This window comes from Paracoccus sp. SSK6 (genome assembly GCF_039770665.1).
Lineage (GTDB): Bacteria > Pseudomonadota > Alphaproteobacteria > Rhodobacterales > Rhodobacteraceae > Paracoccus.
Genome location: NZ_JBDPNJ010000008.1, coordinates 55,325 through 110,791 on the forward strand (window position 1 = coordinate 55,325; position 55,467 = coordinate 110,791).

Consider the following 55,467-nt stretch of genomic DNA (forward strand, 5'->3'; position numbering starts at 1 on the left):
GCAAAGCGGGCGAAGGGGGAGGGGGAAAGACGTGAAAGCATCGTTCTGCACGACCGTGGCCCTGGCCGCGCTGCTGGCCGGGGGCGCGCAGGCGCAGCTGGTTATCGAGAAGAACAGCGACGACCGCATCAACTGGAAAAGCCTGGAGGATTTCGGCGCCGCCCATGCCGACCTGAAGGGAAAAAGCGTCACCATCCTGGCGCCCTGGATGGGGCCCGACCAGGATCTCTTCACCTCGATTGCCGCCTATTTCGAGGATGCGACGGGCGCGACCGTCAACTATTCCGGCTCGACCAGCTTCGAACAGCAGATCGTTATCGACAGCGAGGCCGGATCGCCCCCCGACATCGCGGTGCTGCCGCAGCCGGGACTGGCCGCCGATCTGGCCGCCAAGGGCTTTCTGCGCGATCTGGGCGACGATACCGCCAAATGGGTCACCGACAATTACGCGGCGGGCGAAAGCTGGGCAGCGCTTGGCACCTATGCGGGCCAGGACGGAGCGCAGCATTTCTATGCCTTCCCCTACAAGGCCGACGTGAAATCGCTGGTCTGGTATGTGCCCGAGAACTTCGAGGATGCGGGATACGAGATCCCCGAAACCTATGAGGATCTGAAGGCGCTGACCGAACAGATTGCCGCCGATGGGGAAACCCCCTGGTGCATCGGCCTGGCCTCGGGCGGCGCCACCGGCTGGCCCGCGACCGACTGGGTCGAGGATCTGATGCTGCGCCTGAACACGCCCGAGGATTACGACGCCTGGACCACCAACGCGCTGCCCTTCAACGATCCCAAGGTCGTCAAGGCCATCGAGGAATTCGGCTGGTTCGCCAAGAACGACGATTTCGTGGCGGGCGGCACGGCCTCGGTCGCGTCCAACGATTTCCGCGAAAGCCCCGCCGGTCTCTTTGAAAGCCCGCCGGGCTGCTACATGCACCGTCAGGCCAGCTTCATCCCGTCCTTCTTCCCCGAAGGCACCGTGGTCGGCGAGGATGCGGATTTCTTCTATTTCCCCGCCCCCGCCGATGGCAGCCTGGGCCAGCCGGTCCTGGGCGGCGGCACGCTGTTCGGGGTCTTTTCCGACAACCCCGTGGCGATGGCCTTCATCGAGTTCCTGAAGACCCCCGCCGCGCATGAGCTGTGGATGGCGCAATCGGGCTTCACCACGCCCTATACCGGCGTCAACATGGACGCCTATGCTGACGAGACGCAGCGCAAGATGGGCCAGATCCTTCTGGACGCGACCACCTTCCGCTTCGACGGGTCGGACCTGATGCCGGGCGCGGTGGGCGCGGGCGCCTTCTGGACGGGGATGGTCGATTTCGTGGGCGGCGCATCCGCGCAGGATGTGGCCGACCGCATCCAGCAGACCTGGGCCACGCTGAAATAAACGCCTTCGGCGCGGCGGCCCGCCCGCCGCGCCCCTGCTGACCGGAGGTTTTCGGAATGGAACTGTTCTGGCTGGCCTTCGGCACGATCCTGGTCGGCGTCTTCGGCTGCGTGGCCTGGTTCTGGGGATCGAACTGGATCCTCGACCGCATCTATCCCCCGCGCGGGCCGAATGCGGGCGACAACATCCGCAAGGCCAACCAGATCCGGCCCTGGCTGTTCCTGGGGCCTGCGATCCTGTTCCTGGGCGTGTACCTGGTCTATCCGATCTTCGACAGCCTGTGGCGGTCGGTCCATGACGCGCGCGGCACGGATTTCGTCGGCGGGTCGAACTATGCCTGGCTGATGGGCGACGGCAAGTTCCGCGAATCGATGCGCAACAACCTAGTCTGGCTGCTGGTGGTACCGGCGCTCTCCACGCTGTTCGGGCTGATCGCCGCGCAACTGACCGACCGGCTGAAATGGGGCAATATCGGCAAGTCGCTGATCTTCATGCCCATGGCGATCAGCTTTGTGGGCGCGGGGGTGATCTGGAAGTTCATCTATGAATACCGCGAGCCGGGCGAGAACCAGATCGGGCTTCTGAACGCCATCGTGCAGGCGCTTGGCGGCGATCCGCAGCTTTGGCTGACGCTGATCCCCTGGAACAACTTTTTCCTGATGATCGTGCTGGTCTGGATCCAGACGGGCTTCGCGATGGTGATCCTGTCCGCCGCCCTGCGCGGCATCCCGGAAGAAACCATCGAGGCCGCGATCCTGGACGGCGCATCGCCCTGGCAGGTGTTCTTCAGGATCAAGGTGCCGCAGATCATGGGCACCATCGCCGTGGTCTGGACCACCATCACCATCGTCGTCCTCAAGGTCTTCGACATCGTGTTTGTCATGACCAACGGCCAATGGGGCACGCAGGTCTTGGCGAACCTGATGTATGACTGGATGTTTCGCGGCACGCCCGATTACGGGCGCGGCTCGGCCATTGCCATCGTGCTGATGGTCCTGGTCACGCCCATCATGATCTGGAACATCGTCAACGCCCGGCGGGAGGTGCGGTGATGGAGGGGATGGCCGGGCAGAAATCGGGCCTCGTCTGGGCGGTCAACATCGCCGCCTTCCTGCTGGTCCTGCTGTGGACCATCCCGACGCTGGGGCTGCTGGTGTCGTCCTTCCGCGACCGCGAACAGATCCTGACCTCGGGCTGGTGGCAGTCCTTTTCCGCGCAGGAGGCCACGGGCTTCGTGCGCACCGGCACGGGCGACGACGCGGTCCGGCAGGACGGGCAATATGTGATCGAAGGCAATGTCCTGGCCGAAGGCCAGTCCCTGATCGGCTGGGGCACCCGCGCCCGCGAACCTGCGGCCTACAAGCCGGGCGAGACGGCCGAGATCGGCGACGGCTGGCAGGTGACGGTGGCGGATGACGGCACCTATCGCATGACCTCGCCCACGCCGTTCGAGATGCGGCGGGGCGAACGGATCTTCGTCACCACCGGCGCGCCCGCCCGGCTGACCACGGAAAACTACGGCCGCGTCCTGTCCGCCGAAGGCTTGGGTCGGGCCTTCATGAACACCCTGACCGTGACCATCCCCGCGACCGTGATCCCGATCCTGATCGCGGCCTTCGCGGCCTATGCCTTGGCCTGGATGGAGTTTCCGGGCCGCGCCATCCTGACCGCCGCCGTGGTAGGCCTGCTGGTCGTGCCCCTGCAGGTGGCGCTGATCCCGCTTCTGCGGCTGCACAACGAACTGGGCATCGGCAAGGGATACCTGGGGATCTGGCTCGCGCATACCGGCTTCGGCCTGCCCTTGGCGATCTACCTGCTTCGCAACTACATGGTCGGCCTGCCGCGCGAGGTCATTGAGTCCGCCCGCGTGGACGGCGCCACCGAATTCCAGATTTTCCGCAAGATCATTCTTCCGCTGTCTTTTCCGGCACTCGCCAGCTTTGCCATCTTTCAGTTCCTGTGGGTCTGGAACGACCTGCTTGTCGCGACCGTTTTCCTTGGCAACACAAGGGAGCAACTGGTCATGACCGGCGTCCTGCGCGAGTTGATGGGGTCGAAGGGCGGGGAATGGGAAATCCTCGCCACCTCGGCCTTCATTTCCATCGCGGTGCCGCTGGTCGTGTTCTTTGCGATGCAGAAATATCTGGTCCGCGGGCTGCTGGCCGGATCCGTGAAAGGTGGATGACTTGACGGAAGCGAAAATCGACTGGTGGAAGGGCGGGGTGATCTATCAGATCTATCCGCGCAGTTTTCAGGACACGACGGGCGACGGGATCGGCGATCTGCCGGGGATCACGCAGCGCCTGCCTTATGTCGCCTCATTGGGGGTGGATGCGGTCTGGATCTCGCCCTTCTTCACCTCGCCCATGAAGGATTTTGGCTATGATGTCTGCGATTATCGCGGCATCGACCCGCTGTTCGGAAACATGGAGGATTTCGATTACCTGATCGAAAGGGCGCACGAACTGGGCCTGAAGGTGATGATTGACCTTGTAATGTCGCATACCTCGGACCAGCACCCGTGGTTCATCGAAAGCCGGGCCAGTCGCGACAATCCCAAGGCCGACTGGTATGTCTGGGCCGATCCCAGGCCCGACGGAACGCCACCCACCAACTGGCTGGCGATGTTCGGCGGCAGCGCCTGGCAATGGGATGCGCGGCGCGAGCAATATTACCTGCACAACTTCCTGGCTTCGCAGCCGGATCTGAATTTCCACAACCCGCAGGTCCAGGACGAATTGCTGGACATGGCAAAGTTCTGGCTGGACAAGGGTGTGGACGGCTTCCGGCTGGATACCGTGAACTATTACTTCCACGACGCCCAGCTGCGCGACAACCCGCCTCTGGCCAGGGAATTGCGCAAATCCGACACGGCCCCGGCGGTGAACCCCTATAACCACCAGAGCCATAAATACGACAAGTCGCAGCCCGAGAATGTCGCCTTCCTGGAACGCTTCGCCACGCTGCTGCGCCGCTATGGCGCCGCCGTCATCGGGGAAATCGGCGACAGCGAGCGCGCCCTGGAACTGCTGGAGGAATATACCGGCGTCGCGGGCCGGATGCAGATGTCCTATGTCTTCGACTTCCTGTCGGGAACGGACCTGCCTGCCAGGCGGATCTGCGAAGTCTTTGACGAGATGCATTCGGTCGCGCCCAATTCCTGGCCCTGCTGGGCCATGTCGAACCACGATGTCGTGCGCCATATCAGCCGCTGGAATCTTTCCGACCCTGCGGCCAAGGCCTATGCGACAGTGCTGCTGTGCCTGAAAGGATCGGTCTGCCTATATCAGGGCGAGGAACTGGGCCTGCCCGAGGCCGATATCGCCTTCGAGGATTTGCAGGATCCCTATGGCAAGGAATTCTGGCCGGAATTCAAGGGCCGCGACGGATGCCGGACGCCGATGGTCTGGGACATGGGCGTCAATGGCGGCTTTTCGGTCGTCAAGCCCTGGCTGCCGGTGCCGCATACCCATCTGCAACGCACCGTGGTTTCGCAGGAAGCCGATGCGCAATCCATGCTGCACCATTACCGCTGGGCTATCGGCCTGCGGCGCAAGCATTCGGCCCTGCGCGGCGGCAGCATGACCGACATGCACACCGAAGGCCCGGTGCTGACCTTCCGGCGCGCGGACAGCCAGCAGACACTGGAGATTCGCGCCAACCTGTCGGACGAGGAGGCAGGCGGCCTTCGCCCCTGGCAGGTCAGGATCATCGAGGGTTAGGGTTTGCAAAGGGAACGACGATGGCCGATCTGACACTGAGGGATGTCGCCAAATCCTATGGCGAGGTGCAGGTGTTGCGAAACATCGACCTGGACATCGCCTCGGGCGAATTCATCGTCTTCGTCGGCCCCTCGGGCTGCGGGAAATCCACGCTGCTGCGGATGATCGCGGGGCTGGAACGGATCAGCGGCGGCACGCTGGAAATCGACGGCGTGCTGATGAACGACATCCCGCCCAGCCAGCGGGGCATCGCGATGGTGTTCCAGTCCTACGCGCTCTATCCCCACATGACGGTGCGCGACAACATGGCCTTTGCGCTGAAGATCGCGGGCAAGTCGCGGGCCGAGGTGCAAGAGGCCACCGACCGCGCGGGGCGGATGCTGCAACTGACCCCCTATCTGGACCGCCTGCCCAAGGCGCTGTCGGGTGGCCAGCGCCAGCGGGTCGCCATCGGCCGGGCCATCGTGCGCGACCCCAAGGTCTATCTGTTCGACGAACCCTTGTCGAACCTCGACGCCGCCCTGCGCGTGGCCACCCGCATCGAGATCGCACAACTGAAGGCCGCCATGCCCGACCGCACGATGATCTATGTCACCCATGACCAGACCGAGGCGATGACGCTGGCCGACCGCATCGTCGTTCTGGCGGGCGGCGGCATCGCGCAGGTGGGCGCGCCGCTGGAGCTGTACGAACGCCCGGTCAACGAATTCGTGGCGCAGTTCATCGGCAGCCCGGCCATGAACCTGCTGCCCGGACGCGTCGCCGCCGTTGGTTCCGTTACCACCGTGCAGCTTGACGGCGGCGGCACCGCGCTTGTGGCGGTTCCCACGCGCGCGGGCGATGAAGGAATGCGCGTCAACGTCGGCATCCGCCCCGAGGACATGCGCGAAACGACCGGCCCCGCGATCTTCGAGGGCACGGTCGATCTGACCGAGGCCTTGGGCGAGGTGACGCTGCTTTACTTCGGCACGCGCGGCCAGGGCGTTCCGGTCATCGCCAAGCTGCCGGGCATCCATCCAGGCCTGAACGGCAAGACCGTGCGCCTGACCGCCGATCCCGCCGCGCTGCACCTGTTCCATGACGGGCAGTCGCTGCTGTATCGCCAGGGCGTCGATCTGCCGCCTTACCAGCCGCGCGCATCGGCGGGCGCGGCGGCGCCTCTTCCCGCCTGAGGGCAAAGGCTGCCGCCGGTCGTCGGATGGCAGCCCGTCGTCTTTGTCTGGAACAATCGGCACCGCTTCCCGTTCAGCTTCGAAAGGGGACGGACATGCGCATCATCATCACCCTGGTTTTCGCCCTTGTCGGCGCCGTTCTGCTGGCGGGCGGCATCCATCTTGCGATCCTGGGCGGCAGTCCGTTCATCGCCTTTTCGGGCGCGGTGCTGCTGCTTGTGGCGGTGCTGGTGGTCGCGCGGAATGCCTGGGCGCGCTGGATCTATGCGGGTTTCCTGATCGCGCTGGCGGTCTGGTCCTGGCTTGATTCCGGCTATGACTGGTGGCCCCTGGCATCGCGGATGGGAATGTTCCTGATCCTGGGGCTTCTGCTTCTGCTGCCCGTCGGCGTGCCCCGCGACCGATCCGGCCGGACCGTCCTGTTCGCCGTGACCCTGATCGCAGGCCTTGGCCTTCTGGGCAGCCTTGCCACCGATCCGCACGAGATCAAGGGCGCGCTTCCCGACCAGATCGCCAATACCGACCCAGACATGGGACCGCCCGGCGGCCCCGAGGACTGGCTGGCCTATGGCCGGACCGATTTCGGGCAGCGCTTCTCTCCGCTGGACCAGATCACTGCGGAAAATGTCGGCAGCCTGGAAACCGCCTGGACCTATCGGACCGGCGACATGCGCCAGCCCGGCGACACGGACGAGACGACCTATCAGGCGACCCCGATCAAGGTCGGCAATACCCTGTATCTGTGCACGCCGCACAACTGGCTGGTGGCGCTGGATGCGGATACCGGGGCCGAGCGCTGGGTCTACAAGGCCGCCATCGAACCCTTGAGCCAGCGCCAGCACCAGACCTGCCGGGGCGTCAGCTATTGGCCCGGAGAGGGGGGCGCAACTGCCGCAGCCGCCGCAACTCCTGACCCGGCCACGGCCCCCGCGCCCGCCGTGCTGCCCGCCGCGACCGATCATCCGCAAAGCCCCGCCGTCAGCGCGGACACGCAATCCTCGGGCCCCTGCACGGACCGCATCTTCATGCCGACCTCGGACGCGCATATGCTGGCGGTGAACCCGCAGACCGGCCAGCTTTGCACCGATTTCGCCGACAATGGCGTGCTGAACCTGATCCACAACATGCCCTTCAAGCAGGCGGGGTTCTATTATTCGACCTCGCCCCCGGTCATCGTCGGCAATGCCCTGGTGGTAGGCGGCGCGGTCAACGACAACTACGACATCAACTCTCCCTCGGGGGTGATCCGGGCCTATGACGTGCGCGACGGGCGGCTGCTGTGGAACTGGGATTCGGGCAACCCAGACGCCACCGCGCCCTTCGACGTGAACGACCCGAACCAGACCTATACCCCGTCCTCGCCCAACAGCTGGGCGCCCCTGTCGGCGGATCCGGCGCTTGGGCTGGTCTATGTGCCGATGGGCAACCGCACGCCCGACCAACTGGGCATGTTCCGCAACGAGGCCGAGGAAACCTATTCCAGTTCCGTGGTGGCCCTGGACGCCGCGACCGGGCAGGCCCGCTGGGTGCAACAGTTCGTCCACCATGACCTGTGGGACATGGACACGCCCGCGCAGCCCACGCTGCTGGATCTGGACATGCCCGGCGGCCGGGTGCCCGCCCTGGTGGTGCCCACGAAGCAGGGCGATGTCTATGTCCTGAACCGGGAAACCGGCGAACCGATCCTGCCCGTCACCGAACGCCCCGCCCCCCAGGGCACCATCCCCGAGGATTTCGCCGCCCCGACCCAGCCGGTGTCCGCGCTGTCCTTCGAGCCCGAACCCCTGACCGAAGCGCAGATGTGGGGCGCCACGCTGATCGACCAGATGCTGTGCCGGATCCAGTTCCGCAAGCTGCGCTATGAAGGCCGCTATACACCGCCGTCGCTGCAGGGCACCCTGGTTCATCCCGGCAATTTCGGTGTCTTCAACTGGGGCGGCATCGCGGTCGATCCCCGCCGACAGGTGATGTTCGGGATGCCGCTGCAACTGGCTTTCACCTCGCGCCTGGTGCCTGCGGAACAGGCGCAGGGACGCGCCACCAATTCGGGCGAGCAGGGCCTGAACTCCAACACCGGCGCGCCCTACGCGGTGGAAATGGGGCCGTTCCTGTCGCCCCTGGGCGTGCCTTGCCAGCAGCCGCCCTGGGGTTTTGTCGCGGGCGCCGACCTGCGCACGGGGGAAATCCACTGGAAGCACCGCAACGGCACGACCATGGACATGACCCCCGTGCCGATCCCGCTGCCCCTGGGGATGCCGGGCATCGGCGGGCCGGTCATCACCGGGTCGGGCGTGGTCTTCATGGCCGCCGCCGTGGACGATTATCTTCGCGCCTATGACCTGACGACGGGCCGGGAACTGTGGCGCGGGCGCCTGCCTGCGGGCGGGCAGGCCACGCCCATGACCTATCTGGACAGCCAGGGCCGCCAGATGGTGGTTCTGGTGGCGGGCGGGCACGGCTCCATCGGGACCAGGCTGGGCGATCATGTGCTGGCCTGGCGGCTGCCTGCCGCTGCGGCCAATTAGTCCTTGGCCGAACGGCGTCCCCGCGTGCTATAGTCATCGCTACCGTTGACGGAGGGAGCCTGTCCGGTATGCGCCATGCCGATTACGTCGCCCAGAAGTCGCAGTCGAATTCCGCGACTTCGGCCCTTGCCGCGTCCTGGCGGCGGTCCATGCTGAAGCACGGGCTTGACCCGTCCGACGCGCGCCGCCCCGAGCGCCTGACCTTTGACGAACTGTCCCGCCGCCGCCAGGCGATGGAACATTTCCTGCGCGTGGCCTCGCCGCAACTGGACCAGTTGTTCAACCTTGTGGGGCTGTCGGGCTGCAACGTCCTGCTGACCGATGCGGATGGCGTGGTGCTGGACCAGCGGGTGAATGCCGCAGATGCCGAACAGTTCCGGGACTGGGGCTTGTGGCAGGGCGCCGACTGGTCCGAGGCGACCCAAGGCACCAACGGCATCGGCACCTGCCTGGCCGAGGGGCGGCAGGTCACGATCCACCGCGACGAACATTTCCACACCCGCAACACGGCGATGTCCTGCATGGACGCGCCGATCTGGGGACCGGACGGGCGGCTGCTGGCGGCGCTGGATGTCAGCAGCGCGCGGGCCGACCAGACCGAACGCTACAACCGCCTGATCGGCGCCCAGGTGGCGCAGACCGCCCGCGCGATCGAGGCGGTGTTCTTCCGTGCCAGCTTCCCCGGAACGCGGATCGTCGCGGCGGACGACAACGCGGATGCCGCCGTCCTGCTGGCCGTGGACAAGGACGACCTTGCCATCGGCGCGACCCGCGCCGCGCGCCGGGCCCTGGGGCTGGAACGCGAAGGCGTGATCAGGCCCCGGCCCGCCGCCGACCTGCTGGGGCGCGAGGACAACCTGACCGGCTTCGACAAGGGCGAACGGGCCGCCCTGGCGCGGGCCCTGGCGCGGGCCGACGGCAATGTGTCCGCCGCCGCGCGCGCTTTGGGGATCGGGCGCGCCACCATGTATCGCCGCATGGCCCGGCTGGGTCTGGGCGAAAAAACCAGCTGACTGTCTCATGGATGAGACACAAGCCGTGCCGGGGCAGGGCAGGCCGGTTGCAACGAATCAGCCCGGCCGCAAGCTTCGTCCCATACCCGGAGAAGGGAGACTTCGGGCCGGATCCCAGAGGAGGAAGATATGCCGAACGACCAGACGCACGAATTCCGCGGCGTGGGCGTGATGCCTTTTGCCAAGCGCTATGACAACTTCATCGGTGGGCAGTGGACCGCGCCGAAATCGGGCAAGTATTTCACCAACACCACCCCCATCACCGGCGCCGCCATCGGCGAGATCGCCCGGTCGAACGCCGACGACATCGAAGCGGCCCTTGATGCGGCCCATGCCGCCAAGGACAAGTGGGGCCGGACCTCGGCCGCCGAACGCTCGCTGGTGCTGCTGCGCATCGCCGACCGGATGGAACAGAACCTGGAACTGCTGGCCACGGCGGAAACCTGGGACAACGGCAAGCCGATCCGCGAGACGATGGCCGCCGACTTGCCGCTGGGCATCGACCACTTCCGGTACTTCGCGGGCGTGCTGCGCGCGCAGGAAGGCGGGATTTCGGAGATCGACCACGACACCATCGCCTATCACTTCCACGAACCCCTGGGCGTCGTGGGCCAGATCATTCCTTGGAACTTCCCGCTGCTGATGGCGGTGTGGAAACTGGCCCCCGCGCTTGCCGCCGGGAACTGCGTGGTGCTGAAACCGGCCGAACAGACGCCCGCCAGCATCATGGTCTTCGTGAACCTGATCGCCGACCTGCTGCCGCCGGGCGTTCTGAACGTCGTGAACGGCTTCGGACTGGAAGCCGGTAAGCCGCTCGCCTCGAACCCGCGCATCTCGAAGATCGCCTTCACCGGGGAAACCACCACCGGGCGGCTGATCATGCAATATGCGTCGGAAAACCTGATCCCGGTCACGCTGGAACTGGGCGGCAAGTCCCCCAACATCTTCTTCGAGGACGTGGTCCGCGAGGATGACGACTTCTTCGACAAGGCCCTGGAAGGCTTTGCCATGTTCGCGCTGAACCAGGGCGAGGTCTGCACCTGCCCGTCGCGCGTGCTGATCCAGGAATCGATCTATGACCGCTTCATGGAGCGCGCGCTCAAGCGCGTCGAGGCGATCAAGCTGGGCGATCCGCGCGACAGTGCCACGATGGTGGGCGCCCAGGCATCGTCGGAACAGAAGGAAAAGATCCTCTCCTATTTCGACATCGGCCGCAAGGAAGGGGCCGAGGTTCTGATCGGCGGCGAGGCGGCCGACCATGGCGGGGAACTGTCCAGCGGCTATTACATCAAGCCCACCGTGTTCCGCGGCAACAACAAGATGCGCATCTTCCAGGAGGAAATCTTCGGCCCGGTTGTGTCCGTGACCACCTTCAAGGACCAGGACGAGGCGCTGTCGATCGCCAACGACACGCTGTACGGCCTGGGCGCGGGCGTCTGGTCGCGCGAGGCCAATACCTGCTACCGCTTCGGCCGCGCGATCAAGGCGGGCCGGGTCTGGACCAACTGCTATCACGCCTATCCGGCCCATGCGGCCTTTGGCGGATACAAGCAGTCGGGCATCGGGCGCGAGAACCACAAGATGATGCTGGACCATTACCAGCAGACCAAGAACATGCTGGTCAGCTACTCGCCCAAGAAACTGGGCTTCTTCTGAAACGGACGGGCCGGGACGACCCGGCCCGCCCACCGCGCCTGCGCAGGCGCTTCACCTTCCCTCCAGGCGCAACCATCCGTCGGGCGCGGCGTTGAACCGGAAGCATCCTGCTTCCGGTTCTCGTACATGCCCAAGGACGCCGTCATCTCTGACCCTCGCGACGCCGCGAAAGAGGCAGGATTGGTCTATGTCAACGACGACATGCCGGGGATCACGCGGCAAAGGTCCGGCAAGGGCTTCAGCTATCGCGGACCCGATGGCAAGACGATCACCGACAAGGCGGAACGCCAGCGGCTGGCATCGCTCGCGATCCCGCCCGCCTATGCCGATGTCTGGATCTGCCCCGATCCGCGCGGCCATATCCAGGCCACCGGCCGCGACGACAAGGGGCGCAAGCAATACCGTTACCACCCCGATTTCCGCGCCGTCCGCGACAGCGCCAAATACGACCACATGCTGGACTTCGCCCATGCCCTGCCGCAGATCCGCGAACGGGTCGACCAGGACATGTCGCGGCGCGGGATGCCCGCCGAAAAGGTGCTGGCGACCGTGGTGCATCTGCTGGAAAACACCATGATCCGCGTGGGCAACGCCGATTACGCTCGTCAGAACAAGTCCCACGGGCTGACCACGCTGCGTGACCGCCATGTGAAGATCGACGGCAACCAGGTCCGCTTCCGCTTCAAGGGCAAGTCCGGCAAGGAATGGGATCTGGGGCTGAAGGATCGCCGCGTGGCTCGGATCGTGCGCGCGGCTCAGGACATTCCCGGCCAGCATCTGTTCCAGTATCTGGACGAGGATGGCGAGCGGCAGAAGATCACCTCGACCGAGGTGAACGCCTATCTGCGCGAGATTTCCGGTCAGGATGTGACCGCCAAGGATTTCCGCACCTGGACCGGCACCGTTCTGGCCGCGCTGGCGCTGATGGAATACGAGGCCTTCGACAGCCAGGCGGCGGCCAAGCGCAACATCCGCGATGCGATCGAGCGCGTCGCGGCCCGCCTTGGCAACACGCCCACGATCTGCCGCAAATGCTATATCCACCCTGAGGTGATCGACGCCTATCTGGCCGACGAGTTGAAGCTGGAATTGAGCGAGGAAATCGAGGACGATCTGCAACAACCCGGCCTGCGCCCCGAGGAAAGGCAGGTGCTGGAGTTCCTGAAGCAAAGGTTGAAGACATGAGCACGGTCACAGCCACCCCCGCTGCCCTGGACCTGATCGCCGAAATCGTGGCCGACCATGGCCCGGTCCTGTTCCACCAGTCCGGCGGCTGCTGCGACGGGTCGTCCCCCATGTGCTATCCGCAAGGCGATTTCCGGGTGGGCGAACGCGACGTGAAACTGGGCGAGATCGGCGGCGCGCCCTTCTATATCAGCGCCTCCCAGGCCGAGGCCTGGGCGCATACCGACCTGATCATCGACGTGGTGCCCGGTCGCGGCGGCATGTTCAGCCTGGACAACGGGCGGGAAAAGCGGTTCCTCACCCGGTCGGAAATCTGCCGCATCTGATTGGCAGGACCGGGACCATCCCCTATAACGCGCCGAGCGAAAGGGGATCGGACCATGGCATACAGCGTTTTCATCGATGGCGAGGCAGGCACCACGGGCCTGCAGATCCGCGAGCGGCTGGCACCGCGCGATGACATCCGCCTGGTCCAGATCGATCCCGACCGCCGCAAGGACGCGGGTGCCCGGCGCGAGGCCTTTGCCCAGGCCGATGTGGCGATCCTCTGCCTGCCCGACGATGCCGCGCGCGAGGCGGTGGACCTGGCGCGCGACCTGGACACGCGGATCATCGACGCCTCGACCGCGCATCGGGTGGACCCGGCCTGGGCTTTCGGCTTTCCCGAACTGAATGCCGGGGCGCGCGACCGGATCGCGGGGGCAAAGCGGGTCAGCAATCCCGGCTGCTATTCCACGGGCGCCATCGCCATCATCGCCCCCTTGGTTGCCGCAGGCTTGATCGCGCCGGACGAGGCGCTGTCGATCAACGCGGTCAGCGGCTATACCGGCGGCGGCAAGGCGCTGATCGCGGAATATGACAGCGGCGAGGCCCCGGCCCATTTCGTCTATGGCCTGAACCAGCAGCACAAGCATATCCCGGAAATCGTGGCCCATGCGGGCCTGTCCCGGCAGCCGATCTTCGCGCCTTCGGTTGGCAATTTCGCGCAGGGCATGGCGGTGCAGGTGCCGCTGTTCCTGAACGCGCAGCGGACGCTGGAGGGCCTGACGCAGGCGCTTGCCGACCATTATGCCGGGCAGCGTTTCATCGACGTGGCGGCGGGAAGCGGCACGCGGATCGTGCCGACGGATCTGAACGACACCAACCGCCTGCGCATCACCGTGCAGGGCGATGCGGAGAACGGCTGCGTGACGGTGGTGGCGGTGCTGGACAACCTGGGCAAGGGCGCGTCCGGCGCGGCGGTCCAGAACCTCAACATCATGCTGGGCGTGGACGAGGCGGCCAGCCTCTGACGCCAGGGGCGGCACCGGCCGGGGCCGGTGCCAGCCGCTTCATTCTGCCGCCTCGGCATAGCTTTCAAGCGGCGGGCAGGTGCAGACCAGGTTGCGGTCGCCATAAGCGTTGTCAACCCGGCCGACCGGCGGCCAGTACTTGTCCACCCGGAAGGCGCCCGCCGGGAAGCAGCCCTGTTCGCGCGAATAGGGGCGATCCCATTCGGCCACCAGATCCTCGACCGTGTGGGGCGCATGGCGCAGCGGGCTTTGGTGGGCCTCGATGCGGCCCTCGGCCACCTCCGTGATCTCGTCCCGGATCGCCAGCAGGGCGGTGATGAAGCGGTCGATCTCGGCCTTGGTCTCGGATTCGGTCGGCTCCACCATCAGCGTTCCCGCCACGGGCCAGCTCATGGTGGGCGCATGGAAACCGTTGTCTATCAACCGTTTGGCGATGTCGTCCACGGTGATGCCGTGTTCGGCAAAGGGCCGCGTGTCGATGATGCATTCATGCGCCACGCGCCCCCGGTTGCCCATGAACAGGATCGGATAGGCCCCGGCCAGACGCGACGCGATATAGTTCGCGTTCAGGATCGCCACCCGCGTGGCCTGGGTCAGCCCCGCCCCGCCCATCATCAGGCAATAGGCCCAGGAGATCAGCAGGATCGACGCGCTGCCATAGGGCGCCCCGCTGACCGCGCCGCTGTCCGCGTCACGCGGATCGCCGGGCAGGAAGGGCGCCAGATGCGCCTTGACCCCGATCGGCCCCATGCCCGGACCGCCGCCGCCATGCGGGATGGCGAAGGTCTTGTGCAGGTTCAGGTGGCTCACGTCGCCGCCGATCTCGCCCGGCTTCACCAGGCCCACAAGCGCGTTCATGTTGGCCCCGTCGATATAGACCTGGCCGCCATGCCTGTGGGTGATGTCGCAAACCTCGCGCACGGTATCCTCGAAGACGCCATGCGTGGACGGATAGGTAATCATCACCGCCGCCAGCCTGTCGCCAGCCTTCGCCGCTTTGTCCGCGAAGTCCTCAAGGTCGATGTCGCCATTGGGCGCGGATTTCACCACGACCACCTTCATGCCGCACATCTGCGCGGATGCCGGGTTGGTGCCATGGGCGCTGACGGGGATCAGGCAGACATCCCGATCCTCGCCGCGCGACTTGTGATAGGCGGCGATGGTCAGCAGCCCTGCGTATTCCCCCTGCGCGCCGCTGTTCGGCTGCATGGAAAAGGCGTCGTATCCGGTGATCTGGCACAGCTTTTCGGTCAGGTCGCCGATGGCCTCGGCATAGCCCGCCGCCTGATCGGCGGGGGCAAAGGGGTGCAGCGCGCCGAATTCGGGCCAGGTGATCGGCATCATCTCGGCCGCGGCGTTCAGCTTCATGGTGCAGCTGCCCAGCGGGATCATCGCCCGGTCCAGCGCCAGGTCGCGGTCCGACAAGCGACGCATATAGCGCATCATCTCGGATTCGGCGCGGTTCATGTGGAAGACCGGATGGGTCAGGTAATCGGTTTCGCGCAGAAGGGCGTCGGGAATGGCCGGACCTTCGGCCGGGGCGGCGGCGTCAGAGATGCCGAAGGCGTCCAGCAGCCTTGTGATCACGCCCGCATCCGTCGTCTCATCGACGCTGATGCCCACGCGGTCGCGGCCGACCTTGCGCAGGTTGATGCCGCGATGGCGGGCGGCGGCCATGATGCCTTGCTGGCCCACGCCCACCTTGACGGTGATCGTGTCGAAGAAGGCCTCGGGCGCGACCTCGGCCCCCGCCGCGCGCAGGGCATCGGCAATGGTGACCGCATGCAGATGCACCCGCTGCGCGATGGCGCGCAGGCCCACGGGGCCGTGGAAGACCGCATAGAAGGAGGCCATCACCGCCAGCAGCGCCTGCGCGGTGCAGACATTGGACGTAGCCTTCTCGCGCCGGATATGCTGTTCGCGGGTTTGCAGGGACAGGCGATAGGCCTTGTTGCCCTTGGCGTCGATGGAAACGCCGACGATGCGCCCCGGCATGGCCCGCTTCAACTCGTCCCGGCAGGACATGAAACCGGCATGCGGCCCGCCATAGCCCATCGGCACGCCGAACCGCTGCGCCGAGCCGACCGCGATGTCCGCGCCCATCTCGCCGGGCGCCTTCAGCAGGCACAGCGCCAGCAGGTCGGTCGCCACTACCGCCAGGGCACCGGCCTTGTGCAGCGCCGAAATCTCGGGCGTCAGGTCGCGGATATGGCCATAGGTGCCGGGATACTGGAAAATCGCCCCGAAGACCTCATCCGCCTTCAGATCGTCGATGGAGGCCTTGACGATGCGGATGCCCAGGGGGGCGGCGCGCGTCTCGATCACGGCAATGGTCTGAGGGTGCAGGTCATGGGCCACGAAGAAGGCGTCGGATTTCGACTTCGACTGCCGACGCGCCATGGCCATCGCCTCGGCCGCCGCCGTCGCCTCGTCCAGCAGGGAGGCGTTCGCCACCGGCAGTCCGGTCAGGTCGGCCACCATGGTCTGGAAATTCAGCAGCGCCTCCAGGCGGCCCTGGGCGATTTCGGGCTGATAGGGGGTATAGGCGGTGTACCAGGCCGGGTTTTCCAGGATGTTCCGCTGGATCGCGGGGGGCGTCACCGTGCCGTAATAGCCCTGGCCGATCAGGCTGATCATCACGGTGTTCTTCGCCGCGACCGCGCGCATCCGGTCCAGAAGCGCGGCTTCCGACAGCGCGGGCCAGTCAAGGGCCGTGTCCTGCCGGATCGCCTGCGGCACGGTCTGGTCGATCAGTGCCTCCAGGCTGTCGGCGCCCACGACCTTCAGCATCGCCTCCATCTCGGTGGGCGAGGGGCCGATATGGCGGCGGTTCGCGAAATCGTCGGGGTTGTAGTCGGTCGGGGTCCAGCGGGTCATGCGCGCCACATCTTCTGTGTGAAAATATCCTCGGGGGTCCGGGGGCAGACAGCCCCCGGCGACATCATCCGATCAGCGCCTGATAGGCGGCCTCGTCCATGAAACCCCCGATCGCGCCCGCCTCAGTCGGCTTGATGCGGAAGAACCAGGCCGCCAAGGGATCGTCGTTCACGCTGCCCGGCGCGTCGGCCAGGGCGCTGTTCACCGCCGTGATCACGCCTGCAATCGGGGCCGAGATGTCAGAGGCGGCCTTGACCGATTCGATCACCACCACTTCCTCGCCCGCCTCGACGGCGCGGCCTTCCTCGGGCAGTTCGACAAAGACGACATCGCCCAGTTGCTCGCTGGCATGGGCGGTGATGCCGACGACGATCTCGTCACCCTCGGCGCGCAGCCATTCGTGGTCTTCGGTGTATTTCAGCATGGGATCCTCAGCGTTTGTAGGACGGGGTGATGAAGGGCAGGGGGGTGACGGCCACAGGGATCCGCTTGCCGCGCAATTCGGCGTAAACGGTCGCGCCGTCGGGCAGGACGGCGGGCAGGCGGGCCATGGCGACGGGGCCGGCGACCGATGGCCCGAAGCCGCCGGAGGAGACATGGCCGATGGCTCCGCCCCCCTCGGGCTCAGTGAAGATCGCGACGCCCTCGCGGATCGGGGCGCGGCCATCGGGACGCAGACCGCGCCGCGTTACCGCCGCGCCATCGGCCAGTTCCGCCAGGATCGCATCCGCCCCCGGAAAGCCGCCCGCCCGCGCGCCGCCCGTCCGGCGGACCTTGGGGATGGACCAGCCAATCGCCGCTTGGGCAGGTGTCACGCCGCCGTCGATGTCATGGCCGTAAAGCGGCATCCCGGCCTCCAGCCGCAGGCTGTCGCGGGCGCCAAGTCCGATGGGCGCAACCTCGGGCTGATCCAGTAGGCTTTCGGCAAAGCGGCGCAGGTCGGCAGAGGGCACCGAGATCTCGAACCCGTCCTCGCCCGTATAGCCCGACCGAGAGATCCACAGTTCGACCCCCTCCCAGTCGTGGATCTGGCTGTCCATGAAGCGCATGTCGGCAGCGGCGGACACCAGCCGGGCCAGAACCTCGGCCGCCTGCGGGCCTTGCAGGGCCAGCAGCCCCCGGTCGGCTACCGGAACGACATCCACCCCTTCCAGCGTCCGCAGATGGGCGATGTCCTGATCCGCGCAACCGGCATTGACCACCAGCAGGAAGTGATCGCCGCGATTGGCGAACATCAGGTCGTCCAGGATCCCGCCCGCATCGTTCGTGAATAGACCGTAACGCTGCCGCTCCTGCGCCAGGCCCAGCACATCGGCGGGGATCAGGCTTTCCAGGGCAAGGGCAGCGGTTTCCATCCTTCCGTCGCGCGGCGTGACCAGAACCTGGCCCATGTGGCTGACATCGAACAGCCCGGCATGGGCGCGCGTGTGCAGATGTTCGGCCATCACGCCCATGGGGTACTGGACCGGCATCTCCCATCCGGCGAAGGGCACCATGCGGGCGCCAAGGGCGGCGTGCAGGTCATAGAGCGGGGTCCGGCGCAGTTCTTCGGCCATGCGGCCTCCTTTGATCAGCCGGACAGCCGGCATCGGTTGGCGGGGTTGCCCCCGTGACGATGCCCCCTCTGTCCCTGCCCGAACCGGGCGCCTGAGATCGTTATCCCTTCGGCGGGCGCGTCGCGCCACTCTCCAGAGTTCTGGCGGAAAGCGGTCCTTCTGCCTGAGAGTTCGCCGGGGCGGCTGCTCCTTCGGCACCGGCGCGTGGCCGGCTTCTCCCGAATTCCGATGGATGAGAGCTAGCCGGGCGCCGCCAGCAAGGCAAGCCTTTTGTCGTAGCCCCCTGCGCCCATGTGATTGACAGCGCCCGCCCTGCGCCGCAGGATCCGCGCATCATCGGGGGCGGGACGTGTCGCGAAAATTCTTCCAGATCGGCTACAACAAATGCGGCACGACCTTCATCGCCAAGCTGTTCGACATGAACGGCTATCCGGCCGTCCACTGGGCGGAAGGCGCCTTGGCCGAGGATATCGCCTGGTCGAAGCTGGCGGGCGTCAGGCCCCTGCAGCCTTGGGCGGATAAAACCGTCGCCTTCACCGACATGGAATCGGTGCGCTACCTGAACATGCCCATCGTCGAGGCTTTCAAGGAATACCGCTTTCTTGACGAAAGCTATCCCGGTTCGGTCTTCCTGCTGAACACCCGCCGGGTCGAGGACTGGGTCATCAGCCGCTACATGCACCGGGGCGGCAGCTATGCCCGCGCCTATGCCCGGATCCGGGGCGTGGCGGTCGCCGATCTGGCTAACCTTTGGGCGGCCGAGTGGGAGGCGCATGTGGCGGGCTGCCGCGCCTATTTCGCGGGCCGCGCCGACTTCGTAGAGATCGACATCGACCAGGCCGCCCCCGGCGATTACCGCGACGCCCTGGCCCCCTGGTTCGACCTGCCCCTTTGCCCGCCCCGCCCCGGCGCGGGGGTCAAGTCGCGGCGGGAAGGGTATCTGGTCCCTCTGGCGCGGATGCTGACCGTCCCGCAGGCCACGACCGATGCCGCCCTGGCTCGCCAGGTCAGCGCCGAGATCATCCGCGCCGCCTGTCCGGCCAGGATCACGGATGCAGGCCCCGCCACCGGCTCCAGCCAATCCGTGGTCGATCTGGACCGGGGCGAGGTCCGCGACGCCCAAGGCGCCGTGCTGCCCCTGCGGCGCGGCCGGGACGGGTTCTTCCATGCCAAACCCGGAGCGCCGCGCCTGCTGCGCATCGCCACGACCGCCAACGACATCGCCCAGGCGGCGGACCATGGCAGCTACCTGATCGACATGCAGCCGGGCCTGATGGAAGCGCAGAGCCGACCGGTCCTGGCCTGCTGCTGTCGCGCCGGGGCGGCCAACGTGTTCCTGTGGCCGATGCCCTGGATCCACCGGCTGGGCAATGACGGCCATCTGGGCCGTCCCGACCGCATCGACCCGCCTTTCGCGGAAAAGCGGGACCGGGCGGTGTTTCGCGGCGACCTGTCGGGGCATGTGCCCGGCCCCGACGGGCAGCCCCGCCTTGCGGCGCATCAGGCCGTGGCGGATGTTCTGGCGGGCGGGCCGACGGCCGATCTGCGTGCCGCCACCCGCGTGGCCTTTGCCCTGCGCCATCAGGGATCGCCCGATATCGATGCGGGCCTGACGCCCGATGCACGGGGACAAAGGGCACTTGAAAAGGCCGGGCTGACGCATCTGACAGCAGAGCGGAAGGGCGACGATTTCCTGCTGTCGCACCGCTATCTGGTCTGCCTCGGCGCGACGGCAGGGGCCGAGGATCTGCTGCCGCTGGTCAACAGCAACTCGGTCGTGCTGCTCGAGGAGGACGGCTGGGAAACCTTCGCCCGCGCGATCTTCCAGCCTTGGCAGCACTATATTCCGCTGCAGGCAGGCGCGGACGATCTGCCCGAACGGCTGGCCTGGGCGCGCGCGCATCCCGATGCCTGCCAGCAGATGTCCGCCCGCGCCCGCGCGCTGTGCGCCGTATTGGCCGATCCGCAGACCCGCCGGGACCAGCTTGCCGCCATCCTGCGCGATTATCGCGCGGCGACCGGGCAGCCTGCCTAGCCAGATCTGCCTAGAGCGTCGCGTTCAGCGCGCCGCCATCCAGCAGGATGTTCTGGCCGATGATGAAGCGCGCCTGCTGGCTGCACAGGAAGGCGCAGGTCGCGCCGAAATCCTCGGGCGTGCCATAGGTGCCGGTGGGGATACCCGCCTGCCGCTGGCGCCGCGCCTCGTCCATGGTGATGCCCTGCTTGTCGGACACGCCCTTGTCCAGGCTGACGGCCCGGTCGGTCGCATGGATGCCGGGCAGGAGGTTGTTGACGACGACCCCATGACCCGCCACCTGCCGCGACATGCCCGCGACAAAGCCGGTCAGCCCGGTCCGCGCCGTGTTCGACAGGCCCAAGGCGGCAATGGGCGAGCGCACCGATTGCGAGGTGATGTTGACCACCCGCCCCCAGCCGCGTTCCATCATGCCGGGCACCAGGGCCTGCATCAGCGCGATGGCCGACAGCATGTTGGCGTCGATGGCGCGGATGAAATCGTCACGGTTCCAGTCCCGCCAGTCGCCCGGCGGCGGACCGCCCGCGTTCGTGACCAGGATATCGGCCTGGCCCAGGGCTTCCAGCACCTTGGCGCGGCCCGCATCGGTGGTGATGTCGGCGGCGACGGGAGTGACGCTGGTGCCGTATTTCGCGGCGATTTCCTTGGCGGTGCGGGTGATCTCGGACTCGGTCCGGCTGTTGATGACCAGATCGACGCCCGCCTCGGCCAGGGCTTCGGCGCAGCCGCGGCCCAATCCCTTCGACGCCGCGCAGACCAGCCCGCGCTTTCCCCTGATGCCCAGATCCATTGCCATCTCCTGTTGCTGGCCGCAGGATGCGCGTGCAGGGGCGAATGTCAAACCAAAGGGGCCATGTCATGACCAGACGCAGCGCCGATCCGCTGGAATGGGGCCGGGGACCGCAGGTCTTCGAGATGTTCCTGGAGCCGACCTGTCCGTTTTCGGTCAAGGCGTTCCGCAAGCTGGACGCCTTCCTGGACGTGGCGGGGCGCGACCGGGTGACGGTGAAGCTGCGGATGCAATCGCAGCCTTGGCACATGTTTTCGCCGGTGGTAACGCGCTGCGTTCTGGCGGCCTCGATGCTGGAGGGCGGGCGCGAAACCGCGCGGCGCGTGCTGGAGGCGGTGGCCGATCACCGCGAGGCCTTCGAATTCGAGGAACACCGCAAGGGGCCGAACATGGACGCCACGCCCAACCAGATCATCGCCCGGCTGGAGGATTGCAGCGGCGTGGCCTTGGCCGAAGCCTTCGCCTTTCCCGAGCTTGAGGCCGAGATCAAGCGGCACACGAAATACGCGCGGCAGAACGGCATCCATGTCTCGCCCACGTTCATGGTTAACGGGCTGGTGACGGCACTGGGCAGCGGCGATGCGGTCGAGGACTGGGCTGCGGCGCTGGAGTGACGGGCGATGGTGAAGCTGGTCCTGATGCACAGGGCGGATTCGATCTATGACGATCAGCCCGACCAAGTTTACGACTTCCCGCGTCAGTATCTCAAGGCGATGAGCGAAGCCGTCGGAGACTGGATCGTCTATTACGAGCCGGTGAAGGCAGGGCCGCGCGGCTATTTCGCCACCGCGCAGGTTGATCAGGTCATTCCGAAGCCGGGTCATGACGGCCGCTTTCTTGCGCTGATCCGCCCCGGCAGCTTCCTGTCCTTCGACAGCGCAGTGCCACGGCTGGTCGATGGCAGCCCGCTGGAAGCGGCGCTGACGGCTCTTGACGGGTCGCCGCTGTCGGGCGGGCTTGCCCAATCGGCTGTCCGCCGCATCACCGAAGCGGATTTTGCGCGGATCGTGAATCTTGGTTTGCCGCAGCAGCTCGAGGAGATCGAGGCCAGACGCTATGATCCCCAGCCCTTCGACATGGCCGAAGGCGCCCAGGCCTTCGAGCGTCCGGTCGTGGAGCGTCTGTTGCGCAGATCCTATCGGGACGTGGCCTTTCGCCGCAAGGTCCGTGACGCCTATGATTACCGCTGTGCCATTTCCGGGCTGCGGCTACGCAACGGCGGCGGCCGTCCCGAGGTTCAGGCGGCCCATATCCGCCCTGTCGAGCATCAGGGCAGCGATTCCGTGCGAAACGGACTCGCCCTGTCCGGGACGCTGCACTGGATGTTCGACCGTGGCCTGATCTCGGTCGCCGACGACAATTCAATCCTTGTCTCGCGCAACAAGGTTCCGGCCGATGTCGTGGATCGGCTGCTTCTGCCAGGGGGCAAGCTGATCCCGCCTCGTGATCCCAGGGATGAGCCCCATCCCGAAAACCTGCGCTGGCATCGGGAAAACGTCTTTGGCCAGATCGTGCCCGGCGATCTGGCCTGGTGATCAGACCGCTTGCGCCAGCCCCTGCGCCGCGTCGCGGATGGCGCGGATGTTGGTGCCGTAAACCTGCGGCTGACCGATCGAGCCACCCTTGAAGACCGCCGATCCCGCCACCAGCACATCGGCGCCGGCCTTCGCCACCAAGGGCGCGGTGATCGGATCCACGCCGCCGTCCACCTGGATATGGATGGGCCGGTCGCCGATCATGCCACGCAACCGGGCGATCTTGTCGATCTGGCTGGGGATGAACTTCTGCCCGCCGAAGCCGGGGTTCACGGTCATCACCAGAACCATGTCGGCCAGATCCAGCAGGTATTCCACCGCCTCGACCGGAGTGCCGGGGTTCAGCGCGATCCCGGCCTTTTTCCCCGTCGCGCGGATTGCCTGAAGGGTGCGGTGCGGATGGGGCCCGGCCTCGACATGGGCGGTGATCATGTCGGCGCCTGCCTCGGCATAGGCCTCGATATAGGGATCCACCGGCGCGATCATCAGGTGAACGTCCATGAAGGTCTTGACGTGCGGGCGGAAGGCCTTGACCGCCGGGGGGCCGAAGGTCAGGTTCGGCACGAAATGCCCGTCCATCACATCGACATGGACCCAGTCGGCGCCCTGGTCCTCGATGGCCCGGATCTCGCGCCCGAAATCGGCGAAGTCGGCGGAGAGGATGGACGGCGCGATCTTGATGCTGCGGTCGAAGCTCATGGCGGTTTCCCTATTCGGCGGCCTGCTGCATCGCCTGCCCGGTCTTGCGATCCACGTCAAGTCCGCCCTGGAAGACGCGGCTGGCGCGCAGGTCGGGTTCGGTCAGGGTTGACAGCGTATCGGCATCCAGCGGACCTTTCGCCTGGTTGAACAGCCGGTTCGCCTGGCGGAGGCGCGCGCGGTCCAAGGCGTTCCTGACCGACCGGGCATTGGCGAAATGCGGCTGCTGGCGGCGGGCGGCGATGTATTCCTCCATCGCGGCCCTTGCGGCATCGTCCAGGCGATAGTTCTGCGCGGCCAGCATCTGTTCGGAGATATGCAGCAGTTCCGGGTCGGTATAATCCGGGAACTCGATGTGATGGGCGATGCGCGACCGGAAGCCAGGGTTCGAGGCGAAGAAGCGGTCCATCCGGTCGGCATAACCCGCCAGGATCACCACCAGATCGTCGCGGTTGTTTTCCATGACCTGGAGCAGGATCTCGATGGCTTCCTGTCCATAATCGCGTTCGTTTTCCGGGCGGTAAAGATAATAGGCCTCGTCGATGAACAGCACGCCGCCCATGGCCTTTTTCAAGACCTCCTTGGTCTTGGGGGCGGTGTGGCCGATATACTGGCCGACCAGATCGTCGCGCGTGACCGTCACCAGGTGGCCCTTGCGGACATAGCCCAGGCGGTGCAGCAGACTGGCCATCTTCAGCGCCACGGTGGTCTTGCCGGTGCCGGGATTGCCGGTAAAGGACATGTGCAGCGTCGGCGTCTCGGTTGCCAAGCCCATCTGGCGGCGGGCCTTGTCCACCAGCAGCAGGGCTGCGGTCTCTCGGATGCGGGACTTGACGGGCTCAAGGCCGATCAGCGTCTCGTCCAGTTCGCGCAGCACATCCTTGACACCGCTTTCCTCGAAGGATCGGGCCAGATCGACATGGGTGGGGCGCGGGGCGGTGTCGGTGTCTTCGGTCATGATCGGCCTTTCAGCAGAGAAGGGAAGGGGACCGGGCGGCGGGAGGGCGTCCGCCCGGTCCCGAAACCGTCAGGCGTAGCGCAGCCCTTCGGGTTCGCGAGTGGCATAGCTTTCGATCGTGTAGCGGACCACGCGGCCTTCGGCTTCCTGGCGGACAAGCCGGAAGCCCGGTTCGGTCGCGGGGCGGTTCACGATGAAGCTCATGCGGATGGATTCCCAGCCGGGGGATGCGTCGAAGGCGATGACGCGGATGTATTTGCCGCCGTGTTCCTTGCGGCATTCGTTGACCTCGAAGACCACGGCGGCGGCATCCGGGTTGTCGAACATCGGATGCCCCCACATTTCCCAATAGGTGTTTCGGGGATGCGGGTCGTCAGAGTATTCCACGGATACCGCCCAGCCGTTGTCGATGGCGTATTGGGCCTGCACGCGAATGTCGTCGTCCGATAGATCGGGAAGAAAGCTGAACTGTCCTTGGCGCAGTTTCATGGTGGTGTTCCTTTGATGGCGGGGGAAGGTGGGGTGGAACCCCACCCTACGGGGCCTCATGATCCGGGCGTTTGCCGGGCGATGGCGTAGGGTGGGATTCTGCCCCACCATGCGATCACATCGACACTTCGGGCGTCGGCGCGAAATCGGGCGCGTCGGTCGAGGCATAGTTGAAGGACACGTCCTTCCAAACATCCAGGGCCTGCTTCAGCGGCGTGCAGGTCTTGGCCGCGTCGCGCAGGATGTCCTCGCCCTCGTTCCAGATGTCGCGGCCGGCGTTGCGGGCGAAGACCATCGCCTCCAGCGCCACGCGGTTGGCGGTCGCGCCCGCCTGGATGCCGTGCGGGTGGCCGATGGTGCCGCCGCCGAATTGCAGGACCACGTCCTCTCCCAGATAGGTCAGAAGCTGGTGCATCTGCCCCGCGTGGATGCCGCCCGAGGCGACCGGCATCATCTTGTTCAGCGATGCCCATTCCTGGTCAAAGAAGATGCCGTTCTCCAGCGCCATCGGGTTCCGCTCCTCGCGGAAGATGTCGTAATAGCCCTTGGTCGTGGCGGGATCGCCCTCCAGCTTGCCGACGACGGTGCCCGCGTGCAGGTGGTCCACCCCTGCAAGCCGCATCCATTTGGCGATGACGCGGAAGCTGACGCCATGGCTGCGCTGGCGGGTATAGGTGCTGTGCCCCGCGCGGTGCAGGTGCAGGATCATGTCGTTGTCGCGCGCCCATTTCGCCATCGACTGGATCGCCGTATAGCCGATCACCAGGTCGATCATCACGATGACGCTGCCCAATTCTTTGGCGAAGTTGGCGCGTTCGTACATCTGCTCCATCGTGCCTGCGGTGACGTTCAGATAGGTGCCCTTGACCTCTCCGGTCGCGGCGGATGCGCGGTTCACCGCCTCCATGCAGTAGAGGAACCGGTCGCGCCAATGCATGAAGGGCTGGCTGTTGATGTTCTCGTCATCCTTGGTGAAGTCGAGGCCGCCCTTCAGCGCCTCATAGACGACGCGGCCATAGTTGCGCCCCGACAGGCCCAGCTTGGGCTTCACGGTCGCGCCCAGAAGCGGGCGGCCATAGACGTTCAGGCGTTCGCGTTCCACGACGATGCCGGTGGCCGGTCCCTGGAAGGTCTTCACATAGGCTACGGGCAGACGCATGTCCTCCAGCCGCAGGGCCTTCAGGGGCTTGAAGCCGAAGACGTTGCCGATGATGGATGCTGTCAGGTTGGCGATGGAGCCCGGCTCGAACAGGTCCAGGTCATAGGCGATGTAGGCGAAGTATTCGCCCGAGGAGTTCGGGACCGGATCGACGCGATAGGCCTTGGCGCGGTACTTGTCGCAGGCCGTCAGGCGGTCGGTCCAGACCACCGTCCAGGTCGCGGTCGAGCTTTCGCCCGCCACTGCAGCCGCGGCCTCGACGGCATCCACCCCGTCCTGCGGCGTGATGCGGAACAGCGCGATCACGTCGGTGTCCTTGGGGGTATAGTCGGGCTCCCAATAGCCCATCTGCGCGTATTTCAGCACGCCCGCGGAATAGCGCTTCTTGGCATCCATCTTGGGGTTCGACATCTCGTTCATGGGTCTTCCTCCTCTCAGGCGGCTTTCGCGCCGGTGATGGCCGGGTCAAGCGCCCCCGACGCATAGCGTTTGGCCATCTCGTCCATCGCGATGACCTTGATCTTGTGGGCCTGCCCCGCCGTCCCGAAGCGTTCGAACCGGTCGCGGCACAGCGCGGTCAGTTCGGCCATGGCGGGGATCATGAACTTGCGGGGGTCGAACTCGTCGGGACGCTCGCGCGCGACCTTGCGGAAATGCCCGGTCATCGCCATGCGGCAGTCGGTGTCGATATTGACCTTGCGTACGCCCATGCGGATGCCGCGCTCGATTTCTTCCACGGGAACGCCGTAGGTCTGGGGCATCTGCCCGCCGGAGTCGTTGATGAGGTCTTGCAGATGCTGCGGCACACTGGACGACCCGTGCATGACCAGATGCGTGCCGGGCAGGCGGTCGTGGATCGCCTCGATCACATGCATCGCCAGGATCTCGCCATCGGGCTTGCGGGTGAACTTGTAGGCGCCGTGCGAGGTGCCGCAGGCGATCGCCAGTGCGTCGCAGCGGGTGCGCAACACGAAATCGACGGCCTGGTCGGGATCGGTCAGAAGCTGCGAAGGGTCCAGCTTGCCCTCGGCGCCCGAGCCATCCTCGGCCGCAGCCTCTCCGGTTTCCAGGCTGCCCAAGACGCCCAACTCGCCCTCGACGCTGGCGCCGACCGCATGGGCGGCTTCCGCGACCTTGGCTGTCACCGCGACGTTGTAGTCGTAATCGGCAGGGGTCTTCATGTCCTCAAGCAGCGACCCGTCCATCATCACGCTGGTAAATCCGTGGCGGATCGCGGACATGCAGGTCGCCAGGTTGTTGCCGTGGTCCTGGTGCAGGCAGATCGGAACCGTAGGGTTCATCTCGGCCAGGGCCTCGACCATGCGGCGCAGCATGATGTCGCCGGCATAGGAGCGCGCGCCGCGGCTGGCCTGCAGGATCACCGGGGCATCGACCGCAGCCGCCGCCTTCAGGATCGCCAAACCCTGTTCCATGTTGTTGATGTTGAAGGCGGGCACGCCGTAGCCATGTTCGGCGGCGTGGTCCAGAAGCTGTCGCAGCGTGATCAGCGCCATCAGTCCTCTCCCTTGATGAGTTTCCGGGCCAGCTCTGCCGTGGCCTCGAGTGTGATGCCGAAATGGCGGTAAAGAGCAGGAGCGGGGGCGGAGGCGCCAAAGCCCGTCATGCCGACAAAGCCGTCCTCGGGGCGCAGGAACAGGTCCCAACCCTGGCGGATCGCGGCCTCGATCCCGATGCGGGGGGCGTCGCACAAGACGCCCTGCCGATAGGCGCGGTCCTGCCGGGCAAACAGTTCGAAGCAGGGGGCCGAGACGACGGCGGCGTTGATCCGCTCGGCCCGCAGCAGGTCGGCGGCGGCCAGGGCGATCTCGACCTCGGAACCCGTGGCGATCAGCGTCACGTCGCGCGGCGTCGGCGTGGCGCGCAGCACATAGGCGCCCCGGCGACTGCGATTGGTGTCCTCGTCCTCGATCCGCACGGTGGGGAGGTTCTGCCGCGACAGGGCAAGCACGGACGGCGTGCCCTCGCTGGTCAGCGCGATCTCCCAGGCCTCGGCGGTTTCCACCGCATCGGCGGGGCGGAAGACCTGCAGGTTCGGAATGGCGCGAAGCGAGGCCAGATGCTCGACCGGCTGGTGCGTCGGGCCGTCCTCTCCCAGGCCGATGCTGTCATGGGTCATGACATGGACGACCGGCACCCCCATCAGCGCGCCCAGCCGGATCGCGGGGCGGGAATAGTCTGCAAAGGCCAGGAAGGTGCCGCCATAGGGGACAAAGCCCCCGTGCAGCGCAATGCCGTTCATCACGGCGGCCATCGCATGTTCGCGGATGCCATAGTGGATATAGCGGCCCGCATAGTCGCCCGGCTTGATCGAAGCCATCCCCGTGCTGCGGGTCAGGTTCGACCCGGTCAGGTCCGCGCTTCCGCCAATGGTCTGGGGCAGGGTGGCGTTGATGACCTCCAGGGCCATCTCGCTGGCCTTGCGGGTTGCGACCTTCGGGCGATCCTGGGCAAGCCTTTGGCAGTATTCGGCAATCGCCTTGCGCAGCGCGGGCGCATCGGGCGCGCCCTGGGCGGCAAGAAAGGCGGCACGGTTGGCGGAGGTTTCCAGCCGTGCCGCCCAGTCGGCCCGAGCCTGCGCGCCGCGCGCGGCAATCGCGGCCCAGGCGGCGGTCACATCCTCGGGCAGGGTAAAGGGCTCGTGGGGCCAGTCCAGCATCTTGCGGGCGGCGGCGATTTCCTTAGCCCCCAAGGGGGCGCCATGCACGTCATGGCCGCCCTGCTTGTTGGGCGCGCCAAAGCCGATGATGGTCCGGCAAGCGATCATGGATGGACGGTCATCGGCCCGCGCGGCTTCGATAGCGGCAGCTATGGCCTCGCGGTCATGCCCGTCCACCGCCTGCACATGCCAGCCTGCGGCGGCGAAGCGCGCCTGCTGGTCCGTGCTGGTGGACAGGTCGGTGCCGCCGTCGATGGTGATGCCGTTGTCGTCCCACAGCACGATCAGCCGCCCCAGGCACAGGTGGCCCGCAAGGTCGATGGCCTCGTGGCTGATCCCCTCCATCAGGCAGCCGTCGCCTGCGATGACATAGGTGTAATGGTCCGTCAGGTCTGGCCAGCGGGCATGGGCCATGCGCTCGGCCAAGGCCATGCCGACGGCACTGGTGATGCCCTGCCCCAGTGGGCCGGTCGTGACCTCGATCCCCTTGGCATGGCCGTATTCGGGATGGCCCGCCGTGCGCGACCCCATCTGCCGGAAGGCGCGGATCTGGTCGAGCCCCATGTCGTCATAGCCCAGCAGGTGATGGATGGCATAGACCAGCATCGAGCCATGCCCCGCCGACATCACGAAGCGGTCACGATCGGGCCAGCGGGGGTCCGCCGGGTCCACCCGCATGAAGCGGTGGAACAGCACCGTCGCCACGTCCGCCATGCCCATCGGCGCGCCGGGATGGCCGGATTTCGCGGCCTCGACCGCGTCCATGGCCAAGGCGCGGATAGCATTGGCCATCCTGGTTTCCAGAACAGGGTCGATGCGGGTCATCTGGTTCATGGCGTGTCCTCAAGCGCGCTTGGCGTCGTCGATCAGGCGCAGGATCATCGGCGTCAGGATCAACTGCATGGCGAGGTCGGTCTTCGGCCCCGGAATGACGATGGAATTGGCCCGCGTCATCCAGGACCCGTCGATCATCTGGGTCAGGTAGGCAAAGTCGATGCCGCGCGGGTTGCGGAAGCGGATCACCACCAGGCTTTCGTCAGCCGTCGGGATCCATCGCGCGATGAAGGGGTTCGAGGTATCGACCACCGGCACCCGCTGGAAATTGATGTCGGTCTGGGTGAACTGCGGGCAGATGCAGTGAACATAGGCGTGCATCCGGCGCAGGATGGTGTCGGTCACGGCCTCGGTCGAATAGCCCCGGCTGGCCTTGTCGCGATGGATTTTCTGGATCCATTCCAGGTTGATGACCGGCACCACGCCGATCTTCAGATCCGCCAGTTTTGCCAAGTTGACCCTGTCATTGGCGACCGCACCGTGCAGCCCTTCGTAGAACAGAAGGTCCGAGCCTTCCTCGAAGGGCGCCCAAGGCGTGAAGGTGCCGGGGGCGCTGCCCCAGCGTTCGGCCTCGCGGTCGTCGTGGACGTAATGGCGCGTCTCTCCCTTGCCGGTCTCGCCATAGATGCGGAAGATCTCCTCCAGCTTCTCCAGTTCGTTGGCGTCAAAGCTGAAATGGCTGAAGGTCTGGTCGCCTGCGGCCTGGCGGCGGGCCAGTTCGTCCTTCATCGCCTGGCGGTCAAAGCGGTGGAAGGCGTCGCCCTCAATGCTGACGGCCTTGATGCCCTCGCGGCGGAAGATCTGGTCGAAGGTGGTCTTGACCGTGGTCGTGCCCGCGCCGGAACTGCCGGTGACGGAAATGATGGGGTGCTTCTTGCTCATGATGTCCTCAGGCCCGGAACAGGCCGCGATGGCCGAACAGCGCCGAGACCTCGGCCTCGGGCAGGTCGTGATAGGTGGCGACACGATCGACCTTTTCGGCCGATCCGAAGACCAGCGGCGTACGCCCGTGCAGGTCGGTGATGGTCCCGTCCAGGATCGGCAGCGCGCCATCGGTCGCCCGCCCGCCCGCCTGTTCGATGACAAAGGCAATGGGCGCGCATTCGTACAGCATCCGCAGCCGGCCGCGTTCGTAACCCTTCCGCGCGTCGGCCGGGTAAAGGAAGATGCCGCCCCGCATCAGGATGCGATGCGCCTCGGCCACCAGGGACGCGATCCAGCGCATGTTGAAATTCCGCGCGCGCGGGCCGTCGATCCCGGCCAGGCAGTCGTCGATGAAGGCCCGGATGGGGCGCGGCCAATGCCGATAGTTCGAGGCGTTGATGGCATATTCGAAGAAGCAATCCGGCATCGTCACGCGCGGATCGGTCAGATCGAAGCTGTCGGTGTCGGGGTTCAGCGTATAGATTTGCGTGCCGTCGCCGAAGCTGACCACCAGGCAGCAGCGCGGGCCATAGATGATGTAGCCCCCGGCGATCAGGTCGCGTGCCGGGCGCAGGAAGCTGGCATCAGACTGGTCCGCCGCCGGATAGACGGCAAAGATCGTGCCGATGGACACATTGGTGTCGATGTTGGACGATCCGTCCAGCGGATCGATCGCCAGGGCGAAGGCGCCGCCCGGCTGCATCGCCAAGGGGGCGGCCTGCTCCTCGCTGGCATACCACCGCAGCCCGGCATCGCGCAGGGCGTCGCGGAACAGCGCGTCGGCCTGCACGTCCAGACGCTTTTGCCCGTCGCCGTCGCTGTTGGTGCCGACCTCGGCCGACAGGCTGCCGTCGCCGCGCCGGATCACGCCCGCCAGGGTCGCCCCGCCGCGCGCCAAGGCCAGCATCAGCGTCTGGTACTGCGGTGGAACATGCGTGGTGTCGATGCTTGGCGTCGTCATCGGCCCCTCCCTTGGCGTCTGATAGGGGCAGATTGACAGGGCAGGGATTTAGATGAAATTTAATAATCTGGAAGATGTATTAGATATGGCTGAAGATGAAGCTTGATGGGATCAGCCTGCGCCAGTTGCGCTGCCTGCGCGCGGTGGCCGACAGCGGCAGCCTGACAGGCGCCGCAGGCCTGCTGGGCCTGACCACGCCTGCCATCCACAGCCAGTTGCGGGGGCTGGAGGATCTGGCGGGTTGCCCCCTGGTCCAGCGGGCCGAGCATGGCGCCTTTCGTCCCACCTCCGAGGGCCAGGCGCTGCTGCTGGCGGAATCGCAGATCGCCACCGCCCTGGCCCGCGCGGGGCGCGAGATCGGCGCATTGCGGCAAGGCCATGTTGGCAATGTCGTGCTGGGGGTGGTCTCCACTGGCAAGTACTTCGCCCCCGGCCTGGTCGCGCGGCTTTTGCGACTTTTGCCCGAGATCGAGGTGACGCTGCGCATCGGCAACCGTGACGCGGTGCTGGCGGCCCTGGCGGGCGACGACCTGGATCTGGCGATCATGGGCCGCCCGCCGCGTGAGCCAGCGGTGATCGCCGACCCCATCGGTCCGCATCCCCATATCATCATCGCCGCGCCCGACCATCCCCTGGCCGATGCCGATCCGGTGATGCCGGGCGACCTGCTGGCCCAGACCTTCCTGTCGCGAGAGGAAGGCTCGGGCACCCGCATCCTGATGACCCGCTTCCTGGATCGCATCGGCGAGGGCGCGACATGGCGCGCGGTCGAGATGGGCACGAACGAGACCATCAAGCAGGCGGTGATCGCGGGCTTGGGCGTGGCGCTGATTTCCCAGCACACCGTGACCGAGGAGTTGCGGTCCGGCCGCCTGATTGCCCTGCGCGGCATCGGCCTGCCCATCCAGCGAAGCTGGTATCTGCTGCGCCGCGCCGATCGTCATCCCAGCCCCGCCACAGCCCGGATTCGCGACGAGATCCTGGCGATGCGCGGCGGCTTCCTGCCGCAGCTTTAGCCTGGGTCGCGGATCGCCTCGATGTTGCTGGCAGGCGCCGAGCCGCCCCCTTTGAAGATCAGTTCGACGCCCCCGGTGCCCACGGCGGCCTCGGTCACACGGACATAGGCGCCGACCGCGTCCTCCGAGATCACCTCGCCCGCGCGGCTGCTTTCGATCACGAAGGAATAGCGCCCGTCGGCCAGTTTTTTCCCCATGTCGTCGCGTCCGAACCAGTCGATCTGCCCCTCGCCCGTGCCGATCTCCTCGCGCGACACCTCGCGGCCCGATGCGTTCAGAACCACCAGCGTGACGCTGTCGGCGCGGCTGTCGGGGGCGATGTCCAGCGTCAGGGCCTTGTCCCCGAACCAGACAGGCTCGGTCGTGCGCACCTCCTTGCCGATCCAGTCGGCCAGCTGCCCCAGGCTGCCGCCTGCCTGCGCGATCATCTGTTCCAGCAGCTTGTTAGTCTGCGCCTGCTGCTCGACCCCCGAGAAGGTGGCAAGCTGCACGGCGAAGTCAGACCCTTCCATCGGGTTCAGGGGATCCTGGTTCCGCAACTGCGTGGTCAGCATCTTCAGAAAGGTGTCGAAATTCGTCGACGGGGCCGATGCCGTCCCGTCTGTCGTAGCCGTAGCCGTGGCCGTGGCCGTGGCAAGGCTTGTCGCTGTCGAACTGCCAACCGCAGAAACCATGGGAACCTCCTTTCAGATACGGATATCCAGCCGGGCCGGAATGGCCATGGGCGTCCAGGCCATCGGAATGGCCTGCATCTGGTCGAATGTCTCAAGGCCCAGAGCGTCGGAATGCAGGGGCGCGGGCCAGTCGTCGCGCGGCCCCGGATGCCTGTCCCCCTGGAATTCGAAGGAAGCCCCGGCCATTCCGGAATCGCTGAGGCATTCCTGCAGAAAGGCGGCATTGCGGCGCATCTGGTCCAGAACCTCGGGCCGTTCGACCCAGACCACCACATGGGGGCTGTGCTCGGGCCCGGACATGACCATGCGGATCCTGCCCAGTTCCTCGGGCGCCAAGGCGATCTCGACCACGTCGTCGCGGGCCGTCACCATCGCCTCGGCGATCTGGCGCGCTACCGGGACAGGAGTGGCGGCGGCCTTGGGAGGCCGGATCTCGGCGGGCGTGACGGGCGCGCCATGCGAATGGCTGGTGAGCGGATCGGGCGGCAGTGCCTCGATATTGTCTGTGGCTGTCTCCGCTTTGGGCGCCTCGGCAAGCATCGCCTTGCTCGGCACCTCGCAGGCCTGCATGGCGTCCAGGGTGACCGGCAGGGCGGACTTCTGCACAATTTCGGGCAGCATCACTTCAGGCTCGGCCGGGACCGTCTTCTCCGCTGCCTGCGGAGCCGCCTCGCGCAGGGCGCCGCTGATCCCGGACAGATCCTCGATCAGCATCTGCAACGGGTCAGGGGCCGGAACCTCGGCCGGGGCGTCTTCCCCGGCCTCGGCGGGGCCGGGCGACTCGTCCGGCGGCACCTCCTCAAGGGTGAAGCCAGCGACTGCCGCCTCGGCCTCTGCCGCCGGTTCGGCAAGCGGGACAGGTTGGACGGAAGTCGTGATCGGTAAAACAACACACTCTGCCATCTGGCGATTCCCAAGCGATTACTGGGTAAGGGGATAAGCATGACTCCTTACGATTTATTTACTGCAAGGCGCTATTTCTGAAAAAATCTTGCATCAGGAAAAGATCATGCACGTCGATCACATCCAGCGCGCCTTGCTGCCATCGAAAACCGCGCCCCAGGCTGCCGAAAAACTGGAACAGGCATTTCTTGAGGAGATGCTGAAATATTGCGGACCGAAATCGACGGACGGCGCCTTCGGCGGCGGCATCGGCGAGGACCAGTTCGCCAGCTTCCTGACCCAGGAATACGCCGCTGTCCTGGCCAGGAAAATCGACCTGGGCTTCGGGGAACGGATGAAGCTGCAATGAAATCCAGGCACAAGACCATGCTGGACAGCGTCCAGCAGGCCATTATTTCCGGCGATGCTGCCTTGGCCCTGACGCGGATCGAGGCGCTCGCGAAGCGATTCGAACGCGACCGGATCGAGCCGGAAGCCAAGGTCCGGATCGAACAAACCCTGCTGCACCTGCGCCGCCTGGCCGAGGATTCGGCCCGCGGCACGCAGCGCGCGATCGCCCAGATCAAGGACATCCTGCAGAACGCGCGGACGCTGCAAACCTATGACCAGGAAGGGCGGCGGCATCAGACGCCGACCAGTGCCGCGATGCCGCAGCGGTTTTGAGTAAAATCCTTTGCGTTCGATGTTTGGAGAAGGGGCGCAAATTCACTATCCGTAAATCACCGGCTGCTAGGACTGCGGTCATGCCGAAAACGGCACAGGGACAAACGCCCAGGGTCAGAAGGCCAACCGTCACCATCGCGGATGCAAAGCATCCCTTATTCCAGAGGATAAGATGTCCAGTATTCTGACCAACAACGGCGCCATCGTCGCCCTCCAGACCCTGAAGAACGTGAACTCCAACCTGAACAAGGCGCAGTCTGAAATCGCGACGGGCCTTCGCGTCGCAAGCGCCAAGGATAACAGCTCGTCCTGGGCCATCGCCTCGACGATGAATTCCGATGTCCAGGCCCTCAAGACGCTTGGCAATTCTTTGACCTCGGCCGGTGCCATGGTCGGCACCGCCCGCGATGCGACCGAGCAGGTTGCCGACTTGGTCAAGCAAATCCAGTCGAGGGTGGTGCAGGCACAGAACCCCGATGCTGATGTGACCAAGCTGACGGCCGAAGTCACGGCCCTTGCCGGCACGATTACCTCTATCGCCGGATCGGCCCAGTACAACGGCATCAATCTGGTCAACACTGGCTCGACCGCCGAAACCATCACGGTCGGCATCACCCGTTCGGCCGCTGGCGCTGTCGCGTCGCAGACCTTCAGCACCGGTGTGGCCGACCTGGCCGCGGTCGCGACCGCGATCACCGGCATCACCGACATCTCGGCTGCCGGGGCGCTCGATACGATCGACACCCAGCTTGACGCCGTCAACACAGCCGCCGCGACTTTCGGTGCCGCTCAGGCGCGGATCGAGGCTCAGGCCAACTTTGTCACCAAGCAGGCTGACTCGCTGACGCGGGGGGTCAGTGCGCTTGTCGATGCCGATATGGAGGAGGCTTCGGCGCGCTTGCAGGCGCTGCAAACCCAGCAGCAGTTGGGCGTACAAGCCCTGTCGATCGCCAACCAGTCGCCTTCGGCCATCTTGAGCCTGTTCCGCTGATGATCGCCTGCGGGGTGGAGGCTCTAGGCGCCTCCACCTCCATCTTTGGTTTCCATGCTTGAAGCCTCTCCTAGAAATCGGGATTGATGACCTTGAACGCGGTTACACCAATGAAAGCGCATGTCGGTTACACATCGAACGCGGTTCGAACCGACAAGGACAACGAATACAGTATTTTCGCACGCGTCACGCACCTGTTGCGCCGCGCCCAGGAGGGTGCGCCGATGCACGAGCGCCTGGCGGCCGTCCACAAGAACAATGATCTGTGGACCATTCTTGCGGCTGACCTTGCGCATTCTGGAAACTCCCTTCCCGATCAGTTAAAGGCTGACCTTTTGTCGCTTGCCCTCTTCAGTATCCGCCATGGCCATGCCGTCATGAGTGGCGGCGCCTCGATCGAGGTGCTGATCGAAGTGAACATCTCGATGATGAAGGGCCTGCGCAACGAGGCTACGACATGAGCGGCCTTGTTCTGAAGCTTGCCCCGAACGAACGCGTGCTGATCAATGGCGCCGTCATCGAAAACGGCGACCGCCGATCCAAGATCGCCATTCGCACGCCGAACGCCAATGTCCTGCGTCTGAAGGATGCGATCCACCCCGACCGTGCCAATACGCCCGTCGGCCGCGCCTGCTATATCGCGCAACTGATCCTGTCGGGTGATGCCCAACCGGCTGAAGGCAGCCGCCAACTGCTGCTGGCTATCGCTCAGCTTATGCAGGTCTTCGAAGATCCGGCAGGGCAGGGGATCCTCCAGGATGCCAGGGATAGCGTCGAAGATGGGGCGATCTATCCGGCCCTGCGCCGCTTGCGCGAGCTATTGCCACAGGAAGACTGGCTTATCGAAGTCCGCCGCCAGTGAGGGTGCCGTGACGTCTGCCGTGAATATCGGGATCGGCGGCATCGCCGGCTGGCGGATCCTGCAGCGGATCGAAGCCCGTCAGGTCGAGGCCACGGCAAAGGATCCGGTAATCCAGCGCGCCACTGCCCATTTCCGCGAAAACTTGACCGAAGATACCACCGCCGAAGATCTGGTCAGCAACTACAAGATGTTGCAGGTGGCCTTGGGCGCCTTTGATCTAGAGAACGACATTGCCAACAAGGCCTTTATTCGCAAGGTGCTGGAATCGGACATCGGCGACAGTGCATCGCTGGTCAACCGGCTCAGCGACAAGCGCTATCTAAAGCTTGCCAAAAGGTTCCAGAACCTTGCCGATACCAAGGCGACAGGCGAGGCCGTGACAGAAGCCTATGTCCAGCAACAGTTTCAAAGGCGCGTCGGCGAAGGCGACAAAAGCTATCGGCTTGCCTTGAATGCCCGAAACGAACTGAAGGCTTTCGCCACTCGAACCTCGACCGACAAGACCATGTGGTATGAGGTTCTGGGCAACAAGGCTTTGCGCGAGGTTTTCGAAGGCGCTTTTGGCTTCAGCAGCTCGATTGCCAACCTGTCGGTTGACCGGCAACTGGAGGAGTTCATGTCGGCGTCCAGGCGCGTCCTGGGTACCAGCAGCTTTGCCGAAATAGGCGCCAGCGAGATGACGGATAAGCTGATCACACGCTATCTGGCTCGCTCGCAGAACCAGATGACGACGAGCGGCAACCGATACAGTGCGGCGCTGGCGTTGTTGTCGCGATAAGAGGGCGATGGATTTTTCTCGCCCTCTCAGTAGTTTAACTTTCATAAGATTATGGGATCAGACTGTTGCTCCGGTTCGCTGAGCAAGGGATGACCTCCTTTAGGCGGGGCAGCGCCAGCATTCCTTGCAGGTGATACTGAGGCGGGCAGTCGGGATTGCGACTGGCGGCAGCGCTGCGGGATTTGGATGGCAGTATGAGGGTTGTCTGGGTTCAGCGTAACCGCCCGATTTCCACCGCCTGCTTGAGCTTGGACTGATCGGCTACGGTTCTGCGCAGGATGTGGGTTGGGGGGCGGTGGCCTGATGTTGTTGACGTGCAGCGCGTGCACAGGGGATGCACAGCGCGTACACCGACAACGCACGGTCGGTTAAGGCCGCGTTAACCTCGGTTCGCCACTTTTGCCCGTGGGCGGCAAGGAGTGCGGGCGAATGGCGGTGACGAAGGCCGAGGCGGCGCGGCGGGTGAATTACCACTACATGGCGGATGCCATGCGGATGCTGGAATGGGATCTGCACAGCACGATCCTGGACCGGATGCGGATCCCCGACGAATGGCACGAGATCGCGAAGCAGAAGCCCACGCCCGCCAAGACGCGGGTGACGCTGCGGCTGGACAATGAGGTGGTGGCGTTCTTCCGGTCGATGGGGCCGGACTGGCAGGTGCGGGTGAACCGGCTGCTGTCGGCCTGGATGCACGCGCGGCTGGCGGGCGTGATCCGCGGGGGCGAGACGATGGACTATCTGTCCCGCCGGGAGGAGGCGCTGCTGGACGGCCGCCGCCCCGAGTTCGGCGACATCCAGCGGGAGTATGACGCGGCCCTGGGCGCCGAGGGCACCCCGCGCGCGGGCGGCGTGCCGATGGGGGAAGCGGGGATCTCGAAGGCCGGGCGGGAGGCGCTGATGGCGGAGATGCGGGAGAGGAATGGATTGGGGTGAAGGGGGGTGACTTGGAAGCTAATGCCCGCCCTTCGCCTGCTGCGTTTCCCCCTTGGACAGTGAGGCGGGGTGCCCATGGAGGATCCCGCTGGATCAGCGAGAGGGGTAGGAGGGGGCTGCAAGAGGAGATGATGAAGCGGAATGGGATGTGAAGGGCAAGAAGGTTGTACAACCGTCTTGGCAAGGCCATCAAATGAACCTATGTCTGAAGCGAGAGTTAAGGTATATCTTAAGTGTCAACGTGGCTTGAAGACCAAGGATTTCAGAAGCTAGAAGCCAGCGGCACCATGTGTGAAGTCTGGTTTTCCTCTGCTTCTGTCGAATTCTTAGTGTTAGAAAGCAGGAACGACCGACCGAAGGTGAAGCAGCTTAACCGTATCTTGGGAAGGCTATGCGACTATGGACTACAAGGGGTCACAAGTAACGAACAATTTCGGCAGGAGTGCTCCCTCCCAACCGGAAAGAAAGACGGATCAAAGAAGAAAGTCTACGCAGTAAAGGCGCATCAACTTCGACTATATGGCGGCTTTATTTGTGGAAATAAAATGTTCTTGGTGATTGAGGGCGCTAGAAAAAAGCGGGATCAAGCAGACCAAGAGCAACTTAAAAGAATAGCGCAAGCGCTAGGGAGCTATGATGGCGAACGTTAACGACATCCTTCAGAACATCGACAGCAGCGAAGAGCGTGAAGATTATATCCAAAGCCTTCTCCTCTCTGTTCAGTTTGCATTGCAAAAAGCGATGATCGAGGGCGGTGTCAGCAAAAAGGATTTGTCCGAACGCCTTGGTGTTTCTTTGGCGCGGGTTTCGCAAATTCTCAGCGACACTAATGCGAATCTCACCATCAAGACGATTGGCCGGATCTGCCATGCGCTTGGTGAAGAGTTTGAGCTTGTGCGAAAGGCTGAGTACAAGAACCTGCTCAAGAAGCGAGAACTGCTCGTAGATCCGATGAGAGCGCGTGTGAGAGAGTCTCGGCGGTCTAATTCTGCTTGGCAGGACCATACTGCGAACATCAATAAGTTTCCGCAAACCCGGGCGGCGGCATGAATAGCGAGGCTACTGAAGTGGTTCGGTTTGGATCGGATGACTTCGATCCAAGCGCCTATGCTGAAGTCGCGCAAAATGCTCGGCTGAACGACATATTCATGTCAAAGAGCAGCTATGACGTTAAGTTGCCGGACATCTTTCCTGCGATTGTCGACGAGGATGGTACTCGTCAGTCATTTCTCGGTAAGCCTAAAAATTGCAATTTCGATTACGAAACTGGAACGCTCATAGGCGCTTACCAGTGGCATGCTCAGATAAAGAGCGGTCGAACGACGCTACTGAATTTGAAGGTTGAATACGTTCTGCTTTACAGCGGCCTAAAGGACGCTGAGGAGCAGTACGCGCGCCTTTATTTTGAGAAACTTGCTCGGTTTACCAGTTACCCTTACTTTCGAGCATTCTTTTCATCGACATCAAGCGCTTCTGGTTTAGCGCTGCCACCACTCCCGTCACTGATTGACCGAGTGGATTAAGGAGAGCGCAACGCGCTCTCCTACTAACCCTGCAACGCCCTTACCCCGACTTCCCCCTCACCCCGCGACTTGATCGCCGCAACCGCGGCGATGCTCCCCGCAGCCGTGGTGAAATACGGGATCTTGTCGTAGAGCGCGACGGCCCGGATTTCGCGCGAATCCGCGATAGCCTGGGCGCCTTCGGTGGTGTTCAGGACCATCGCGATCTCGCCGTTCTTCAGGCGGTCCACGATGTTCGGGCGGCCTTCATAGACCTTGTTCACGCGGTCGGCCTCGACCCCCGCTTCGGCGAGGAAATCCGCCGTGCCGCCGGTCGCCACCAGCGAAAAGCCCATCGCCAGCAGGTCGCGGGCGGCCCCCGCCAAGGCGTCGGTCTTGTCGGCGTCCTTCACGGACAGGAACACGCGGCCCGCGTCGGGTAGGTGGGTGCCCGCGCCCATCTGCGCCTTGAGGAACGCGCGGGCGAAGTTGCGGTCCCAGCCCATGACTTCGCCGGTGGAGCGCATTTCCGGCCCCAGCAGCGTGTCGACGCCGGGGAAGCGGGCAAAGGGCAGCACGGCCTCCTTCACGGAATACCAGGGGGTCAGGGGATCGGCCAGCGTCAGGGGGTCGGCGAAGGGCAGGTCGTCCTCGGGGCCCACGCCTGCGGGATAGGGCGCGCGGGCGGGGAAGTTCGCCATGGATTCGCCCGCCATCAGCCGCGCGGCGATCGACGCGATGGCGCTGTCGGTGGCCTTGGCGACAAAGGGCACGGTGCGGGATGCGCGGGGGTTGACCTCCAGCACGTAGATGGCGCCGTCCTTTATCGCGAACTGGACGTTCATCAGGCCCACCACATGCAGGGCGCGGGCCATGGCGACGGTCTGGCGCTTCAGCTCGTCGATGGTGGCGGCGTCCAGCGTGTGCGGCGGCAGGCAGCAGGCCGAGTCGCCCGAATGGACGCCGGCTTCCTCGATATGCTCCATGATGCCAGCGACATGGACGGTGTCGCCGTCGGAGAGGGCGTCCACATCGACCTCGATCGCGCCGGACAGGTAGCTGTCGAGCAGGACGGGGTTCTTGCCGCTGACCGTGACGGCTTCGGTGATGTAGCGGCGCAGGTGGTCCATGTCGCGCACGATCTCCATCCCCCGGCCGCCCAGGACATAGGAGGGGCGGATGACCAGCGGGAAGCCGACCTGCCCGGCGATGGCAAGCGCCTGTTCGGCGCTGCTGGCGATGCCGTTGGTGGGCTGGCGCAGGCCCAGGTCGTTCAGCAGTTTCTGGAACCGTTCGCGGTCTTCGGCCAGGTCGATGGCGTCGGGGGTGGTGCCCAGGATCGGGATGCCTTCGGCTTCCAGCGCGTTGGCCAATTTCAGGGGCGTCTGGCCGCCGAACTGGACGATGACGCCGTGGAGCGTGCCGTTTTCCTGCTCCACGCGCAGGATTTCGAGGACGTGTTCCAGCGTCAGGGGTTCGAAATACAGCCGGTCCGAGGTGTCGTAGTCGGTCGAGACGGTTTCGGGATTGCAGTTGACCATGATGGTCTCGTAGCCCGCGTCGGTCAGCGCGAAGCAGGCATGGCAGCAGCAATAGTCGAACTCGATCCCCTGGCCGATGCGGTTGGGGCCGCCGCCAAGGATCACGACCTTTTTCGCGTCGGTAGGGCGGGATTCGCATTCCACGTCGCCCATGGCGGGCGATTCGTAGGTGGAATACATGTAGGGGGTCTGGGCCTCGAATTCGGCGGCGCAGGTGTCGATGCGCTTGAAGACGGGCAGGATGCCGGCGTTGCGGCGGGCGCGGCGGATGTCGGACTCAGTGCGGCCGGTCAGGTGGGCCAGGCGGGCATCGGTGAAGCCCATCATCTTGAGCGCGCGCAGGCCTTCAGCATCAGTGGGCAGGCCGTTCGCGCGGACGGTGTTCTCGGCGTCCACGATCTCGCGCAGGCGGGACAGGAACCAGGGGTCGAAGCTGGTGACGCGCCCGATCTCGTCATCGGTCATGCCGAAGCGCATCGCCTCGGCGATGATGCGGATGCGGTCGGGGGTGGCGCGGGACAGGGCGGCGATCACGGCGGGCTTGCCCTGCTCGGCGGCGCCTTCGATGGCGATTTCGTCGAGGCCGGTCAGGCCATTCTCCATCGAGGCCAGCGCCTTTTGCAGCGATTCGTGGAACGACCGGCCGATGGCCATGACCTCGCCCACGGATTTCATGGCGGTGGTCAGCTCGGGCTTCGATCCGGGGAACTTCTCGAACGCAAAGCGCGGGATCTTCGTCACGACATAGTCGATGGACGGTTCAAACGACGCAGGCGTGACCTTGGTGATGTCGTTGTCGAGTTCGTCCAAGGTATAGCCCACGGCCAGCTTGGCGGCGATCTTGGCGATGGGGAAGCCGGTGGCCTTGGAGGCCAGCGCGGACGAACGGCTGACGCGCGGGTTCATCTCGATCACGACCATGCGGCCGTCAGCCGGGTTGATCGCCCATTGCACGTTCGAGCCGCCGGTTTCCACGCCGATCTCGCGCAGCACGGCGATGGAGCCGTTGCGCATGATCTGGTATTCGCGGTCGGTCAGCGTCAGCGCCGGGGCCACGGTGACCGAATCGCCGGTGTGGACGCCCATCGGATCGACGTTCTCGATCGAGCAGACGATGATGGCGTTGTCGTTGCGGTCCCGCACGACCTCCATCTCGTATTCCTTCCAGCCCAGCAGGCTTTCATCGACCAGCACCTGCGCCACGGGCGAGGCATCCAGGCCCGACCGCACGATGCGTTCATAGTCGTCGCGGTTATAGGCCACGCCGCCGCCGGTGCCGCCCAGGGTGAAGGCGGGGCGGATGATGGCGGGCAGGCCGATCTCCTCCAGCGCCTCCATCGCCTGCTGGACGCCCGCGTTGATGTCGTACTTGCCGCTGGACAGCTTCGGCGCGGCGACGATGGTGGCCTTGGGGTTTTCCAGCCCGATCCGGTCCATCGCCTCGCGGAACAGCTTGCGGTCCTCGGCCATCTCGATGGCGGCGCGCTGCGCGCCGATCAGCTCCACGCCGTAGCGGTTCAGAACGCCCATGTCGGCCAGGGCCAGCGCGGTGTTCAGCCCGGTCTGCCCGCCCATGGTCGGCAGCAGCGCGTCGGGGCGTTCCTTGGCGATGATCTTCTCGACGATCTCGGGGGTGATCGGCTCGATATAGGTGGCGTCGGCCATTTCCGGGTCGGTCATGATCGTCGCGGGGTTCGAGTTGACCAGGATGACCCGATAGCCTTCCTCGCGCAGCGCCTTGCAGGCCTGGGCGCCGGAATAGTCGAACTCGCAGGCCTGGCCGATCACGATGGGGCCTGCGCCGATGATCAGGATCGACTTGATATCGGTTCTTTTCGGCATGGGTCTGGTCCTTCGGGGGCGGCTGCGGGGGCGGCAGATAAATCGTCCGGGGTTATAGCCATGCGCAGTCGGGGCGCAAGGTGGGAAGGGCAGATATGTGCCTTGCTGGGTGGGCGGGGGGTGTGCCCGGCGCATGGGGCTGAAATCCGTGTCGCGGTTTGGGGGGGCGGACCAGCAGCCGTGCCTGCCTTGGGGCACAGACAGGGATCTGGGCCGAATTGGCGAAGGCGATGGCCTTCGCCACGCGATGCGGTTGCTACCTAGGCCGCCGGGCTTCAAAAGCCCGGCAGCGCCCGCCCCGCCACCGGCGGGCGCCGGCCTATCGGGGGCTTGGGCGGGACCGCTTCTGATGGAACCCGATCATGCGGGCAGGGGAAACATATATGTTTCCTGATCCCGCCCGTTCGACCGATGGTTTTTGCCCGCCCTGCCCCCGGCGGGCGTCGGCCTCTCGGAGACGAGAGTGGGACCGTTTCCGATGGCACCGCCACACGCGGGCGGGGAAGCGCGATGCGTTTCCTTGTGCCGCCCGTTGCCCGTGCCGCCTAACGCACCACCCGCAGCGCCATTGTCAGCGCCCGGTCCAGCGCTTGCAGAAATCGCGCCCGGTCCGCCTTGCCGAACATCGCGCCCCCGCCCTGATGGAAGGGGTCGGCCGCGCGGATGTCGGCCATCAGGTCGCGGGTCGCCAGCCGCGGCCCGATATTGGCAAGCGTCAGGGCCTCGCCGTCATGGCGCAGCACCTGCGCGCCGGCCTTGAGGCAGCGGTCGGCCAGCGGCAGGTCGCCCGTGACCACCACATCCCCCGGCCCGCATTGCTCGGCGATCCACTTGTCGGCCTCGTCCGGGCCTTCGGCCACGATCTTCAGGGTCACCAGCGGATTGGCGGGCATCCGCAGCCCGCCATTGCAGACCAGCACCATCGGCACCTTGAGGCGCGTCGCCACGCGCTCGGCCTCGGCCTTGACCGGGCAGGCGTCGGCGTCGATGAATAATCGTGTCACGGCATTCCTTTTTCAGCAGCAATGGACATTATGAACAGTCTTGAGCGCGAGATCCGGCGGCTTACCACGCCGATCAACGGACAATATCCACGCCCATGGATGACCGCGGACACCGACCCGGCGACGGTTGAGGTGTTCATCGTAGGGCGCAATCAGAAGAATGGGTATCCTGTGGATCAAGTGGGATCGCAGGATGACTATATCGACGCGCTCTTCAATCGTAACGGCCGGTCATGCCGGGGGCTCCATGACCGGATCGCAGGTTCACCGTCGCCAACCAGACGCAATTCCGATGCCTTGGTGGGCATCCTTGCCGGAAAGGGTGTAAGCCGCACTGTCGAGACGAACGTGATCTGCTACTCATCGCGGATGAGCGGCGATCTTGGCAGGGCCGAGCACAAGGGCGGGAAGCATCGCGGAAAGGAAATCTTCGCGGTTCTGCTTGAGTTGATCCGCCCTCGGGTCATCATCGCGCATGGATCGGCAACGCTTGATGACCTGTCGGATGTTCTGGATACCCCTCTGCCTGGTCCGCCGGGCAGCGCAGAGACCGTGATTTCCGCCGGCGTCGCGGGCGTTACGGTCTATCCGATCCCCAGCCTCGCCCCGCCTGCCAGCAACATGTGGCACAAGTGGCGGGGCGAGTATCTGGACAGGCTGGCGGACGATGTCGCCCGCACCCTGGCAGGGCCCGGGTGAGGCTGGTCAGTCGCGCAGCAATTCGTTGATCGAGGTCTTGGAGCGCGTCTGCGCGTCCACCCGCTTGACGATCACCGCGCAATAGAGGTTCACGCCGTTCTTCGACGGCATGGAGCCCGCGACGACCACCGATCCGGCGGGAACCTCGCCATACATGACCTCGCCCGTCTCGCGGTCCACGATCTTGGTGGACTGGCCGATGAACACGCCCATGCCCAGGACCGAGCCTTCGCGGACGATGCAACCCTCGACCACCTCGGAGCGCGCGCCGATGAAGCAGTTGTCCTCGATGATGGTGGGGCCGGCCTGCAGGGGCTCCAGCACGCCGCCGATGCCGACGCCGCCCGACAGGTGGACGTTTTTCCCGATCTGCGCGCAGGAACCCACCGTGGCCCAGGTATCGACCATCGTGCCCTCGCCCACATGGGCGCCCAGGTTCACGAAGGAGGGCATCAGCACCGCGCCCTTGCCGATGAAGGCGCTGCGACGCACGATGGCGCCCGGCACCGCGCGGAAACCGGCCGCGCGCCACTGATTGTCGCCCCAGCCTTCGAACTTGGTCGGCACCTTGTCCCACCAGTTCGACCCCTGCGGGCCGCCCGCCATCTCCTCCATGTCGTTGAGGCGGAAGGACAGGAGCACGGCCTTCTTCGCCCACTGGTTCACGTGCCAGTCGTTGCCGCGCTTCTCGGCCACGCGCAGGGCGCCGCTGTCAAGCTGGGCCAGGGTTTCCTCGACCGCCTCGCGCACGAAGCCGGTGGTGGCGCTGTCGATGTCGGCGCGGGCTTCCCACGCGGCCTCGATGGCGGTCTCAAGTGCTTGGGGGGCGTGCATCATGGGGGCCTTCTCCTGCGGCGGGTGGAAACTGGTTCACCGGGGCTATATGCCGGGGGCAAGGCCCGTGCAATCCAAGGCCGTGCAATCCGAGGATCCGATGAACGACGCGACCAAGACCGCCGAAGACCGCGCCTATCCCTTTCCCCACAGCGAGGAGGACGCGGCCCGCGAGAAGCAGATCCCCGACACGCCCCAGACCCGCGCCCCCGCCTACCGCCTGGCCTTCACCGACCGCGACTTCCTGCTGCGGGAAGAATTGCGCCCGGTCCGCCTGCAACTGGAGCTGCTGAAGCCGCAGATGCTGCTGGACGAGGCCGGGGTGGAATCCACCGTGGTGATGTTCGGCGGCGCGCGCATCCCGTCGCCGGAAAACGCGGGCCTGGCGCGGACGCCCACCTTGGCGAAGCTGTCGGCCTATTACGAGGAAGCGCGGCTCTTCGCGCAGGAAATGACCCGGCGCAGCCTGGAGACCGGCGGGCGCGAATTCGTCATCACCACCGGCGGCGGCCCTGGCGTGATGGAGGCGGGCAACCTGGGCGCGCACGAGGTCGGCGGCAAGTCCATCGGCCTTGGCATCGTGCTGCCGCACGAGCAGGCGCCGAACGTCTATGTGACGCCCGAGCTGTGCTTCAACTTCCACTATTTCGCGATCCGCAAGATGCATTTCCTGATGCGCGCGCGGGCGGTCACCATCTTCCCCGGCGGCTTCGGCACCTTGGACGAGACCTTCGAGGCCCTGACCCTGATCCAGACCGGCCGCATGGCCCGCGTGCCCTTCCTGATGTTCGGGCGCGAGTTCTGGGAGGGGATCATCAACTGGAAGGGCCTGGCCGAGGCCGGGACGATCTCGGACGAGGATCTGGACCTGTTCCGCTATGTCGAGACGGCGCGGGAGGCGGTGGAGATCATCGATGGGTGGGGGAAGGTGTAAACCCGTCATGCTGTCTAAGCACCTGTAGTCACACTATTCTTAAGGCTTTTCTTTGTCATCAGGCCTATACAAGTAGGCGGATTTATGCCTAACATCTACAATCAGAGGGTGTTGGGCTGACCCGGTTGTCACCACCTGGCTGCGTTGAACGATAGGGAAGACAAAGACTAACTTTGCAGATGTGGTTGAGGCATTGGCGGCGCGCTCCAAGATGGCAGAGCGTCAGGCGCTGACAGAAGAGGCAACCAAGACAGCTGTTGTAATGCCGTTTCTTCAAGCGCTTGGCTTTGATGTCTTCAATCTTGAAGAGGTCGTACCGGAATTCATCGCAGATGTCGGGGTAAAAAAAGGGGAAAAGGTCGACTTTGCCCTGAAGATAGATGGCACCATCGCCATGCTGGTGGAGGTTAAGCCAATATCTTGCAAACTAAGGGACACTCAATTTAGCCAACTTTTTCGATATTTTCACGTGACGGAAGCGCGGCTCGCGATTCTTACCAATGGTCGGGAAGCGTGGTTTTTTTCCGACACGGACGAGCCGAACAAGATGGATAAAAAACCATTTTTCACATTTGATTTCCAAAAGCACGATGCGGCGCAAGTGGAGGAGCTTGCAAGATTTCAAAAGGGACGTTTTGCTATTGATGCCATCATAGAAGCTGCATCCAATTTGAAGTATACCAGTGCGGCTGCCGCTTATCTGAAGAGGCAGATGGAGGAACCTGACGACGATTTCATTCGGCTTATCGGCCGGCAGATTCACGAGGGCTCGATAACCAAGTCTGTCGCAGAACAACTGAAGCCTGCAATCCAAGCCGCGTTGGATGATCTGGTGCGTGACCGCATTCAAGACCGTCTAAGTATTACGTTCCGCCCTGAAAGCGCCACACAGGTAAGCCCGGTGCCAGAGGAGCCCGCTAACGACAATGAGGTGTTCACCACAGACGAAGAGCGCGAAGGGTTCATGATCGTCCGTGCTATAGGTGCAAAAATCGTTCCTGTAGAACGTATTACAATGCGAGATTCAAAAAGCTATTGCGCAATCTTGATGGACGACAACAATCGGCGTCCAATCTGTCGGCTGTACTTCAACTCGGCAACGACCAAGAACCTCGGTCTTTTTGATGCCGAGAAGAAGGAGACGCGTATCAAAATTGCGTCCCCTGCCGATATTTATCAAAGCGCCGAGGCTATCGAAGCCGCTATCAGGGCTTATGCCTAACCCACCACCTCCGCCGCAATCTCCGCCCGGCTCTTCCGCCCCCGCTCGGTCGCCGACTTCAGCTGCCCGCAGGCGGCCATGATGTCCTCGCCCCTCGGCGTGCGGATCGGGCTGGCGTAACCGGCCTTGTAGATGATGTCCGCGAAGGCATAGATGCGGTTGTTGCTGGACCGCTTGTAGGGCGCGCCGGGCCATTCGTTGAAGGGGATCAGGTTGATCTTGGCGGGGATGCCGCGGATCAACTCCACCAGCCGGTGCGCGTCCTCGTCGCTGTCGTTCACGCCCGCCAGCATCACGTATTCGAACGTGATCCGCTCACTGTTCGACAGGCGGGGGTAGTCGCGCAGGGCGTCCAGAAGGGTGGCGATGTTCCAGCGCTTGTTGATCGGCACCAGGACGTTGCGGACCTCGTCGGTCGTGGCGTGGAAGCTGACGGCAAGCTGGCAGCCGATCTCCTCGGCCGTCCGCGCGATCTCGGGCACCACGCCGCTGGTAGACAGCGTGATGCGGCGGCGCGAGAGCGACAGCCCCTCGTTGTCCATGCAGACGCGCATGGCGTCGCGCACGGCGTCGAAATTATACAGCGGCTCGCCCATGCCCATCAGGACAATGTTGCTGACCAGCCGGGTTTCGTCCTTGGGCGCGCCGGGGACCGGCCATTCGCCCAGGTCGTCGCGGGCCAGCATCAACTGGCCGACGATTTCCCCGGCGGTCAGGTTGCGCACCAGCTTCTGCGTGCCGGTGTGGCAGAAGGAACAGGTCAGCGTGCAGCCGACCTGGCTGGAGACACACAGCGTACCACGCCCTTCCTCGGGGATATAGACGGTCTCGACCTCGTGGCCGCCGGCGATGCGGACCAGGTATTTGCGGGTGCCGTCGGCGCTGATCTGGCGGGTGACGATCTCGGGCAGGGTGATCTCGAACCTGTCAGCCAGCAGGGCGCGATAGTCCTTGGCCAAGTTCGACATCTGCGCGAAATCGCGCACGCCCCAGTGATAGATCCACTGCCAGACTTGTCCAACGCGCATCCTGGCCTGCTTTTCGGGCGTGCCCGCCGCGATCAGGGCATCGCGCAACTGGTCGCGCGTCAGCCCGACGATGTTCACCCGCCCGCTGTCCGGCAGCTTGCGGGGAAGGGTCAGGACATCCTGCGTGATGGGCGCGTTCATGGCAGATACCGGTCTGGGGGGCGAAAGACCCGCAGATAAGCGAAACGGGGCCGAAAATCAACCCGGCCCTGCTGCATCTTCTGTGTCCAAATATCCCACGGGGGTGCGGGGGTGTGAAACCCCCGCCGCTGCGTTTACTGGCAGCGCGACTTGGCCGTGTTCGTGGCCGCCGTGATGCCCGCCAGGCTGAAGGTGTCCTTGGTCACGGTGCCGCGCGACGACCGACCCGTGATGACCGCGTTCGACCCGCCGCGCAGGGCCGCGATCAGCTTCTGGTCCTCGGCCGCGCTGCCGGTCCAGGCGCTTTCGCCTTCGGTGAACAGGTTGAACTTGTTGCCGCCGATATCGACCTCGACCGTGCTGTCGGGGGCGAAGGGGTAGCCGCCGCTGAAGCTGACCTCGCCGTTCTGGCCGGGGCGATAGGCCACATACAGGCGGATGTCGCCGCGCGTCACCTCGCGCGGGGCGCCGTTCGCGTCGGTGTTCTGCGTGGCCTTGGGCGGCGAGACGGCCCAGCATTCCTTGGGGTTTTCCGCCGCGAAGACGGTCCAGTCGCCTTCGGTCGCGACGACATTGGTGGATTCCTGCGCCCCGGCGGCCCCCAGGCCCAGGGTCAGGGCTAGGGCGGCGGTCACGCCGCGCAGCGTGGTGTTGGTCATGCTCTGGCCTCCTGCCATAGGTTTCGCCACATCAGGGGGCGTTTTTCCCGATTGCCGTGGTCTTTTCAACCATCTGCGGTCACGATAGCCAAAATCATCGCGCGAGAAAGAGCGCAAGGCAGGAAATCGCGCAATTGTCAGGGGGGACAGGCGATGCGGTCAGCGGAACTGGTCGAATTGTGGCGCGGCGGGCAGCGCGAAAGCCTGCATTGCGGCGACGCCGTCATCTGCGACACCAAGGGCGTGGTCGAGGCCTGGGGGCGTCCGGGCGCCATCGTCTTTCCCCGGTCGTCCTGCAAGATGATCCAGGCGCTGCCCCTGGTCGAAAGCGGCGCGGCCGATGCAGCGGGGCTGTCCGACCGGCAACTGGCGCTGGCCTGCGCCAGCCACAGCGGGGCGCGGATGCATGTGGATGCGGTGGACCAGTGGCTGCGGGGGCTGGGCCTGGGCGAACCCGACCTGCGCTGCGGCTGCCACATGCCGCGCGACGCCGATGAAAACCGCCGCCTGACCTGCGGCGGCACGGCCCCCTGCCAGTTGCACAACAACTGTTCGGGCAAGCACGCAGGTTTCCTGACCTTGAGCCGGCACCTGCGTGGCGGGCCGGAATATGTGGAGCCCGGCCATCCCGTGCAGCAGGCCGTGAAGGCCGCCTTCGAGGAGGTGACGGGCGAGGTGAGCCCCGGTTACGGCATCGACGGTTGTTCGGCCCCGAACTGGTCCTGTTCGCTGGCGGGGCTGGGCCGGGCGATGGCCACCTTTGCCGATCCGGGCATCGACCGGCGGGGGCAGGCAATGCGGCGGCTGGTCGATGCGATGCGCGCCCATCCCGAGATGGTCGCCGGCGAGGGGCGGGCCTGCACGATCCTGATGCGGGCCATGGGCGGGCGCGTCGCCGCCAAGACCGGGGCCGAGGCGGTCTTCGTGGCGATCCTGCCCGACCAGGGCCTGGGCGTCGCGCTGAAGGTGACGGATGGAGGCACCCGCGCGGCCGAGGCGGCGATCACCGCGCTGCTGGTCCATCTGGGCGTGCTGGCGGAAAACGACCCGGCGGTGGGGCGCTTCCTGACCGACCCGATCCGCAACTGGCGCGGGCTGGTGACCGGAGAGATGCGGACCGCGCCGGGCTTTCCCGCCTAGATCATCTGCCAGATCAGCCGCAGCGCCAGCGCCGTCGAGGTGGCGACCAGCAGCGGCTTGATCAGCCGCGCGCCGATGTGGCTGGCCAGCCGCGATCCCAGGGCGGCGCCCGCGATCTGCGCCGCGCCCATGGTGATGCCAAGCCACCACAAGGGCTGGCCCACCAGCGCGAAGGCCAGGAGACCGCCCAGGTTCGAGGCGAAGTTCAGCATCTTGGTATGGGCGGTCGCCTTCAGCACGCCGTAACCGGCAAGCGCCACGAAGGCGATCATGTAGAACGACCCCGCCCCCGGTCCCAGCAGCCCGTCATAGAAGCCGACCAGCGGCACCGCCGTCAGCGCGAAGGCGCCGGGGGCCACGCGCTGCGCCCGGTCCCTGTCGTCCAGTCCCGGCTTCAGCGCGAAGAAGGCGGCGATGGCGATCAGGATCACCGGCAGGACCAGCCGCAGCTTGTCGGTCGGAAGATGGCTGACAAGGGCGGCGCCCAAGGCGCCTGCCACGCCCGCGATCAGCGCCGATCTCCACTGGCTGCGCAGGTCGACAAGGCCGCGCGCGGCATAGCTGACGGCTGCGGTTGCGGCGCCGAAGACGCCCTGGACCTTGTTCGTGGCAAGCGCCTGCGCGGGCGGGATCCCGGCCAGCATCAGCGCGGGGAGCGTGATCAGCCCGCCGCCGCCCGCGATGGAATCGATGAAGCCCGCCGCGAAACCGGCGGCGGCGAGGAGGGCGAAAAGCTCGAGGGACAGGTCCAGCATGAGGGGCGCCATGTGCCTTTGGCCGGGCTTTGTAAAGGAAAGGAAAGCCGGGGGTTTCACACCCCCGGTCCCCCGTGGGATATTTGCACCAAAGTGAAAGGGAGGGATCATGTTCGATCAACTGGCGCACCGGGTGGTGCAGGCGCCGATGGCGGGAACCTCGACGCCGGAACTGGCGGTGGCGGTCTGCAAGGCGGGGGGCCTGGGCTTCGTGGCGCTTGGCGCGCTGGATGCGGAAGGCGCGGGCAGCGCGATCCGCGTGGTGCGGCAGGGAACCGACCGGGTCTTCGGGGTCAACCTGTTCTGCCATGCGCCTGCGGTCCGCGATGCGGAGCGCGAGGCAGGCTGGATCGAAAGGCTGCGGCCCGAGTTCCAGCGATTCGGGGCAACGCCGCCCGCCACGCTGTCCGAAATCTATCCCAGCTTTCGGGGCAACGATGCCATGCTGTCGGTGCTGCTGGCGGAACGGCCTGCCATCGTCGGCTGCCATTTCGGCCTGCCGACCCCCGACCAGATCGCGGCCCTGAAGGGGGCGGGGTGCCTGTTGTGGGCCACCCCGACCTCGCTGGCCGAGGGGCAGGCGATCCGGGACGCCGGTTTCGACGCGATCGTGGCGCAAGGCTATGAGGCGGGCGGGCATCGCGGCATCTTCGACCCCGACGGGCCGGACGAACGGCTGGATCACGCGGCCTTGGTTCGGGCGCTGCTGCCGCTGGGCCTGCCGGTGGTCGCGGCCGGCGCGATCATGGACCGGGCGGCGGCCCGCGCGGCGGTGGAGGCAGGCGCGTCCGCCGTGCAATGCGGCACGGCCTTCCTGCGCGCGCCCGAGGCGGCGACTTCCGCCCCGCATCGCGCGGCGTTGTCAGGTGGGCGGACGGCGATGACGCGGGCGATCTCGGGGCGACCGGCGCGGTGCCTGGTCAACGACTTCACCGCCATCGACGATGGGGAGGCGGCGGACTACCCGCTGGCTTACGACATCGGCAAGGCGCTGAACGCCGCCGCCTTGGCGCAGGGCGACAGCGGATACGGCGCCTTCTGGGCCGGAACGGGGGCTGCGGCCAGCGTCGCGCGTCCGGCTGCGGAAACGGTGCTGGCGATCAGCCCGTGACGAAATCGCCGACCGAGTAGCCCTGCAGATACAGCAGCGCCGTCAGGTCGCCGTGGTTGATGCGGATGGGCGCCTGCGCCGCGACCGAGGGCTTGGCGTGCAGCGCCACCCCGGTCCCGGCCAACTGGATCATGCCCAGGTCATTCGCGCCGTCCCCCACGGCGATCACATCGGCGGGGGTCAGGCCGCGCGCGGCGGCGATCTCCTCAAGTGCCTCGACCTTCGCCTCTCGCCCCAGGATCGGCGTGCCGACATGGCCGGTCAGCAGGCCCCCTTCGGCCAGCAGGGTATTGGCGCGGTGTTCGTCGAAGCCCAGACGGTCGGCGATGGCCTCGGTAAAGGCGGTGAAGCCGCCCGAGACCAGCGCCGCATAACCGCCATGGGCGCGCATCGTCGCCACCAGTTCTGCCCCGCCCGAGGCCAGCGTGATGCGAGAGGCCAGCACATCCGCGATCACGCTGTCCTGCAGGCCCGCCAGCAGCGACACGCGCTCGGTCAGGGCGCCGTGGAAATCCAGGTCCCCGTTCATGGCGCGGGCGGTGATGTCGGCCACGCGGGGGCCGACGCCCGCGACATGGGCCAGCTCGTCGATGCATTCCTGCCCGATCATGGTGGAATCCATGTCGGCCAGAAGGATCGCCTTGCGCCGCCCTTGGGCGGGCTGAATCGCGAGGTCCAGCGTCTGTTGTTGGAACTCGGCCCAGGTGTCGTCAAAATCGGCGGGATGGGCCTCCACGTCGAACTCGGCCGCGACACCGGGATTGAGCCAGCGCAGCGGCCCGCCGTTCCAGCGGTCGGCCAGGCCTTGGGCCAGGACTTCGGTCAGGTTGGCGCGCAGGGGCGATGCGATCAGCGAAACGGTGAACATGGGCCAGGCCTCCTTTGGCGGCGGTCTAGGCCAAGGCGGCGGGTTGCGCCAGAGGCGGGCGGCGGATGCCCAGGAACGGGCCCTGGCCCGCCGCGTCGATGCGGGCGATGGCCTCGGGAATGGGTTCGATGATCACCGCCATGGCGAAGGCCGTCGCGTGGATCATCCGGTCGGGCCCCATCGCCAGGGCGACATGGCCCGGCCAGAACAGCAGGTCGCCGCGCCGGATGTCCTCCACCGCCGGGAAGGCGTCGCGCTGCAGGTCGCTGTCGCCGGGGCAGGCGATGTCGCAACCCGTCAGCGCCGCCTGGGCAAGGCCGGAACAGTCGATGCCAAAGCGGCTGTTGCCGCCCCAGAGATAGGGCGTGCCGAGCAGGCTTTCGGCGACCGGCACCGGATCGGCGGCGGGCCTGTCGCCGATATGCTGGACGGGGACGAAGCCGCCGCTGGCCAGCCGGGCAAAGCGCCCCTCGATCCCGGTGACGGACAGGCGCGCGCCGATGGACAAGCTGGCCTGTTCCCGCTGCTTTATGTCGGGCGCGGAATAGACATGGGTGGCGGGCGCCGTCACCCGGTGGGTGATGGGCGGCAGGTCAGTGCCCAAGGCAGCGGCGGGCAGCCAGCCGCAATAGCCGTCCAGATCCGCCTGGACGAAGCACCAGTCGCCGCGGGTCTCGATCACCGTGACATCGGCTCCGAAATTCACCTGCCGGTCGCGCCGCCCATCGGGCGCGGTCATCAGGTCGGCCAAGGGCGCGATCAGGCGGGCAGGGTGGCCCGGCGTATAGGCGGGCCGTTCGATCACGCCACACAGGGATTCCAGGGCGACGCGGTCGGTGGCGGGGGTCAGGCGGCGGTCCAGGGTCATGCGAGGATCCCGGGCAAGGCCGCCAGGATGGCGCGGGCGCCCTGGCCCAGGCCGCCCTTGGGGCGACCCGGCGCCAGCACGGGCTGCCAGCCATAGATGTCCATGTGGACATAGCGCCCGGCGCCTTCGGCAAAGCGGCGCAGGAACAGGGCCGCCGTGACCGACCCGGCCATGCCGCCCGAGGGGGCGTTGTCCAGATCGGCGATGGGCGGTTCGATCTGCGATTCGTAGCCGTCCCACAAGGGCATCCGCCACAGGGGATCGCGCACGGCCATCGCGGCGCGGGACAGCGCATCCGCCGTGGCATCGTCGTCGCAATAGAAGGGCGGCAGGTCGGGGCCAAGCGCCACCCGCGCCGCGCCCGTCAGCGTTGCCAGCGAGATCATCAGCTCGGGCTTCTCCTCGGCCCCGAGCGCCAAGGCATCGGCCAGGATCAGGCGGCCTTCGGCATCGGTGTTGTTCACCTCGACCGTCAGGCCCTTGCGGCTGGTCAGCACGTCGCCGGGCCGGAAGGAAGTGGCCGAGACGCTGTTTTCCACGACCGGCAGCAGCACCCGGATCTGCATCCGCTGGACCGCGCCGGTCGGCGCCAGCATCTTCAGCAGGCCAAGCGCGGTCGCGGCCCCGCCCATGTCCTTCTTCATCAGGGCCATCGAGGCCGGGGGCTTGATGTCCAGCCCGCCCGTATCGAAGCAGACACCCTTGCCGACGATGGTCAGGCGCGGGCCGGTCGTGCCCAGGCGGATGTCGATCAGCCGGGGCGCCTGTTCGGCGGCGCGGCCGACCGCGTGGATCATCGGCAGGTTGGCGTCCAGCAGATCGGGGCCGGCGGTGACGGTGATCGCGGCGCCGATCTCGCCCGCCAGGGCGCGGGCCGCGTCTTCCAGGTCAACCGGCCCCATGTCGTTTGCGGGCGTGTTGATGAGGTCGCGGGTCAGGAATTCGCCCGCCGCCTGCGCGCGGATGCGGGCGGCATCGACGCCTTCGGGGCAGGTGAACTGCGGGCCGTCATAGGCCGCGCCCTTGTAGCGGGTGAAGCGGTACTGGCCC

53 protein-coding genes and 1 riboswitch (1 of these 54 running past the window's edge) are annotated in these 55,467 nt (G+C 65.7%); of the genes, 30 read left to right on the plus strand and 23 right to left on the minus strand.

Translation table 11 applies throughout. The features are described from left to right. Window positions 1-127 precede the first annotated feature (127 nt). The 11 genes from AAIL68_RS07810 to argC all read left to right on the plus strand — a co-directional run bounded on the left by AAIL68_RS07810 (window position 128) and on the right by argC (window position 13,952). Window positions 128-1,387, plus strand: coding sequence for an ABC transporter substrate-binding protein (locus AAIL68_RS07810; RefSeq protein WP_347139253.1), 1,260 nt, complete (start codon window positions 128-130; stop codon window positions 1,385-1,387). Between the two features lie 56 nt (window positions 1,388-1,443). Beyond that, on the plus strand, window positions 1,444-2,439 hold the full coding sequence (locus AAIL68_RS07815) for a sugar ABC transporter permease (RefSeq protein ID WP_347139155.1): 996 nt from the start codon (window positions 1,444-1,446) through the stop codon (window positions 2,437-2,439). Further along, window positions 2,439-3,572: a carbohydrate ABC transporter permease gene (locus tag AAIL68_RS07820; RefSeq protein ID WP_347139157.1), complete on the plus strand. Its 1,134-nt coding sequence runs from the start codon at window positions 2,439-2,441 to the stop codon at window positions 3,570-3,572. Before AAIL68_RS07815 ends, AAIL68_RS07820 begins: the two co-directional genes overlap by 1 nt. Window position 3,573: 1 nt before the next feature. Next, the gene (locus tag AAIL68_RS07825) at window positions 3,574-5,109 is read left to right on the plus strand and encodes an alpha-amylase family glycosyl hydrolase (protein ID WP_347139158.1); all 1,536 of its coding nucleotides are present in this window, start codon (window positions 3,574-3,576) and stop codon (window positions 5,107-5,109) included. A gap of 20 nt (window positions 5,110-5,129) precedes the next feature. Further along, entirely contained in the window at window positions 5,130-6,281 is a 1,152-nt protein-coding gene (ugpC, locus tag AAIL68_RS07830) for a sn-glycerol-3-phosphate ABC transporter ATP-binding protein UgpC (RefSeq protein ID WP_347139159.1), read from the plus strand. Between the two features lie 95 nt (window positions 6,282-6,376). Beyond that, window positions 6,377-8,806, plus strand: a complete 2,430-nt coding sequence (locus tag AAIL68_RS07835) for a membrane-bound PQQ-dependent dehydrogenase, glucose/quinate/shikimate family (protein ID WP_347139161.1) — start codon at window positions 6,377-6,379, stop codon at window positions 8,804-8,806. A gap of 68 nt (window positions 8,807-8,874) precedes the next feature. Continuing rightward, complete coding sequence (locus AAIL68_RS07840; protein ID WP_347139162.1) at window positions 8,875-9,819, plus strand: GAF domain-containing protein; 945 nt, start codon at window positions 8,875-8,877, stop codon at window positions 9,817-9,819. Between the two features lie 129 nt (window positions 9,820-9,948). After that, entirely contained in the window at window positions 9,949-11,475 is a 1,527-nt protein-coding gene (adh, locus tag AAIL68_RS07845) for an aldehyde dehydrogenase (protein ID WP_347139163.1), read from the plus strand. Window positions 11,476-11,601: 126 nt separating this feature from the next. Next, window positions 11,602-12,660 carry a DNA topoisomerase IB gene (locus AAIL68_RS07850; RefSeq protein ID WP_347139164.1) on the plus strand — a complete coding sequence of 353 codons (1,059 nt, stop codon included), beginning with the start codon at window positions 11,602-11,604 and terminating at the stop codon, window positions 12,658-12,660. Further along, a complete protein-coding gene (locus AAIL68_RS07855) occupies window positions 12,657-12,986 on the plus strand; it encodes a DUF779 domain-containing protein (protein ID WP_103172560.1) in 330 nt (109 codons plus the stop codon). The genes AAIL68_RS07850 and AAIL68_RS07855 overlap by 4 nt, the downstream gene beginning before the upstream one ends. A gap of 54 nt (window positions 12,987-13,040) precedes the next feature. Next, on the plus strand, window positions 13,041-13,952 hold the full coding sequence (gene argC / locus AAIL68_RS07860) for an N-acetyl-gamma-glutamyl-phosphate reductase (RefSeq protein ID WP_347139166.1): 912 nt from the start codon (window positions 13,041-13,043) through the stop codon (window positions 13,950-13,952). A 39-nt stretch (window positions 13,953-13,991) separates the two neighbouring features. On the opposite strand, the gene gcvP is transcribed toward argC, so the two are convergent. The 3 genes from gcvP to gcvT all read right to left on the minus strand — a co-directional run bounded on the left by gcvP (window position 13,992) and on the right by gcvT (window position 18,385). After that, a complete protein-coding gene (gene gcvP / locus AAIL68_RS07865) occupies window positions 13,992-16,829 on the minus strand; it encodes an aminomethyl-transferring glycine dehydrogenase (protein WP_347139168.1) in 2,838 nt (945 codons plus the stop codon). Between the two features lie 64 nt (window positions 16,830-16,893). Next, window positions 16,894-17,253, minus strand: coding sequence for a glycine cleavage system protein GcvH (gene gcvH / locus AAIL68_RS07870; protein WP_347139169.1), 360 nt, complete (start codon window positions 17,251-17,253; stop codon window positions 16,894-16,896). Between the two features lie 7 nt (window positions 17,254-17,260). Further along, window positions 17,261-18,385, minus strand: coding sequence for a glycine cleavage system aminomethyltransferase GcvT (gcvT, locus tag AAIL68_RS07875; protein ID WP_347139170.1), 1,125 nt, complete (start codon window positions 18,383-18,385; stop codon window positions 17,261-17,263). A gap of 141 nt (window positions 18,386-18,526) precedes the next feature. Further along, window positions 18,527-18,616, minus strand: a riboswitch (glycine riboswitch). Window positions 18,617-18,734: 118 nt separating this feature from the next. On the opposite strand from gcvT, the gene AAIL68_RS07880 reads away from it, so the two are divergent. Then, entirely contained in the window at window positions 18,735-20,420 is a 1,686-nt protein-coding gene (locus tag AAIL68_RS07880) for a glycosyl transferase family 90 (protein ID WP_347139171.1), read from the plus strand. 10 nt (window positions 20,421-20,430) lie between these two features. Here AAIL68_RS07880 and AAIL68_RS07885 read toward each other — a convergent pair whose 3' ends face one another. Next, window positions 20,431-21,210: an SDR family oxidoreductase gene (locus AAIL68_RS07885; protein WP_347139172.1), complete on the minus strand. Its 780-nt coding sequence runs from the start codon at window positions 21,208-21,210 to the stop codon at window positions 20,431-20,433. A 68-nt stretch (window positions 21,211-21,278) separates the two neighbouring features. Between AAIL68_RS07885 and AAIL68_RS07890 the strand changes: the two genes are divergently transcribed. Beyond that, window positions 21,279-21,824 carry a hypothetical protein gene (locus tag AAIL68_RS07890; protein WP_347139174.1) on the plus strand — a complete coding sequence of 182 codons (546 nt, stop codon included), beginning with the start codon at window positions 21,279-21,281 and terminating at the stop codon, window positions 21,822-21,824. Between the two features lie 6 nt (window positions 21,825-21,830). Continuing rightward, window positions 21,831-22,745 carry an HNH endonuclease gene (locus tag AAIL68_RS07895; protein ID WP_347139175.1) on the plus strand — a complete coding sequence of 305 codons (915 nt, stop codon included), beginning with the start codon at window positions 21,831-21,833 and terminating at the stop codon, window positions 22,743-22,745. On the opposite strand, the gene rpe is transcribed toward AAIL68_RS07895, so the two are convergent. From rpe to AAIL68_RS07935, 8 genes are all read right to left on the minus strand, one after another. Continuing rightward, window positions 22,746-23,444: a ribulose-phosphate 3-epimerase gene (gene rpe, locus AAIL68_RS07900; RefSeq protein WP_347139176.1), complete on the minus strand. Its 699-nt coding sequence runs from the start codon at window positions 23,442-23,444 to the stop codon at window positions 22,746-22,748. 10 nt (window positions 23,445-23,454) lie between these two features. Then, window positions 23,455-24,402 carry a CbbX protein gene (gene cbbX / locus AAIL68_RS07905; RefSeq protein WP_347139177.1) on the minus strand — a complete coding sequence of 316 codons (948 nt, stop codon included), beginning with the start codon at window positions 24,400-24,402 and terminating at the stop codon, window positions 23,455-23,457. Window positions 24,403-24,471: 69 nt separating this feature from the next. Beyond that, window positions 24,472-24,891 carry a ribulose bisphosphate carboxylase small subunit gene (locus tag AAIL68_RS07910; protein ID WP_103172569.1) on the minus strand — a complete coding sequence of 140 codons (420 nt, stop codon included), beginning with the start codon at window positions 24,889-24,891 and terminating at the stop codon, window positions 24,472-24,474. Window positions 24,892-25,006: 115 nt separating this feature from the next. Further along, window positions 25,007-26,470 carry a form I ribulose bisphosphate carboxylase large subunit gene (locus tag AAIL68_RS07915; protein ID WP_347139178.1) on the minus strand — a complete coding sequence of 488 codons (1,464 nt, stop codon included), beginning with the start codon at window positions 26,468-26,470 and terminating at the stop codon, window positions 25,007-25,009. Between the two features lie 14 nt (window positions 26,471-26,484). Continuing rightward, entirely contained in the window at window positions 26,485-27,564 is a 1,080-nt protein-coding gene (gene fba, locus AAIL68_RS07920) for a class II fructose-bisphosphate aldolase (RefSeq protein WP_347139180.1), read from the minus strand. Further along, window positions 27,564-29,561 carry a transketolase gene (gene tkt, locus AAIL68_RS07925; RefSeq protein ID WP_347139181.1) on the minus strand — a complete coding sequence of 666 codons (1,998 nt, stop codon included), beginning with the start codon at window positions 29,559-29,561 and terminating at the stop codon, window positions 27,564-27,566. The genes fba and tkt overlap by 1 nt, the downstream gene beginning before the upstream one ends. Before the next feature lie 9 nt (window positions 29,562-29,570). Further along, a complete protein-coding gene (locus AAIL68_RS07930; protein WP_347139183.1) occupies window positions 29,571-30,443 on the minus strand; it encodes a phosphoribulokinase in 873 nt (290 codons plus the stop codon). A 7-nt stretch (window positions 30,444-30,450) separates the two neighbouring features. Continuing rightward, entirely contained in the window at window positions 30,451-31,446 is a 996-nt protein-coding gene (locus AAIL68_RS07935; protein ID WP_347139184.1) for a class 1 fructose-bisphosphatase, read from the minus strand. A gap of 95 nt (window positions 31,447-31,541) precedes the next feature. Here AAIL68_RS07935 and AAIL68_RS07940 point away from each other — a divergent pair, with 95 nt between their 5' ends. Further along, window positions 31,542-32,462, plus strand: a complete 921-nt coding sequence (locus tag AAIL68_RS07940) for a LysR family transcriptional regulator (RefSeq protein ID WP_347139186.1) — start codon at window positions 31,542-31,544, stop codon at window positions 32,460-32,462. Here the strand turns inward: AAIL68_RS07940 and AAIL68_RS07945 are convergent. Together AAIL68_RS07945 and AAIL68_RS07950 are read right to left on the minus strand one after the other, a co-directional pair. Continuing rightward, complete coding sequence (locus AAIL68_RS07945; RefSeq protein WP_347139187.1) at window positions 32,459-33,136, minus strand: flagellar hook capping FlgD N-terminal domain-containing protein; 678 nt, start codon at window positions 33,134-33,136, stop codon at window positions 32,459-32,461. The genes AAIL68_RS07940 and AAIL68_RS07945 overlap by 4 nt on opposite strands. Before the next feature lie 12 nt (window positions 33,137-33,148). Further along, window positions 33,149-34,039, minus strand: coding sequence for a flagellar hook-length control protein FliK (locus AAIL68_RS07950; protein ID WP_347139189.1), 891 nt, complete (start codon window positions 34,037-34,039; stop codon window positions 33,149-33,151). Window positions 34,040-34,145: 106 nt separating this feature from the next. Here AAIL68_RS07950 and AAIL68_RS07955 point away from each other — a divergent pair, with 106 nt between their 5' ends. The 10 genes from AAIL68_RS07955 (at window position 34,146) to AAIL68_RS08000 (ending at window position 39,792) form a co-directional block, all read left to right on the plus strand. Continuing rightward, complete coding sequence (locus tag AAIL68_RS07955; RefSeq protein ID WP_347139191.1) at window positions 34,146-34,388, plus strand: rod-binding protein; 243 nt, start codon at window positions 34,146-34,148, stop codon at window positions 34,386-34,388. Beyond that, a complete protein-coding gene (locus tag AAIL68_RS07960; RefSeq protein ID WP_347139193.1) occupies window positions 34,385-34,702 on the plus strand; it encodes a hypothetical protein in 318 nt (105 codons plus the stop codon). Before AAIL68_RS07955 ends, AAIL68_RS07960 begins: the two co-directional genes overlap by 4 nt. Window positions 34,703-34,874: 172 nt before the next feature. Then, the gene (locus AAIL68_RS07965) at window positions 34,875-35,693 is read left to right on the plus strand and encodes a flagellin (RefSeq protein ID WP_347139195.1); all 819 of its coding nucleotides are present in this window, start codon (window positions 34,875-34,877) and stop codon (window positions 35,691-35,693) included. Window positions 35,694-35,779: 86 nt separating this feature from the next. After that, entirely contained in the window at window positions 35,780-36,154 is a 375-nt protein-coding gene (gene flaF / locus AAIL68_RS07970) for a flagellar biosynthesis regulator FlaF (RefSeq protein WP_347139196.1), read from the plus strand. Then, window positions 36,151-36,555: a flagellar biosynthesis repressor FlbT gene (flbT, locus tag AAIL68_RS07975; RefSeq protein WP_347139198.1), complete on the plus strand. Its 405-nt coding sequence runs from the start codon at window positions 36,151-36,153 to the stop codon at window positions 36,553-36,555. Before flaF ends, flbT begins: the two co-directional genes overlap by 4 nt. Window positions 36,556-36,574: 19 nt before the next feature. Further along, window positions 36,575-37,333 (plus strand): DUF1217 domain-containing protein, encoded by a 759-nt coding sequence (locus AAIL68_RS07980; protein WP_347139200.1) that lies wholly within the window; start codon window positions 36,575-36,577, stop codon window positions 37,331-37,333. A gap of 429 nt (window positions 37,334-37,762) precedes the next feature. Beyond that, entirely contained in the window at window positions 37,763-38,269 is a 507-nt protein-coding gene (locus AAIL68_RS07985) for a BrnA antitoxin family protein (RefSeq protein ID WP_347139202.1), read from the plus strand. Window positions 38,270-38,502: 233 nt separating this feature from the next. Then, the gene (locus tag AAIL68_RS07990; protein ID WP_347139203.1) at window positions 38,503-38,919 is read left to right on the plus strand and encodes a hypothetical protein; all 417 of its coding nucleotides are present in this window, start codon (window positions 38,503-38,505) and stop codon (window positions 38,917-38,919) included. Next, window positions 38,906-39,319: a helix-turn-helix transcriptional regulator gene (locus AAIL68_RS07995; protein WP_347139205.1), complete on the plus strand. Its 414-nt coding sequence runs from the start codon at window positions 38,906-38,908 to the stop codon at window positions 39,317-39,319. Before AAIL68_RS07990 ends, AAIL68_RS07995 begins: the two co-directional genes overlap by 14 nt. Further along, window positions 39,316-39,792 (plus strand): hypothetical protein, encoded by a 477-nt coding sequence (locus AAIL68_RS08000; RefSeq protein WP_347139206.1) that lies wholly within the window; start codon window positions 39,316-39,318, stop codon window positions 39,790-39,792. The genes AAIL68_RS07995 and AAIL68_RS08000 overlap by 4 nt, the downstream gene beginning before the upstream one ends. Window positions 39,793-39,815: 23 nt before the next feature. Here the strand turns inward: AAIL68_RS08000 and carB are convergent, their stop codons facing one another. Then, complete coding sequence (gene carB, locus AAIL68_RS08005; RefSeq protein WP_347139207.1) at window positions 39,816-43,154, minus strand: carbamoyl-phosphate synthase large subunit; 3,339 nt, start codon at window positions 43,152-43,154, stop codon at window positions 39,816-39,818. Between the two features lie 545 nt (window positions 43,155-43,699). Then, window positions 43,700-44,158, minus strand: coding sequence for a YaiI/YqxD family protein (locus AAIL68_RS08010; protein WP_347139209.1), 459 nt, complete (start codon window positions 44,156-44,158; stop codon window positions 43,700-43,702). 30 nt (window positions 44,159-44,188) lie between these two features. Between AAIL68_RS08010 and AAIL68_RS08015 the strand changes: the two genes are divergently transcribed. Continuing rightward, on the plus strand, window positions 44,189-44,857 hold the full coding sequence (locus tag AAIL68_RS08015) for a hypothetical protein (protein ID WP_347139210.1): 669 nt from the start codon (window positions 44,189-44,191) through the stop codon (window positions 44,855-44,857). A gap of 6 nt (window positions 44,858-44,863) precedes the next feature. Here AAIL68_RS08015 and dapD read toward each other — a convergent pair whose 3' ends face one another. Then, window positions 44,864-45,694, minus strand: coding sequence for a 2,3,4,5-tetrahydropyridine-2,6-dicarboxylate N-succinyltransferase (gene dapD / locus AAIL68_RS08020; protein ID WP_347139212.1), 831 nt, complete (start codon window positions 45,692-45,694; stop codon window positions 44,864-44,866). Between the two features lie 97 nt (window positions 45,695-45,791). Here dapD and AAIL68_RS08025 point away from each other — a divergent pair, with 97 nt between their 5' ends. Beyond that, complete coding sequence (locus AAIL68_RS08025) at window positions 45,792-46,625, plus strand: LOG family protein (protein WP_347139255.1); 834 nt, start codon at window positions 45,792-45,794, stop codon at window positions 46,623-46,625. A 211-nt stretch (window positions 46,626-46,836) separates the two neighbouring features. Beyond that, on the plus strand, window positions 46,837-47,847 hold the full coding sequence (locus AAIL68_RS08030) for a type I restriction endonuclease (protein ID WP_347139214.1): 1,011 nt from the start codon (window positions 46,837-46,839) through the stop codon (window positions 47,845-47,847). Here AAIL68_RS08030 and rlmN read toward each other — a convergent pair. Further along, the gene (gene rlmN, locus AAIL68_RS08035; RefSeq protein ID WP_347139216.1) at window positions 47,844-49,016 is read right to left on the minus strand and encodes a 23S rRNA (adenine(2503)-C(2))-methyltransferase RlmN; all 1,173 of its coding nucleotides are present in this window, start codon (window positions 49,014-49,016) and stop codon (window positions 47,844-47,846) included. The two genes, AAIL68_RS08030 and rlmN, sit on opposite strands and share 4 nt — an antisense overlap. Window positions 49,017-49,150: 134 nt before the next feature. Next, window positions 49,151-49,675 carry an invasion associated locus B family protein gene (locus AAIL68_RS08040; RefSeq protein WP_347139218.1) on the minus strand — a complete coding sequence of 175 codons (525 nt, stop codon included), beginning with the start codon at window positions 49,673-49,675 and terminating at the stop codon, window positions 49,151-49,153. 153 nt (window positions 49,676-49,828) lie between these two features. Between AAIL68_RS08040 and AAIL68_RS08045 the strand changes: the two genes are divergently transcribed. Beyond that, window positions 49,829-50,815: an asparaginase gene (locus AAIL68_RS08045; protein WP_347139219.1), complete on the plus strand. Its 987-nt coding sequence runs from the start codon at window positions 49,829-49,831 to the stop codon at window positions 50,813-50,815. Here the strand turns inward: AAIL68_RS08045 and AAIL68_RS08050 are convergent. Next, window positions 50,812-51,570: a TSUP family transporter gene (locus tag AAIL68_RS08050; RefSeq protein WP_347139220.1), complete on the minus strand. Its 759-nt coding sequence runs from the start codon at window positions 51,568-51,570 to the stop codon at window positions 50,812-50,814. The two genes, AAIL68_RS08045 and AAIL68_RS08050, sit on opposite strands and share 4 nt — an antisense overlap. Before the next feature lie 109 nt (window positions 51,571-51,679). On the opposite strand from AAIL68_RS08050, the gene AAIL68_RS08055 reads away from it, so the two are divergent. Continuing rightward, window positions 51,680-52,681, plus strand: a complete 1,002-nt coding sequence (locus tag AAIL68_RS08055; RefSeq protein ID WP_347139222.1) for a nitronate monooxygenase — start codon at window positions 51,680-51,682, stop codon at window positions 52,679-52,681. Here AAIL68_RS08055 and serB read toward each other — a convergent pair. The 3 genes in view from serB to AAIL68_RS08070 are tightly spaced (at most 25 nt apart) and all read right to left on the minus strand, a layout consistent with a single transcriptional unit that may run on beyond the window. Then, window positions 52,671-53,549, minus strand: a complete 879-nt coding sequence (serB, locus tag AAIL68_RS08060; RefSeq protein ID WP_347139223.1) for a phosphoserine phosphatase SerB — start codon at window positions 53,547-53,549, stop codon at window positions 52,671-52,673. The genes AAIL68_RS08055 and serB overlap by 11 nt on opposite strands. Window positions 53,550-53,574: 25 nt before the next feature. Continuing rightward, window positions 53,575-54,417: an NlpC/P60 family protein gene (locus AAIL68_RS08065; RefSeq protein ID WP_347139224.1), complete on the minus strand. Its 843-nt coding sequence runs from the start codon at window positions 54,415-54,417 to the stop codon at window positions 53,575-53,577. After that, window positions 54,414-55,467, minus strand: the 3' portion of a protein-coding gene (locus AAIL68_RS08070; protein WP_347139225.1) for a leucyl aminopeptidase family protein. 314 nt of this gene lie beyond the right edge of the window; only the last 1,054 of its 1,368 coding nucleotides appear in the window; its start codon lies beyond the right edge, outside the window; its stop codon occupies window positions 54,414-54,416. Before AAIL68_RS08070 ends, AAIL68_RS08065 begins: the two co-directional genes overlap by 4 nt.

Excerpts from the sequence above, each read along its gene's own strand:
- AAIL68_RS07815 (WP_347139155.1), top strand. The coding sequence starts at position 1,444 with ATGGAACTGTTCTGGCTGGCCTTCGGCACGATCCTGGTCGGCGTCTTC.
- AAIL68_RS07820 (WP_347139157.1), top strand. The coding sequence starts at position 2,439 with ATGGAGGGGATGGCCGGGCAGAAATCGGGCCTCGTCTGGGCGGTCAAC.
- ugpC (WP_347139159.1), top strand. The coding sequence starts at position 5,130 with ATGGCCGATCTGACACTGAGGGATGTCGCCAAATCCTATGGCGAGGTG.
- AAIL68_RS07835 (WP_347139161.1), top strand. The coding sequence starts at position 6,377 with ATGCGCATCATCATCACCCTGGTTTTCGCCCTTGTCGGCGCCGTTCTG.
- AAIL68_RS07840 (WP_347139162.1), top strand. The coding sequence starts at position 8,875 with ATGCGCCATGCCGATTACGTCGCCCAGAAGTCGCAGTCGAATTCCGCG.
- adh (WP_347139163.1), top strand. The coding sequence starts at position 9,949 with ATGCCGAACGACCAGACGCACGAATTCCGCGGCGTGGGCGTGATGCCT.
- AAIL68_RS07850 (WP_347139164.1), top strand. The coding sequence starts at position 11,602 with ATGCCCAAGGACGCCGTCATCTCTGACCCTCGCGACGCCGCGAAAGAG.
- AAIL68_RS07855 (WP_103172560.1), top strand. The coding sequence starts at position 12,657 with ATGAGCACGGTCACAGCCACCCCCGCTGCCCTGGACCTGATCGCCGAA.
- argC (WP_347139166.1), top strand. The coding sequence starts at position 13,041 with ATGGCATACAGCGTTTTCATCGATGGCGAGGCAGGCACCACGGGCCTG.
- gcvP (WP_347139168.1), bottom strand. The coding sequence starts at position 16,829 with ATGACCCGCTGGACCCCGACCGACTACAACCCCGACGATTTCGCGAAC.
- gcvH (WP_347139169.1), bottom strand. The coding sequence starts at position 17,253 with ATGCTGAAATACACCGAAGACCACGAATGGCTGCGCGCCGAGGGTGAC.
- gcvT (WP_347139170.1), bottom strand. The coding sequence starts at position 18,385 with ATGGCCGAAGAACTGCGCCGGACCCCGCTCTATGACCTGCACGCCGCC.
- AAIL68_RS07885 (WP_347139172.1), bottom strand. The coding sequence starts at position 21,210 with ATGGATCTGGGCATCAGGGGAAAGCGCGGGCTGGTCTGCGCGGCGTCG.
- AAIL68_RS07890 (WP_347139174.1), top strand. The coding sequence starts at position 21,279 with ATGACCAGACGCAGCGCCGATCCGCTGGAATGGGGCCGGGGACCGCAG.
- AAIL68_RS07895 (WP_347139175.1), top strand. The coding sequence starts at position 21,831 with ATGGTGAAGCTGGTCCTGATGCACAGGGCGGATTCGATCTATGACGAT.
- rpe (WP_347139176.1), bottom strand. The coding sequence starts at position 23,444 with ATGAGCTTCGACCGCAGCATCAAGATCGCGCCGTCCATCCTCTCCGCC.
- cbbX (WP_347139177.1), bottom strand. The coding sequence starts at position 24,402 with ATGACCGAAGACACCGACACCGCCCCGCGCCCCACCCATGTCGATCTG.
- AAIL68_RS07910 (WP_103172569.1), bottom strand. The coding sequence starts at position 24,891 with ATGAAACTGCGCCAAGGACAGTTCAGCTTTCTTCCCGATCTATCGGAC.
- AAIL68_RS07915 (WP_347139178.1), bottom strand. The coding sequence starts at position 26,470 with ATGAACGAGATGTCGAACCCCAAGATGGATGCCAAGAAGCGCTATTCC.
- fba (WP_347139180.1), bottom strand. The coding sequence starts at position 27,564 with ATGGCGCTGATCACGCTGCGACAGCTTCTGGACCACGCCGCCGAACAT.
- tkt (WP_347139181.1), bottom strand. The coding sequence starts at position 29,561 with ATGAACCAGATGACCCGCATCGACCCTGTTCTGGAAACCAGGATGGCC.
- AAIL68_RS07930 (WP_347139183.1), bottom strand. The coding sequence starts at position 30,443 with ATGAGCAAGAAGCACCCCATCATTTCCGTCACCGGCAGTTCCGGCGCG.
- AAIL68_RS07935 (WP_347139184.1), bottom strand. The coding sequence starts at position 31,446 with ATGACGACGCCAAGCATCGACACCACGCATGTTCCACCGCAGTACCAG.
- AAIL68_RS07940 (WP_347139186.1), top strand. The coding sequence starts at position 31,542 with ATGAAGCTTGATGGGATCAGCCTGCGCCAGTTGCGCTGCCTGCGCGCG.
- AAIL68_RS07945 (WP_347139187.1), bottom strand. The coding sequence starts at position 33,136 with ATGGTTTCTGCGGTTGGCAGTTCGACAGCGACAAGCCTTGCCACGGCC.
- AAIL68_RS07950 (WP_347139189.1), bottom strand. The coding sequence starts at position 34,039 with ATGGCAGAGTGTGTTGTTTTACCGATCACGACTTCCGTCCAACCTGTC.
- AAIL68_RS07955 (WP_347139191.1), top strand. The coding sequence starts at position 34,146 with ATGCACGTCGATCACATCCAGCGCGCCTTGCTGCCATCGAAAACCGCG.
- AAIL68_RS07960 (WP_347139193.1), top strand. The coding sequence starts at position 34,385 with ATGAAATCCAGGCACAAGACCATGCTGGACAGCGTCCAGCAGGCCATT.
- AAIL68_RS07965 (WP_347139195.1), top strand. The coding sequence starts at position 34,875 with ATGTCCAGTATTCTGACCAACAACGGCGCCATCGTCGCCCTCCAGACC.
- flaF (WP_347139196.1), top strand. The coding sequence starts at position 35,780 with ATGACCTTGAACGCGGTTACACCAATGAAAGCGCATGTCGGTTACACA.
- flbT (WP_347139198.1), top strand. The coding sequence starts at position 36,151 with ATGAGCGGCCTTGTTCTGAAGCTTGCCCCGAACGAACGCGTGCTGATC.
- AAIL68_RS07985 (WP_347139202.1), top strand. The coding sequence starts at position 37,763 with ATGGCGGTGACGAAGGCCGAGGCGGCGCGGCGGGTGAATTACCACTAC.
- AAIL68_RS07995 (WP_347139205.1), top strand. The coding sequence starts at position 38,906 with ATGGCGAACGTTAACGACATCCTTCAGAACATCGACAGCAGCGAAGAG.
- AAIL68_RS08000 (WP_347139206.1), top strand. The coding sequence starts at position 39,316 with ATGAATAGCGAGGCTACTGAAGTGGTTCGGTTTGGATCGGATGACTTC.
- carB (WP_347139207.1), bottom strand. The coding sequence starts at position 43,154 with ATGCCGAAAAGAACCGATATCAAGTCGATCCTGATCATCGGCGCAGGC.
- AAIL68_RS08015 (WP_347139210.1), top strand. The coding sequence starts at position 44,189 with ATGAACAGTCTTGAGCGCGAGATCCGGCGGCTTACCACGCCGATCAAC.
- dapD (WP_347139212.1), bottom strand. The coding sequence starts at position 45,694 with ATGATGCACGCCCCCCAAGCACTTGAGACCGCCATCGAGGCCGCGTGG.
- AAIL68_RS08025 (WP_347139255.1), top strand. The coding sequence starts at position 45,792 with ATGAACGACGCGACCAAGACCGCCGAAGACCGCGCCTATCCCTTTCCC.
- AAIL68_RS08030 (WP_347139214.1), top strand. The coding sequence starts at position 46,837 with ATGGCAGAGCGTCAGGCGCTGACAGAAGAGGCAACCAAGACAGCTGTT.
- rlmN (WP_347139216.1), bottom strand. The coding sequence starts at position 49,016 with ATGAACGCGCCCATCACGCAGGATGTCCTGACCCTTCCCCGCAAGCTG.
- AAIL68_RS08040 (WP_347139218.1), bottom strand. The coding sequence starts at position 49,675 with ATGACCAACACCACGCTGCGCGGCGTGACCGCCGCCCTAGCCCTGACC.
- AAIL68_RS08045 (WP_347139219.1), top strand. The coding sequence starts at position 49,829 with ATGCGGTCAGCGGAACTGGTCGAATTGTGGCGCGGCGGGCAGCGCGAA.
- AAIL68_RS08050 (WP_347139220.1), bottom strand. The coding sequence starts at position 51,570 with ATGCTGGACCTGTCCCTCGAGCTTTTCGCCCTCCTCGCCGCCGCCGGT.
- AAIL68_RS08055 (WP_347139222.1), top strand. The coding sequence starts at position 51,680 with ATGTTCGATCAACTGGCGCACCGGGTGGTGCAGGCGCCGATGGCGGGA.
- serB (WP_347139223.1), bottom strand. The coding sequence starts at position 53,549 with ATGTTCACCGTTTCGCTGATCGCATCGCCCCTGCGCGCCAACCTGACC.
- AAIL68_RS08065 (WP_347139224.1), bottom strand. The coding sequence starts at position 54,417 with ATGACCCTGGACCGCCGCCTGACCCCCGCCACCGACCGCGTCGCCCTG.